The following is a 56180-nucleotide window of genomic DNA, read 5'->3' on the forward strand; positions in this document are numbered from 1 at the left end:
CCGCCCGCCGGCGCCTATGCCGCGGGGCCGACCGGTTATCACGGCGTCGGCGGACCGTACACGCCTCCGACCCCTGTCTCCCCCAAGGCCTCCTCGGCCATCGGAGTCTGGGCGCTCATCCTCGCCCTCATCGCCCTGATCGTCCCGAGCGTCGTCGGCGGTGTCGCCGGCTTCGAGATGGGGATGCGCCTGGGCGCGATCGACCCCGAGTTCATCGAGACCTCGCCGGTCGACGACCTCGCCATGCTCGCCCCGTCCGCATGCAGGTGCTGTGGGCAGAGATCGCCTTCTGGGTCGGCACCGTGCTGGGCGTCTGGGCGCTCGTGCAGGGCATCATCGCGATCGCCCGCAGACGTGGGCGCGGGCAGGGCATCGGCGCCGTGATCGTCGCGGTGGTGGCGCCGATGGCCTTCTTCTTCGTACTGGTCTTCGCGCTCGGCATCGGCGGCGCCGCCGGCGCGGTCACCCAGGGCTACGGTTTCTGAGGTACGCGCCCCGCTGAGCCTGCGCCCCGCTCAGCGCGGGGCGTGGTGCTTCTGCTGCGCCGCCAGAAGACCCTCGTCGATGATCGTCTCGACGGCATCGGCGGCATCCGACACGAGGATCGGAAGGTTCTCCCGCTCGGCCGAGGCGAACGGCGAGAGCACCCAGTCGGCCGGATCCTGGCGGCCCGGAGGACGACCGACGCCGACGCGCACACGCAGGAACTCCGGCGTCGACAAGGCTGCGGCGATGTCGCGCACGCCGTTGTGGCCGCCGTGGCCGCCCCCTTCTTGAGCTTGACGCTGTCGAAGGGGATGTCCAGCTCGTCGTGCACGACGATGAGCCGCTCGGGTGGCACCGAATAGAACCGCGCGAGAGCGGCCACGGGTCGCCCCGAGACGTTCATGAAGGAGTTCGGCTTCGCCAGCACGATCTTCGCACCGCCCGGGCGCAGCAAGGTCTCGACGACCCGCGCACCGGCCTTGTGCTCACGATACGACTCGCCGCGGCGTGAGGCGAGCTCGTCCGTGACGAACTGACCGACGTTGTGACGGGTCGCCGCATACCGCGGACCGGGGTTTCCCAGGCCCACGACGAGCCAGGTGTCAGCCATCGGGTTCCCTCTCTCAGATCATGATCGCGGCAGCGGGATGCGACCGCAAGACACGACAGAGGGGACGCGAACCCGTCGCGTCCCTCTGTGAAAAACGGCTCGGACTACTCCGCTGCCTCTTCCTCGGCGGGAGCCTCTTCCGCGGCCTCCGCCGGAGCCTCGGCGGCCTCGTCCTCCAGTACCGGGGCGGCCGGCACCGACACGGCGACGATGAGCGTCTCGGGGTCGACGACCAGGGTCGCACCCTTGGGGAGCTCGACGTCGCCGGCGGTGATGTGGGCGCCCTCCTCGAGTCCTTCGACCGACACCTCGAAGTGCTCGGGGATGTGGGTCGCCTCGACCTCGACGAGGATCGAGGTGGCGTCCTGGGTGACGATGGTGCCGGCGAAGGACTCGCCGGTGACCGTGACCGGGACGCTGACCTGGATCTTCTCGCCCTTCTTCACGACGAGGAGGTCGATGTGCTCGATGACCTGGTGCACCGGGTCGCGCTGGACGTCCTTCACCAGCGCGAGCTCGGGGGTGCCCTCGATGTCGAGGTCGAGCAGCGCGTTGGCGTGACGGATGATGAGCGAGACCTGGTGGCCGGGCAGAGCCACGTGCTTGGGCTCGGTGCCGTGGCCGTAGATCACGGCAGGGATCTTGCCCGCGGCGCGCAGACGCCGGGCGAAGCCCTTGCCGAAGTTCTCGCGGAACTCCGCGACGACCTTTTCGTTTTCAGACATGAGTTCTCCTTCAGGACACGCGCGGCGACAGGTGATGCCCGCGTGGTGGTCTATGGGATTGTCGCCTCGAACGCAGACGCGTGAGGCGAGCAGCGGGGCCCGCATCGCCGCGTCGATCACGGAAGAACTGTGCGCACGCGCACGCTTCCCTCGCCGAGGAACTGCCTCTATCGTACCGGAAGACCAGATAGGCTGAAGACACCGTCATCCGCGCCACAGATCAGGAGCCCGACCGTGCTCGACGCCGCCGCCCTCTCCCACGTCGTCCTCTGGGTCATCAGCGGGATGGTGCTGTGCACCACGGTGGTCGTCACCGGCGCCCTCGTCTCGATGGGTCGCGGCGGTTACCGCAAGGACTGATCACCGGCGCCCGGTGACAACATCCGTCACCTTCGGCACGCCGACTCCGCACCCCGCTACGCTGGAACCACCGGGACGTCAGGCTTCGCCCGCCCGGCATGCTCCCGCTTGCTTATCGGAAGGTGCACCATGTCCTCTGCCGCCACAGGCGCCGCCAACATCGGAGTCGTCGGACTCGCTGTGATGGGTTCGAATCTCGCCCGGAACCTCGCCAGCAGGGAGGGGAACACGGTCGCGGTGCTGAACCGGTCGCGCGCCAAGACGGACGAGCTGGTGGCCGCGCACCCCGAGGCCGGGTTCGTGCCCGCGTTCTCCTACGAGGAGTTCGCCGCGAGTCTGCAGAAGCCGCGCACGGCGATCATCATGGTCAAGGCCGGCGGCCCCACCGACGCGGTCATCGATGAGCTGGTGCGGGTCTTCGAGCCCGGCGACATCATCGTCGACGGCGGCAACGCCTACTTCCCCGACACCATCCGCCGCGAGAAGAGCGTCCGCGAGACCGGGATCAACTTCGTCGGCGCAGGGATCTCCGGCGGCGAGGAGGGCGCCCTGACCGGCCCGTCGATCATGCCCGGCGGCTCGGACGAGTCCTGGGTCACCCTGGGCCCGATCCTCCGCTCGATCGCAGCTCGCGCCGAGGGCGAACCCTGCGTGACCCACATCGGCCACGACGGCGCCGGCCACTTCGTGAAGATGGTGCACAACGGCATCGAGTACGCCGACATGCAGCTGATCGCCGAGGCCTACGACCTGATCCGCCGCGGCACCGGGAAGACCCCCGCCGAGATCGCCGAGATCTTCGCCGAGTGGAACCGCGGCGAGCTGGAGTCGTACCTGATCGAGATCACCGCCGAGGTGCTGCGCCAGACCGACGCCGCCACCGGGAAGCCCCTGGTGGACGTCATCCTGGACCAGGCCGGCGCCAAGGGCACCGGCGCCTGGACCGTGCAGACCGCGCTCTCCCTCGGCGTCCCCGTCTCGGGCATCGCCGAGGCCACCTTCGCCCGCTCGCTGTCCTCCCACCCCGAACAGCGCGCTGCGGCATCCGACCTCCCCGGCCCCGCCACCTTCGAGGTCGACGATGTGGACGGATTCATCGAGGACGTGCGCCTGTCGCTGTACGCATCGAAGATCGTCGCCTACTCGCAGGGCTTCGACGAGATCCGCGCCGGCGCCGCCGAATACGGCTGGGACATCGATCTGGGTGCGGTGGCGAAGATCTGGCGGGCCGGGTGCATCATCCGCGCCCAGTTCCTCAACCGCATCGCCGACGCCTACGCCGAGGACCCGCAGCTGCCGGTGCTGATGACCGCTCCCTACTTCGCCGAGGTCTTCACCCGCGCTCAGGAGGCCTGGCGCCGCATCGTGATCGCCGCCGCGACCGCCGGCATCCCCGCCCCGCCTTCTCCTCCAGCCTGTCCTACTACGACGGCATCCGCGCCGACCGCCTCCCCGCCGCCCTCATCCAAGGACAGCGCGACTTCTTCGGCGCCCACACCTACAAGCGCACCGACCGCGAAGGCACCTTCCACACCCTCTGGTCCGGCGACCGCACCGAGATCGAAGCAGAAGACACCCACTGAGCGCGACAGAGGGCGATCCGCTGTCGCTGCGCGTGCATCGCGTGGCGGCGCGGATCGTGCTGGCCGTGCTCAGCGCGGCCTACCTGTGGGCGGTGGGCTGGATGACCCTGCGCGCCGCCCCCTACGGCAGCGACCTCGGCCGGGGTCTCGAACGACTGCTGGCCTGGCTGGCGCAGCAGCCCTCGACCGCGTGGGTCACCTTCGACCGCCTCGAGTTCGCGGCGAACGTGGCGATGTTCGTCCCCTTCGGGATCTTCGGCGTGCTCTGGTTCGGCGTGCACAGGTGGTGGCTGGCGCCGATCCTGGGCGCGCTCACGAGCGCGGGCATCGAGTTCCTGCAGTGGCAGTTCCTCGACACCCGCGTCGCCGATCCGCGAGACATCGTCGCGAACACGGCGGGCGCCGTGATCGGCATGCTGCTCATGCTGCTGCTGGCGTTCCTGCTCGCGCCCCACCGGCGACGCCGGTAGCGCGCGGGCAGCGCCTCAGCCGCTCACCAGTCGTGGACGGTGCCGTCCAAGAGGCGGTTGTAGGGCAGATAGGCCGTCTGGTACGGGTACTTCCCCGCCTCGTCGACGTCGAGGTCGACGCCGATCCCGGGCTTGTCGCCCGGGTGGAGGAGGCCGTCCTCGAAGGTGAACGACTGCTGGAAGACCCGGTTCGTCAGCTCGCCGTGCTGCATGTACTCCTGGATGCCGAAGTTGTGGATGGCCAGGTCCAGGTGCAGGGCGGCGGCCATGCCGACCGGCGAGATGTCGGTCGGACCGTGGATGCCGGACTTGATCTGGTACTGCGCGGCGAAGTCGAGGATCTTCTTCATCTGGGTGATGCCACCGGTGTGGGTCACCGCGGAGCGCACGTAGTCGATGAGCTGCTCGCGGATGAGGGTCTGGTAGTCCCACACGGTGTTGAAGATTTCGCCGATCGCCAGCGGCGTCGTGGTGTGCTGGCGCACCAGGCGCAGCGCCTCCTGGTTCTCGGCCGGGGTGCAGTCCTCCAGCCAGAACAGGTCGTAGGGCTCGAGCTCCTTGCCGAGCTTCGCCGCCTGGATCGGCGTCATGCGGTGGTGGCCGTCGTGCAGCAGCGGCAGCTCGGGCCCGACCGCGCCTCGCACCTCCTCGAAGACGCCGGGAAGGTGGCGCAGGTACGCGCGGGTGTCCCAGTCCTCCTCCATCGGGGAGGCGCCGCGCCCGGCCGGTTCGTAGTCGTATCGCTTGCCGCTGGTCTGCGGCTGCGCGGCCACGCCGTAGACGGCCTTGACGCCCGGAACGGCGGTCTGGACGCGGATGGCCCGGTAGCCCTGCTCGCGGTGGTGGGCGATCGAGTCCAGCAGCTCCGGCACATCCCGTCCGCTCGCGTGCCCGTAGGCGAGGATGCCGTTGCGGCTCGCGCCGCCGAGCAGCTGGTAGAGCGGCATGCCGGCGGCCTTGGCCTTGATGTCCCACAGCGCGACGTCGACGGCGGCGATCGCGGCCATCGTGACCGGACCCCGGCGCCAGTAGGCGCTGCGGTACAGGAACTGCCAGGTGTCCTCGATCCGGTGCGCGTCCTTGCCGATCAGCAGCGGCGCGACATGGTCCTTCAGGTAGGACACGACCGCCAGCTCGCGGCCGTTGAGTGTCGCATCCCCGAGCCCGGTCAGACCGTCGTCGGTCGTGAGCTTGAGCGTGACGAAGTTGCGGTCCGGGCTCGTGACGATGACCTCGGCCTTTTCGATGATCACTTCTGGTCTCCTTCTGAGGGTGCGGGGATGAGAGCGGCGCGGAACTCCGCCGCACGTCGGGACAGGGCGGCGAGATCACCGCCGGGACGCGCCGCGTCCCCGACGAGCGGCCCGCCGACGCCCACGGCGAAGGCGCCGGCGTCGAGGTAGGCGCGGATCGTGTCGACCGTGACCCCGCCGACGGGGATGATGCGGGCGTCCGGGAAGGGGTCGCGCACGGACCTGAGGAAGCCGGGGCCGAGGGCGGATGCCGGGAAGAGCTTGACCGCCGCCGCACCCGCGTCCATCGCGGTCTTGATCTCGGTGGGCGTGTACACCCCGGGGAGCACGCCGATGTCCTGCCGATGGGCGTGGGCGACGGATGCCGTCAGCGCCGGGGTCACGAGGAACTGCGCGCCCGCGTCGACCGCGCGGTCGACGTCGGCCTCGGTGTTCACGGTGCCCGCGCCCACGAGGGCACCGGCCGGCGCCTCCTGCACGACCTGGGCGATCGCCTCCTCCGCCCCGTCCAGGGTGAGGGTGATCTCCAGCGTCATCACCCCCGCGTCGAACAGGGTGCGCGCCGCCTGCACGGTCGCGTCGACATCCGTCCCCGCAGGATCGCCACGAGGCGCTCCTCGGCGAGCCTCTCGCGCAGCTGTGCGCCTGTGATCGTCACCATTCCGCCATCGACCCGTCCGCGTGGCGCCACACCGGGTTCTGCCACGTCTCCCAGCGGGATGCCGCATCCCGCACCGCCTTCTCGTCGATCTCGATGCCGAGCCCCGGCCCGGTCAGCAGCTCGAAGCATCCGTCGACGAACCTCAGGGGCGCGGTATCGAGCACGTAGTCGAGCACCTCCGCGCCCTTGTTGTAGTGGATCCCGATCGATTGCTCCTGGATCAGGTGGTTCGGCGTCGCGAATCCCAGCTGCAGGCAGCTCGCCAGCGCGAGGGGGCCGAGCGGGCAGTGCGGCGCGATGAGCGCGTCGAAGGTCTCGGCCAGCGCGGCGATCCTCCGTGTCTCGCTGATGCCGCCCGCATGCGAGAGGTCCGGCTGGGCGATCGCGATGCCCGCCTGGAACACCGGCAGGAACTCCTGGCGGGAGTAGAGGCGCTCCCCCGCCGCGATCGGGATGGTCGTCGCGTCGACCATCCGCTCGATCATGTGCGAATTCTCGGGCACGACGGGCTCTTCGATGAAGAACGGATGCAGCGGCTCCAGCAGCGGCGCGAGCCGGCGGGCCGTGGCGAGCGTGAAGCGTCCGTGGCAGTCGACGGCCACGTCGCGGTCGGGCCGAGCACCTCCCGCGCGCTGGCGACGCGGGCGACGACGCCGTCGAGCTCGGCGGCCGAGCCGTTCCGGCTCATGCGTCCCGAGGCGTTCATCTTCACGGCGGTCAGGCCGACCTCCAGCTGTGCGGAGATGTGGTCGGCGACCTCCGCGGGATCGTCTCCGCCGACCCAGCCGTAGGCGCGGATCCGGTCGCGCACCGCCCCGCCGAGCAGTTCGTGCACGGGGACGCCGAGACGCTTGCCGAGCAGGTCCCACAGGGCCTGGTCGACGCCGGAGACGGCGCTGGCCAGAACCGCACCGCCGCGGTAGAACTGACCCTTGGTGAGCACCTGCCAGTGATCCTCGATACGGCCGGGATCCTTGCCGAGAAGGTACTCGCCGAACTGATCGACGGCCGCCTTGACGACATCGGCGTAGCCCTCCAGCGAGGCCTCGCCCCAGCCGACCAGGCCCTGAGCGGTCTCGATGCGCACGAACAGCCAGCGTGGCGCGACCGGCAGCGCCTCGACGCGGGTGATGGTGTCGGTGCCGCTCATCACAGCTCTCCTGTCATGTTCTCGCTCACCTTCTCGCGGACGTAGTCCGCGACGATCGTCGCGACGATCTCGTCCGGTGCGGGTTCGATGCCGACACGGATGCCGCACTCGTCGTCCTGCAGCGACTCGAGCGTGTCGAACTGCGAACGCAGCAGAGCCGGCGGCATGTACTCGTGTGCGCGGGCGCTGACCCGCGCCGCGACGAGTTCGATGGATCCGTGCGGCTCGACGATGTAGAGCTCGGGCTCGTACTCGCGCAGGATGTCGCGGTAGCTGCGCTTGAGCGCCGAGCAGGCCACGACCACCCCGCCCTCCCCTCGTCGCGCCGCGATCGTCTCGCCGACCCGGCGCAGCCAGGGCTCGCGCTCCGCGTCGCCGAGCGGGCGGCCCGCCGCCATCCGCTCGATGTTCTCGGGCGTGTGGAGCCGGTCGCCGTCGACGAAGGCGACGCCGAGGCGCTCGGCGAGGAGGCCGCCGATGGTGGTCTTGCCCGTTCCCTGCGCACCCATCACCACGATCTGGACGGCTGTGCCCCCGACACCCGGCTCATCCCTTGGTGGCGCCGGCGGTGAGGCCGGAGACGATGTACCGCTGGGTGAACAGCGCGATGAGCATGATCGGGGTCGTCACGACGACCGATGCCGCCATGAGCGCGCCCCAGTCGATGGAGGCATAGCCGATGAAGTCGAAGATCGCCACGGGGAGGGTCTTGGTCGATTGCCCCGCCAGCACCAGCGCGAACATGAAGTTGTTCCACGAGAAGATGAACGACAGGATCGTCGCCGTGGCGATGCCGGGCACCGACAGCGGCAGCGTGATCCGGAAGAACGCGCCGATCGCGGTGAGGCCGTCCACCTGCGCGGACTCCTCCAGCTCCTCGGGAGCTGGTCGAAGAACGACATCATGATGTACAGGATCAGCGGCAGCGACACGAACATGTGCGAGAGGATCAGCGGCATGTAGCCGCCGGTCATGCGCAGCTGCGCGAAGATGAAGTACCACGGCACGAGCAGGCTCACGCCCGGGATGATGCGTGCCAGGAGCACGACCATCGCCGACTTGTTCATGAGGAAGCGGCTCATCGCGTAGGCGGCGGGGACGGCGAGCACGAGCGAGAGCGCCGTGGCCATGAACGCGACGAAGAACGAGTTCCAGATGTAGACCAGATAGTTGCCGCGGCGCGGGTCGAAGACCGTGCCGTAGTTGTCCAGCGTGGGCTCGAAGATGAACGCCTGGCTGGAGTCGTAGATCTGGACGTTGTGCTTGAAGCTGGCCAGCACCATCCAGACGATCGGTCCGAGGAAGGCCAGCACGATCAGGGCGAGGCCGACGAAGCGGCCGATCGTGCCCCACTTGATCCTCCGGCGTCGGCGCACCGGTGCCGGGCGCGACGACCCGGGGGCGACCAGAGCGCGCGTCTCATCGATGGTCGTCATGAGTCTTTCGCCTTTCTCTGCATCTGCAGGACCCAGATCACCGCGAGGATGAGCAGGAAGAAGAGGATGAGGACGGCGGAGGCGAGCCCGTACTGGTTGTAGTCGAAGCTCAGGCCGTAGGCGTAGACGTTCAGGGTCTCCACGTCGTGGAAGGCCCCACCGCCCTTGCCCTTGGTGGCGTAGAGGATGTCGAAGGTCTTGAGGGCGTCGATGCCGCGCAGCAGGACGGCGGCGATGATGACCGGTCGCATGAGCGGCACCGTCACGTACCAGAAGCGCTGCCAGCCGTTGGCCCCGTCGACGCGGGCGGCCTCCTGCGGCTCCTCCGAGAGGCTGGTGAGCCCGGCGAGCAGGATGAGGGCGACCATCGGCGTCCACTGCCAGATGTCGACGAAGGTCAATGTGGCCAGCGAGGTCGCAGGGTCGGCGAGCCAGGGCTGAGGCGGGATGCCGACCCAGCTGAGCATCTCGTTGACGAAGCCGATGTTGGGCTCGAACAGCAGCCGCCACATCATGCCGACGGCGACCGGGGTGGCCACCAGCGGCAGGAGGACGATCGTGCGCACGACGCCCTGACCGCGGAAGGGCTTCCACAGCAGCAGCGCGATGATCATGCCGAAGATGAGCTCGAAGGTGAGCGCGCCGGCGGTGAAGGCGAAGGTGCGTCCGACGGCGGGCCAGAATCGCTCGGTGTCGGTGAGCGCCGTGATGTAGTTCTCGATGCCGATGAAGCCGAACTCACGCCGGACCGAGCGGCGGGAGTCGGTGAAGCTGAGGAACAGGGTCCACGCCAGCGGGATCGCCAGGAGGAGGACCGTGAAGGCCATCGAGGGGCCGGCGAAGAGCCACTTGCGGTGCCTGTTGGCCCAGCGGCTGACGCGCTCGCCCGTCCCGACCTCTTCAGGGGTCTGCAGTGCGGTCATGGGTTCTTCCTACGAGGTGCGCTCGTCGCCGGCCGGGCCGAGGCCCGGCCGGCGACGAGACAGGAGGTGTCTTATTCGGCGTCCTCGATGAGGAACGCCTCGAAGGAGGCCTGCGCGGAGTCGACGGCGGCGTCGACATCACCGCCCGAGACGGCGGCGACGATCGGGTCACCGACGATCTCGCGAGCCTGCGCGACCTGGATGACGAGCGGACGGTCCTGACCGACACCGTTCTCGCCGTTGATCTTGATCGCCTCGATGAGCTCGGCCGGGTAGTCGGCCGTGGCCTCGGCGTTGTCCCACACCGATGCGCGGGCGCCCATGACGCCGAGCTTGGACATCTCGAGCGTGGTCTCCTGAGAGGTCGCCCACTTGATGAACTGCCACGCGGCCGACTGGTTCGTCGAACCCTCGTTGATCGCCAGAGCCCACGCTGCGACGTTGTACGGCTTGGAGCCGGCGGCACCTGCCGGGAACGGCGCGAAGCCGACGTTCTCGGCGACGGTCGACTGCGAGGGGTCGATCATGTTCTTGTAGAGGCTGTCGGCATCCGCGATGAACGCCGCCTGACCCTGCTGGAACACGGCGAACGACTCCGCCCAGCTCATCTCCGGGTTGATCGTGGCGTTGGTGTGGTTGCGGATGAGGTCGCCGTAGAACTTGTATGCGCCACGAGCCTCCGGCGTGTCGATCGCCGAGGTGCCGTCCTCGTTGATCCACTGTCCGCCCGAGCTGAACAGGAAGGCGCTGAACTGCGTGACCGCGGCGGACTTGCCGGTGCGGCCGACATAGCCGGCGACGTCCGGGTTCTGCGCGTGGATCGCCGCGGCTGCGGCATCCAGCTCGTCGAGCGTGGTCGGGACCTCGAGACCGGCTGCCTCCAGCAGGTCCTTGCGGTAGTAGAGCACCGTGCGCTCGGTGATGATGGGGACGCCGACGACCTCGTCCTCATAGGTGGTCAGCGCCTTCGGGCCGTCCTGGAAGTCGGACCAGTCCCATTCCGCGTCGTCCTCGACCGTGTCGGTGAGATCGGTGAGATAGCCGTTGCTGGCGAAGAGCTTGGTCTCCTGCAGCGGACGGTACATGAGCACATCGATCTCATCGGTGCCGGCGTTGAGCTTCACGTTGTACTGGTCGGAGAGCTGGTCCTCGGCGAGCTGGGCGATCTCGACGTTGACGCCGGTCTCCGCCTCGAACTGCGGGATGAGGTCCTTGATCTGCTCGGTCCAGACGTGGTTGACGAGCGTGACGCGGAGGGTCGTGCCCTCGATGCTCGCATCGTCGTCGATCTCAGGCGAGGAGCTGCAGCTGACGAGCGCTCCCGCGATGACCGCAGTGGTTGCCGCCGCGATGATGCGGACGGACTTCTTTCCGTACTTCACTGTGTCTCCATCCTGAGCCGCGCCCCTTTGTCACGGTCTCACGCAGATGCCCTTACATCTGCTGAGTGGCTACGATACACACCAAAAGTAATACTTATCAACTGGCGTGACAAAAAAGATATGATCGACACATGAGCGCCACTCCCGCGGGCGAAGAAGCCGCACCGCCGATCTTCGAACCCGAGCCGGCTCCGCCGACCGGCGATCTGCGCGAGTTCGTCCTCGAGACGCTCGGGCGCGAGATCTGCGGCAGCATGATCGAGCCGGAGACAACCTTCACGACCGAGTCACTGGAGAGCCGCTTCCAGGTGTCCCGCCCGGTCGTGCGCGAGGCTCTGCGGGCGCTCGAGGCACTGGGCCTGGTGACACCCAAACGACGCGTGGGCGTGCGCGTGCTGCCGCCCAGCGCCTGGAACGTCTACGACCTGCAGGTCATCCGCTGGCGACTGGCCGGCCCCAGCCGCGTCGCCCAGCTGCGCTCGCTCACCGAGCTGCGCGGGGCCATCGAGCCCGCCGCCGCCCGGCTCGCGGCGATCCGCGCCCCCCTGGGCCAGGCCAGCGACCTCGTCGGGCTCGCCGGCCGCATCTGGGCGGCAGGCCGCGAAGGCGACTCCCAGGAGTTCCTGCGCCTGGACATGCAGTTCCACCGGCTGGTCCTGGAGATGAGCGGCAACGAGATGTTCACGAAGCTGCACCATCTCGTCGAAGAGGTGCTGCGCAGCCGTACGCACTACGGGCTCATGCCGAAGTTCCCCGCACCCGAAGCCCTCCAGCGGCACGTCGACATCGCGACGGCGATCCAGACCGGCAACGCCGACAAGGCGGCCGCCGCCATGATCGCGATCACCGAGCGGGCCCTCTCGGAGATGAGCTCGATCTGGGATCAGAAGCTCGAACCACCCGCCGACGCGGACTGAGCCACGGGTCGATCCTCAGCAGACGCATAGCATCCTCCATAGAAACCTCATAGGAGATTCCGCAGAATGGGGGCATGACCGACGCGCAGCCCGAACTCCGACGTCCCGACGGCTCCCCCTCCGCATCCTCGCGGTCGACGACGAGCCGATGCTGACCGATCTGCTGGCGATGGCGCTGCGGGTCGAGGGCTGGGACGTGCAGACGGCCGGGTCGGGACTGGAAGCCCTGCAGGTGGCGCGCGATTTCGACCCCGACGCGCTCGTGCTCGACATCATGATGCCGGACCTCGACGGGCTCTCCGTACTCAAGCGGCTGCGCGAGGCCGGCAACCTCGTCCCCGTGCTCTTCCTGACCGCGAAGGACGCCGTCGGCGACCGCATCGCCGGTCTCACCATCGGCGGCGACGACTACGTGACCAAGCCCTTCAGCCTGGAGGAGGTCGTCGCGCGCCTACGCGCCATCATCCGCCGCTCGGGCTACGCCTCCGCCGGCGACGCCCAGTCGATCCTCCGCGTCGGCGATCTCACGCTCAACGAGGACAGCCACGAGGTGGTCCGCGGCGACGCCGAGATCGAGCTGACCGCCACCGAGTTCGAGCTGCTGCGCTACATGATGCGCAACGAGCGACGGGTGCTGTCGAAGTCGCAGATCCTCGACCGCGTGTGGAGCTACGACTTCGGCGGCAAGTCCTCCATCGTCGAGCTGTACATCTCCTACCTCCGCAAGAAGATCGACGCCGGCCGCGTCCCGCTCCTGCACACCGTGCGCGGCGTGGGGTACATGATCAAGGCGCCCCAGTGACGCCCGCGGGCACGACGCACCGGCCGCTGCGTCTGCAGACGCGGATCATGGCGGCCGTGATCGGCATCGTCTCCCTCATCCTCGTGGTCGTGGCGGCCGCGACCAGCACCACGCTCGGATACACGCTGGAGTCGCGTCTGGACGACCAGCTGCGCGCCTCGACGACCAACGTCGCGCAGTGGGCCGGCGCCGCGTTCTCGGCCGAGGCCCTGCGCCCCAGCGAAGAGGGCGTGACCGCCAAGCGCGTGCTCGCCGGACGCTCCGTCCTGCCGGGCCTCCTGCTCGTGGTCGCACCGTTCGGCGGCGAGCCCACCGGGGCCATCGTGGAACCCACGAGCGAGTCCAGCGGCAGCATCCGGGACCTCGACGAGGACGACCTCCGCACGCTCGCGGTCGGCCTGGTGAATCAGAGCGACGCGACCGTGACGCTGGACGACTACGGCTCCTATCGCGTGACCATCAGGGAGGGGGCGTCCGGCACGATCGTCGTCGGCCTCCCCGCGCCGAGAACCTGCGCACGCTGGCGGCGCTGTTCACCACGATCGCTCTCGCCACACTCGGCGGGCTCGTGCTTCTCGCGCTGACGACCGCGGTCACGATCCGCATGAGCCTGCGCCCGCTGCGCGCCGTCGCGGCGACGGCGATCCGGGTGGCCAATCAGCCCCTGGCGGAGGGACCGTCGAGATCAGCGAACGTGTGCCCGCCGAGCAGGCGGACCCGCGCACCGAGACCGGAGTCGTGGGCGCCTCCCTGAACGTCCTGCTCGACCACGTCGAGTCGTCGCTCGCGTCGCGCCAGCGCAAGGAGGAGCAGATGAGGCGCTTCGTGGCGGATGCCAGCCACGAGCTGCGCACGCCCCTCGCGTCGATCCGCGGCTACTCGGAGCTGTCGCTGCGGGCGATGGAGGGCGCGGCCTCCGATCCCGAGACCACGCGCACGGCCCTGGAGCGCATCCAGGCGCAGTCCCTGCGGATGACCCGGCTCGTCGAGGACCTGCTGCTGCTCGCCCGCCTCGACGAGGGCAGGAGCTGGTCTACGGCACGGTCGACCTCGGCAGACTCGCCCTGGAGTCCCTCACGGATGCGCAGCCCACCGGACGGGATCACCACTGGATCATCGAGGTGCCCGAGGAGCCGGTGACCGTGGTCGGCGATGCCGGACGCCTGCACCAGGTCGCCGCGAACCTGATCGCGAACGCACGAAATCACACGCCGGAGGGCACGACGGTCACGGTGAGCGTGAGCACGGAGCCGGATGCCGGCGTCCTCCGCGTACACGACGACGGCCCCGGGATCGACCCCGCCCTCAGGGGCGAGCTGTTCTCGCGCTTCGCCCGCGGCGATGCCTCGCGCGCCCGCCAGACCGGCGGCACGGGCCTGGGGCTCGCGATCGTCAAGGCCATCGTCGACGGCCACCGCGGCACGATCGAGGTCGAGAGCGAGCCCGGCAGTACGACCTTCACCGTGCGGATCCCGCTGGTTCCCCGCGCCCGGAAACCCCTGCTCAGTAGCCGGCGAACGCGTCGGTCGTGAGCGACCGCGCGCGCTGGAGGGCGGGCGCCAGGTCGGCGATGAGTCGCGGTGGGCCCGAGACGTAGGCGTGACGCCCGGCGAGGTCGGGGACGACCTGCTGGAGTCCCTCGGCGTCCAGGCGGACTCCCTGCGCCCAGCACCAGTTGTCGGGCAGCCCTTCGGGCGCGTCGCGTGTGAAGACGACGACCTCGGCGCCCGTGGCCTCGAGCTCCTCGCGGAAGGCCAGCTCGGCGGCCTCGGAGGCGACGTACACGAGCACGGCGTTGCGCGCCTGCCCACGCTGGGCCGCATCGCGCAACTGGGAGACGAAAGGCGTCACTCCGATCCCCGCGGCGACGAGCAGCACCGGGACATCCCCCTGGGCAGCACGAAGTCGCCCCAGACGCCCGTGACCGCGAGCGCGTCGCCGGGCTCGGCGGCCGCGAGGGCCCGTTTGAAGCTCGACGGATGCTTCTGCCCGCCGTCGCGGTAGGCGATCTTCAGCGTCGGGAGATCCTGCGGTGTGGAGACGATGCTGAACTCGCGGCGCGTCCCCGCGCATCCGGACGCCGGTGCGGCACGTCGAGCTCGAGATACTGACCGGGCGTGAACTTCATCGTGCCCTTGGTCTCGAAGGTGAGTTCGAGCACCGTCGGGGTCACGTGCTCCCGGCCCCGGAAGGTCAGTCGCACCGCGGTGCGCAGCGCGAACGCGAAGGCGAGCAGGTTGCCGATCAGCAGGGCGCGCTCCGCGCCGAGGCTGAAGAGTCCGCCGACCTGGATCGGCCACCCCGCCAGCACGCCCACGAGCGCCGCGACGGCGAACTGCTGCGTGCGCCTGGGCGGCAGGGTCAGCGGCTCGGAGAGCATGAAGGCGCCCAGGAAGAGGAACGGCGTCTGCACGAGCGCGAGGTAGCCCGCGTCGAAGGTCGCGAAGGGGATGCCGGCCTGCTGCGCCTGCACGCCCTGGCGGATGACGGAGGTGCCCACCGCGATCAGCAGGAACAGCAGCACGACCCGCAGCTTCTCCGTGCGCCAGAGCACGGCCAGCCCCAGCACGCCCACCGCGATCGCCATCGCCGGGGTGCCCACCCACCAGGACGAGTCGGCGAGCGGGGTGAGGGTGACCACTCCCGCCCCGAACGCGGCCGGGTTGAAGATGTGCCGGCCGCGCCAGGCGATGACGTACTTCGAGACGCTCGCGACAACACCGGCCAGGGCGATGCCGCCAAGAGAGCCGAGATCCAGGCTCGGGCGCAGCACGAACAGCAGGATCGCTGCGGTCACGAGCGAGGACTCGATGCGATTCGGCAACCGCAGGAGGCGGTGGGCTGCGGCATCCGATGCCGTGGTCACCAGCGCGAGAACGACGAAGGTCGCGGCGATCTCGGCGGGGCCAGGGGCCACCAGGCCGAAGAACGAGAGGACGAGCGCGACGAGGATCAGTCCCGCCAGCGCGGTCAGGACGAGCCGGTACATCGAGACGGCGCCCAGGAGCGCCAGGACGCGCTGCCGGGCGGCGGTGAGGGTGAGGGCCATGCTTCGAGCCTAGCTTCGGGCCGGGACGAACAGCTCGCCGTCGAAGCCCGGCGCCCATTCGACGGTGCCGGCGGTCGTCATCCGTGCCCACTGCACGCCCCAGGCGGCGGCCAGCTCCGGGCCCCCGTCGAAGAAGAGCGCCGTCGCAACGGCGTCCGCCCGCATCGCCGAGGGCGCGATCGCCCAGGTCGCCGCGATCGCGCGGACCGGGAGGCCGGTGCGCGCGTCGAGCACGTGATGGAGGCCGTCGCCCCAGGCACGGCGGTTCGTCGCCGAGGCGCACAGCGCCGCATCCTCGACCTCGATCACGCCGACCACCCTGCTCGGGTCGTAGGGATGCTCGAGACCGACCCGCACCGGTCCCCCGCGCACCGCCAGGTCGCCGCTCGCGTCGACCACGAGGTCGCCGGGGACATCGGCGAGCTCGGCCAGTACGAGATCGACGAGTCGCCCCTTCCCCAGCGCGCCGACGTCGATCGTCGCCGGCCGGACGAGCCCGAGGGTCTGCGCGTCCCAGCGCAGGACGGAGCGCCAGTCGGCGGGTGCCCGCACCGGGTCGCCCGGATCCAGCGTGAGCGCGGCGTCATAACCGAGCCGTGCCAGGCTCTCCCCCACGAGCGGATTGACGGCGCCGTCGGTCGCCTCCGACAGCGCCGCGTAGGCGTCGAGCATGTCCGCGGCATCCGATGGTGCGGGGACCGTCCCGCCGGCACGGGCGAGACGGGCGACGAGAGAGTCGTCGCGGAATCGCGACCACTGCGAGTCGAAGGCCTCGATACGCACGGAGACCGCATCACGGGTCTCGGGCGACAGGGGCTCTGCGGTCTCGATCTCCCAGTGCGTGCCGATCGCCTCGAACCGCCAGTCGGGCATGTCTACCCGGCGGCCTGCTCTTTGATCGCGGCGAGCGCCTGGGTGAATCCGCCGCTCGTGAGCGAAGAGCCGGCGACGCGTCGCACCGAGACCTCATCGATCGGCTTGCCGACGACCTCCTCCGCGATCCCGCCGATGAACGCCCCTGGAACTGACGGCTCTCGGCCGCCTGCGGATCGCCCACGATCTCGACGTCGGCGATCACGCCGTCGTCGAGGGTGACGGTGACCGAGATCTGCTCGAGGGTCTCGGGCGTCTGGTAGCTGCCCTCCGCCGTATAGGTGCCATCGGCGTAGTCGCGGGGCTCCTGCGGCTCGGCCTCGGCGGCGCCGGAGCACCCGGCCAGCACGGCCATGCCTGCGATGCCGACGAGTGCGGCGCCGGAGCGGACGGGGGTGTTCAGTGTCATCTGTGTGCTCCCTCTCGGACGGATGCCCTGGATCTCAGCGTAGGGGTGCGGCTTGTGACTGGACTGTGTCTTCGCGATGAGCTCCTGCGCGGTGGGCCTGGGCAGGGTCACGGGGCTGGCGGTTCCGCCTCCGCCTCGAAGGGCAGCGTACCGTCGCCCGGCAGGGGCAGGACGCCGTCGAAGGGCGTGAGCGTGTGCCAGACGCCGTCCTCGGGCCCATGGAGGAACACGATCACCTCGCCCTCGACGTCGAGCGGATCGCCGTCCGGGTAGACCGATCCGCCCGTGCAGGTCATCGGCGTCGACGCCACCCGGATCGTGCCGGCATCCGGAATCTCGCCCTTGAGAACCTCGCCGACGGCGACCTCGTGCACCGTCGCGGCGACGCCGAACATCTCCACCGTCGTACCGGTGGCGGCGGGTTCCCCGATGACCACGGCCGTGGCCTCATCGAAGGCCGCCTGCGGCGGATCGAAGGAGACCCACGTGACGCACATCTCCGAGCGCACGCCCGGGAACCCCGCGCAGGAGCACAGCGCCCCCGTGGCCACGACCAGCATCGCGATTCCGAGTGCGCCTCTCGCCCTCGTCATGATCTCGGGCCCGGCGGGCGAAGCGCCTAGGCGTCGCCGCCGAACATGCTCGTGACCGAGCCGTCCTCGAAGACCTCGTGAATCGCACGGGCCAGCAGCGGCGCGATCGGCAGGATCGTCAGGCCCGGGAAGCGGCGCGACTCGGAGAGCGGGATCGTGTCTGTCACGACGACCTCGTCGATCGCGGAGTCCTGCAGACGCTCGGATGCCGGATCGCTGAAGATCGGATGGGTCGCGGCGACGATCACCTTGCGGGCGCCGTTGGCCTTGAGCGCCTGGGCGGCCTTCACGATCGTTCCGCCCGTATCGATCATGTCGTCGACGAGGAGGCAGGTGCGGCCGTCGACGGTGCCCACAATCTCGTGCACCGTGACCTGGTTGGCCACCTTCGGGTCGCGACGCTTGTGGATGATCGCCAGCGGCGCGCCGAGGCTGTCGGACCAGGTGTCGGCGACGCGCACCCGACCCATGTCGGGCGAGACCACCGTGAGGGTCTCGCGGTCCTCGGCGGTGAGCGTCTTCTGGAAGTAGTCCAGCAGCACGGGCTTGGCGAAGAGGTGGTCGACGGGGCCGTCGAAGAAGCCCTGGATCTGCGCGGCGTGCAGGTCGACGCTCATGATGCGGTCGGCGCCGGCGGTGCGCAGGAGGTCGGCGACCAGGCGGGCGCTGATCGGCTCGCGGCCGCGGCCCTTCTTGTCCTGACGCGAGTAGGGGAAGTAGGGCGCGACGACGGTGATCCGCTTGGCGGAGGCGCGCTTGGCCGCGTCGATCATGATGAGCGTCTCCATGAGCCACTCGTTGACCGGCGTGCCGAAGGTCTGCACGAGGAAGAGGTCGCAGCCGCGGATCGACACCTCGAAGCGGGCATAGATCTCGCCGGAGGCGAAGGTGCGGTGCTCGGTGGGCGCGAGCTCGGTGCCGATCGCCTCGGCGACGGCGGCTACCAGCTGCGGGTGCGAACGCCCGCCCGCGACGACGAGCCGCTTCTTGGTCTTGGCGACCAGGCCCGGCGCGATGCCGTTGTCCTTGTCGAGCTCAACGGTCTTCTTCTTGCGAGCCATCGTCCGCCTTCTCTGCCGCTCGTGCGCGAGCCGCCGCTTCTGCGGCCCCCGTACCTGCCCTGTTGTTCTCGACCCAGCCCTCGACATTGCGCTGAGGTGCCACCGTCAGAGCAAGTGCGCCGGCAGGGACGTCCTTGCGGACGACCGCTCCCGCCCCGGTCTTGGCTCCGTCACCGATTCTAACGGGCGCGACGAAGACGTTGTGCGAGCCGGTGTGCACCTCGTCGCCGATCTCGGTGCGGTGCTTGGCGAGGTCGTCGTAGTTCGCCGTGATCGCGCCGGCACCGATGTTGACGCGCTCGCCGATCGTCGTGTCGCCGATGTACGACAGGTGCGGGACCTTGCTGCCCGCACCGATCTGCGCGTTCTTCGTCTCGACGTAGGTGCCGATCTTGCCGTCGTCGGCGAGGACCGTGCCGGCGCGCAGGTAGGCGAAGGGACCGACGGTGGCACGGGCGCCGATCACGGCGAGCGTGGCATCCGTCCGCCGCACCACGGCGTCCTCGCCGACCTCGCAGTCCACGAGCGAGGTGTCGGGACCGATCGTCGCCCCGGCGGCGACGGTCGTCGCCCTCAGGATGTGCGTGTTCGGCAGGATCGTGACATCCGGGCTGAGAGTCGCCGTGTCGTCGATCCAGGTCGTCGCGGGATCGACGATCGTGACGCCCTCGCGCTGCCAGCGGCGCACGATCCGATCGTTGAGCACGCGACCCGCCTCGGCGAGCTGCACCCGGTCGTTGACGCCGAAGGCGGCGGCGGGGTCGGGGGCGAGCTCGGCGGCGACCCGCTCCTGCGCACGGCGCAGCAGGCCGATGACGTCGGTGAGGTACAGCTCCCCCTGCGCATTGTCCTGCGTCAGCTGCGGCACGACGGCCCGCAGCGAGGTGGCCCGGAACACGTAGACGCCGGCGTTGATCTCGGAGACGGCGGCCTCGGCATCCGAGGCGTCCTTCTGCTCCACGATGCGCTCGACCGCGCCCTCGCCGTCGCGGATGACCCGCCCGTAGCCGGTGGGGTCGTCAAGCCGGGCGCTGAGCACCGTGGCGGCGGCGGATGCCGCACGGTGGCCCTCGACGAGAGCCTGGAGGGTCTCGGCGTCGAGCAGGGGCACGTCGCCGGAGAGGATGAGGACGTCGCCGGAGAAGTCGGCCGGCAGCGCGTCGACGGCGAGCTGGACCGCGCGGCCCGTACCGGGGACCTCGTCCTGATCGACGATGATCGCGTCGGGGTACTCCTCCTGCAGGGCCGCCACGACGCGGTCGCGCTCATGGCGGACGACGACCTCGATGTGCGCGGCGCCGAGGCGCCGGGCCGTCGCGAGCACGTGGCCCACGAGCGGGCGCCCGCCGATCGGATGCAGCACCTTCGGCAGGCGCGACTTCATCCGCGTGCCCTGCCCTGCCGCCAGGACGATGATCGCGAGGGGGTTGTTGTCAGTCACGCTCCGCCGCCAGGACTCGAACCTAGACCTCACAGCTCCAAAGGCTGTCGTGCTGCCATTACACCACGGCGGACCGCAGCATCCGCGAGGATCCTGCCCGTCAAGTCTGCCATGCCCCGCGCCCGATCACGCCTCCCCCTGCGGACGCCCTCCGTCGCGGGCGAAGCGCGAGGCATGCCCGCTCCAGCCGCTCTCGACGGGAAGCGAACGCAGGCCGCGGTTGGTGACGGAGACCAGCGCCGCCACGACGCACAGCGCGCCGCAGAAGAGGAGGGTCGGAGTCCGGCCCGCCCACGACAGCCCGAAGCCGGCGACGACCGGCGCCAGGGGCATCGCGCCCATGGCCAGCACCTGCATCGCGCTGTTCGCGCGCCCGAGCATCTGCGTGGGGACGGCGACCATGAAGTAGCCCAGGAGCGCGGAGTTCAGGGCGGGCACGAAGAGGACCGCGGCGGCGAGCACGACGAGCATCCCGATGAGCGAGTCCACGAGCGACAGGACGAGGATGCCGGTGGCCGCCGCGCCGAGACCGCCGATGATGAGCACGCTCGCGGGACCCGCGGGAGCAGGAGCGGAGCGATGATGGCGCCGACGAGCATCGCGGCACCCGTGACGGCGGAGAACCACCCGATCGTGACCGGCGCGTGGCCGTCCTGCTGCAGCGCGTAGATCACCGTCGTGATCGCCGCGCTGAAGCCGAGGTTGATGATGGTCGCGGCCCACAGGACGCCCCGCAGATCGGTCCGCGAGAGCATCCAGGCGAAACCGCTGCGCAGTTGCGGAAGGAGCCTTTCGCGGGGCGTTCCCGCCTCGCCGGCGGGGGCGGATGCGGCGCGGGACTCCTCTCGCGCGCCGCGCCCGAGCATCCACGCGGTCACCGCGGCGACGGCATGGCAGAGCATCGCGACAAGCCCGATCAGCCATCCGCCGACGCCGAGGAGAATACCGCCGAGCGGTCCGCCCGCGAGCTGGATGACCGCGCCTCTGCCTTGATTGGCCGCCTGCGCCCGCCCCATGGCGGCGTCAGGCACGATGCCCTTCACCGCGGTCTCCCCGGCGATGTCGAACAGCCCCTCTCGGGCGTTGAGGAGGACGTTGACCGCGAGCAGCAGGGCGAACGTCCAGGCGCCGGCGGCGTCGAGGACGGTGAAGGCTCCGGCCAGGACGACGCCGATGAGCGAGCCGATCAGCATGAGGACGACGCGGCGGTGCCGATCGGCGAGCACACCACCGACGAGCGTGAGCACGACCCCCACCGCGATCCCGACCGCGGCGATGACCCCGGCCTGGGCGGGATCATCGGTGACCATGAGCGCGATGAGCGGCACCGCGAAGCTCGTCAGCGCTCCGGCGAGCTCCTTCGCGGTGTCGCTGACGAACCAGGTCTTGTAGCCGGCGACACGCCAGAGGCGCACGGCCGGGGTCTCCGTCGGGGTGTCGGTCGTGGGTTCCATGTGACGAGCGTAACTGTGCAGCTTTATTTGCGCAACTCTTTTTGCGCAAATATATGTGCGAGTTTCGACTATGCTGAGGAGCATGACGGTCGATCAGGACGCACCCGAGGAGTCGGAGCCGACGCCCCGGATGTCCTCCACCGGGCACGCCGAAGCCGCCACGATGTCGACGGCGATGCTCAAAGCCATGGCGCATCCGCTTCGCCAGCGCATCCTTCAGCTGCTGCGGCAGCGCCGGCATCTTCGGGCCGCAGACGCCGCTGCCGAGCTGGCCGAACCCGCGAACAAGGTCAGCTTCCACCTTCGGGTTCTCGCCGACGCGGGCCTCATCGAAGAGGCGCCCGAGAAGGCCCGCGACGGACGCGATCGAGTCTGGAAGGTATCGGAGGGCTCGTGGAGCCTGGGCAACGCCGAGCATCCTGTCCCCGACGAGGCGCTGGGCGACGCCGTCATCCAGGCGCTCGTCGCCGAGCACTACGACCTGGTGCGCCGCGTCGCCGCATGGGCGCCGGAGTACACGACAGGGCGCGAGACGCACGTGCACGGAACGTTCACGCGCTCGTCCACCCACCTCACCGAAGCGGAGTTCGTGGAGCTGATGGCGGTGATCCAGAAGGCCATCAGCGATGCCGAAGACGCCCACGACGAGAATGCACCGGGCACCCGCGCCTTCGACATCGACATCATCGCCGCCGATGACACGCTCTGAACCCGCCGATCACCACGACTCCGGTCGACGCTCATCGTCGGGTGCCCGAAAAGCCGGACACCGGATAATGGGACCATGAGCACGAGCGACGAAGTGGACGGCATCGTCCGCGCGTGGAACGCCCAGCGGCCGGATCTGGACTTCTCCCCCTCGAGGTGCTCTCCCGCGTCAACCGCCTCGCCCGCCACCTCGACCGCGCCCGGCGCGACGTGTTCCGGCGCAGCGATCTGGAGACCTGGGAGTGGGACGTGCTCGCCGCCCTCCGCCGTGCCGGCGATCCCTACCAGCTCTCCCCCAAGCAGCTGCTGCACGAGACCTTCGTCTCCAGCGGCACGATGACCAACCGGATCGACCGTCTCGTCGAGCGCGGCTTCGTCACGCGCGAGGCCGACCCCGACGACCGCCGCGGAGTGCTGGTCACCCTCACGGAGGACGGTCGGATGCGGACGGATGCCGCCATCACCCGTCTCGTCGACATCGAGGCGGAGCTGCTGCGCCCCTCCCCCGTGGCGAGCGCGAACGGCTCGCCACCCTCCTGCGCAAGCTCAGCCTCAGCTTCGACGCGTAGAAAGCTCGATGCGTCGAAGGCTCGATGCCCCGAGGGCGCGCTCATAGGCCCGGTCCCTGAGCCGGTCGAGGGGCCGATCCCTGAGCCGCTCGAAGGGCTCGCTCGAAACGCGGGCGCTCGTACAGGCAGGTTCGTGCAGTACCGGCACGCTCGCTCAGAAGGGCGCCGGCTCGGGACTCGGCGTGAAGACCGGCACCCGGCGTTCGGGCTCGACGACGTATCTTCGGCCCGCCGGGGAGATCCATTCGATGGCGCCGCCGCTGTCGGGGATCTGCGTGACCCGCCACCCGCCGTGATGCTTCACGGTATGATGGCCCGTGCAGAACGGCGCGTGGTTCTCCAGGCTCGTGCACCCGCCGTCGATCCACGCCACATTGTGGTCGATCTCGCAGCGAGAGGCGGGGACGCCGCATCCGGGTGCCATGCACCGATCGGAACGCCACTTCACGAGCCTACGCAGCGCCGCCGGCGGCCGATACTGCGTGCGCCCCACGGAGAGGACCATGCCGGTCTCGGGGTGGGTGAGAACCCGCATCCACTCACGGGCGCCGCCGCAGAGCTCGCGCGCCTTGTCGATGGGGATCGGTCCGAACCCTTCGACCATCGGCGGGTCTCCGGCGGCATCGTCGTCGAGGAGGGAGAGCACCGGGACGGTGACGACGACCGTCGCGCGGATGCCGCGCACCTGCTCGGGGTGCACGGTCGTGCTGCCGTCGACGAGAAGGTCGCAGGCCACGTCGGCCCGAAGCTGGTCGAGGGTGCGCGTCTCGTCCTCGGCCTCGCCGATGGCACGGGCCATCGCGGTGACCCGCCCGTGCATCGCGCGCAGCTCGACCTCCGGACCATGGATCTCCAGCGTCGCCATGCCGTCGCGCTGCGGCACGAGATCCACACGGCGCCCTTCCAGTGCAGCCGCGTGACGCTCGGCCGCACTGTCGGCGCAGGCCGCCTCGATGAGCTTCTTCAGCGCTCGCCGAAAGCTTCCGACGGGGAGATCCTCTGCGAGATCCACGGCACGACCGACGAGCGGCCTGCGGACCTCTTCCGGTGCCTCGGAGAGCAGTTTCACCATGATCTTGGCGTGCTGCTCGGTGATTCGACCGTGCGTGAGGGAGATGAGCGCGGCGGGATACTCCTCCACCAGCGTCACGGCGACGTACAGCAGCTCCTCTGCCGCGTACTCGGTGATGCGCAGTGCAGAGGCGACCTCCAGACGGAGGCTGCGCTCCATCACGTCGCGCGTGGACCTTCCGCCCGGCCCGACATGCGACAGCATCTCGGCGTGCAGCCGCTGGATCGAACGGAAGCGTTCGGCGGCGAGCATCGCCATCTCATTCGAGAGCAGGACCGCATCGTCGAGCGCTTCGGACAACCCCGGGCCGGCCCACGGGAATGGCGCCGGCACACCGGGCAGATCGCCGGCGCGGTGCTCGTCGCGTGGAGTGGAGTACATGATTCAAGATTAGTATATATCTTCGATCTTATGCAAGCATTTTCGAAGCATTCTTCGCACATTTCCCGGAGAAATCGAACGCCTCTTAGAGCCGGCGAAGGGACCCCGGATACCGCGCTCGATAGGCTCTCGTCATGGCGAGAAGCAGCGGTGCCTGATGGCGATGCACTCACCGCTCCCGCCGCGCGACGGAGTGGGCGCCACGCGCCTGCGCGTGCCGAGGACGGGTCCGTGGGAGACGATCGCCGACTACGTCGTCTCGCGCTTCGGGCACGTCGACCCCGACACCCTGCGCGCCCGCTTCGAGCGCGGCGAGGTCGTGGGTCGCGACGGGGCGGCTCTCAGCATCCGATCGCCCCTCGGCGCCGCCGACTTCATCTGGTACTACCGCGAGCCTCCGGTCGAACGCGAGATCCCCTTCGACATCGAGATCCTGCACCAGGACGACGACCTCGTCGTGATCGACAAGCCGCACTTCCTGCCGACGACCCCGTCGGGGAGGTTCCTGCAGAACTCCGCCCTCGTGCGACTGCGCAACCGGCTGGACAACCCCGATCTCACGCCGATCCACCGGCTGGACCGGCACACTGCCGGTCTCGTCATGTTCTCCGCGCGCCCGCAGACCCGCGGCGCCTACCAGACTCTGTTCGAGCGGCGCGAGGTGGAGAAGGAGTATGAGGCGATCTCCCACCCGCCGACCGAGGCGCCGGAGTTCCCCCTCACCGTCCGCTCGCACATCCGCAAGGAGCGCGGCGTGCTGCGCGTGCAGGAGATCCCGGATGCCGCCCCCAACGCCGAGACGGTCATCGAACTGATCTCGGCGGACGCACGGATGCTGCGCACACGCCTGCGACCGCACACCGGTCAGATGCACCAGCTGCGGGTGCACCTCGCCTCGATCGGCGCCGGCATCCGGAACGACCCCTTCTACCCGGAACTGCTGCCCGAGGCGCCCGACGACTTCACGAAACCGCTGCAACTGCTCGCGCGCGAACTGCGCTTCGTCGACCCGCTCAGCGGCGACCAGCGCGTGTTCACCACGCGGCTGGACCTCAGCGGCGCATGACCTTGCGCGCCAGCCGCATCCCGAGCGTCTGAACGAGGTGCACGAACACCACGATGAGGACGATCGCAGCCCACATGACGACCGGGTTGAACTGCCGGTGGCCGTACACGAGCGCGAAGGCGCCGAGACCGCCGGCGCCGAGGGCACCGGCCATCGCGGTCATGTCGATGATCGCCACGACGACGAAGGTGTAGCCGAGGATGAGCGGGCCGAGCGCCTCCGGCACGACGATGGTCAGCAGGATCCGCCATGGCCCCGCGCCCATGGACCGGGCCGCTTCGATCACGCCGGCCGAGACGCCGACGAGGTGCTGCTCGACGATGCGACCGATCGCGAAGGCCGTGCCCAGCGACAGCGCGACGATCGCCGCGTTCGGGCCGATGCCGGTGCCCACGATCACCCGTGAGAGCGGGGCGACGACCGCGATGAGGATCACGAAGGGGATCGGCCGGAAGAAGTTGACGATCACGTTGAGCGCCGCGTACACGACGCGGTGGGGCAGGAGGCCGCCTGCGCGGCTGACGTACAGTCCGAGGCCGATGATGCCGCCGAGCAGACCGCCGAAGACCAGCGTGAGCGCGGCCATGTAGAGCGTCTCCGCCGCGGCGATCCAGAACTCCGGCATGAGTTCGATGAGGCGATCCATCAGCGCACCCCCTCTCCGGAGATGTCGGTCACTTCGACATGGGTGCCGATCTGCACCAGGGCCGCGTCGATCGCGGCATCCGTTCCCCGGATGGCCAGGGTCAGATGCCCGAACGCGCGGCCGCGGATGTCGTTGATGCCGCCGTAGATCAGCTCGAACTCCAGACCCGCCGCGGCGAGGTCGAGGAACACCGCGGCCTGGGAGGAGTCGCCGTCGCGGAACGAGAAGGTGACGATCCGACCGGCATGGCGCTCTCGCAGCACCGCCAGCTCCGCCGGCGAGGGGATGCCCTTGACGACCGTGCCGACGAAGCGCTGCGAGGCCGGATGCTGCGGTGCGGAGAAGACCTCGAAGACCTCGCCCTGCTCGATCACGCGCCCGCCGTCCATGACCGCGACCTTGGTCGCGAGGGTCTGGATGACATCCATCTCATGGGTGATGACGACCATCGTCACGCCCTGCTCCTCGTTGACGCGCCGCAGGAGCGAGAGCACCTCGTGCGTGGTCTCGGGATCCAGGGCGCTCGTGGCCTCGTCGGCGAGGAGGATGGAGGGGCGCGTGGCGAGCGCGCGGGCGATGCCGACACGCTGCTTCTGGCCTCCCGAGAGCTGCTCGGGGTAGGCGCGCGCCTTGTCGCTGAGGCCGACGAAGGCGAGAAGTTCCGCCACCCGGGCGTCGATGTCGGCCTTGGACCATCCGGCGAGCTTGAGGGGTAGGCGATGTTCGCCCGCACGGACTTGGCGGCGAAGAGGTTGAACTGCTGGAAGATCATGCCGATGCCGCTGCGCACACGACGCAGCTCGCTCTCGGAGAGGGCGGTGATCTCCTTCCCGTCGACGGTGATCGACCCGGAGGTGGCGGGCTCGAGCGCGTTGATCAGACGCACGAGGGTGGACTTGCCCGCACCCGAGTATCCGATGATGCCGAAGACGTCCCCTTGTCGATGCGGAGGGTGACGTCGTCGACGGCGACCACATCGGTGCCGGGCGACCCTGTGGCCGGGTAGGCCTTGGAGACGTTCTCGAGGGTGACGATGGGCATATGTGCTCCGGTAGGGGAAAACGGGAGAATCGGGCGACGCACATACGGCGTCGCCCGATTCTGTCAGATGTGTCGGATGCTACTGAGCGGCGATGTCGGCCTGCACCTTGGCGAGCGAGGCGACGAGCTCATCCACCGGCGTCTGCAGCAGCTGCGCGGTGTTGCCCGAGGAGGCCTGGAGTCCCTCCTGCACGGCGGGCGTGTTCTGGAAGATCTCGACGAGCTTCAGGTAGGTGGGGTTGTCGGCATCCGCCGCGCGCGCCGCGAAGATGTTCACGTACGGCAGGGCGTTGGGATCGCTCGGGTCGTCCTGGGCGATGGCGTCTTCGAAGGAGAGCCCGGCGTTCTCGACGAAGTCGTTGTTCAGGATCGACGCCGCGACATCGGGGAGCGAGGTGGCGAGGATCGCCGCCTCCAGCGCCGTGACGTTCACGCGCGAAGCCGCCTGGTCGACGTCGGCGAGGTCGGAGAAGATCGTGCCGCCGCTCTTGAGCTCGATGAGGCCGGCCGACTGCAGCACGAGCAGAGCGCGCGCCTGGTTGGAGGCGTCATCCGGCACGGCGACGGTCTCGCCGTCGGGGATCTCTTCGACCGAGTCGTACTTGATCGAGTAGAGGCCGAGCGGGTAGATCGCCGTGGAGCCGATCGGGGTGAGGTCCTCACCGGAGGCCTCGTTGTACTGAGCGAGGTAGACGATGTGCTGGAACTGGTTGAGATCCAGGTCACCCGCTGTCAGAGCGGGGTTGGGCTGCTCGTAGGAGGAGAAGTCGACGAGGTCGACCGTGATGCCCTCGGCCGCCGCCGCATCGACGAAGGCCGTCCACTGCTCGTCGGACTTGCCGACGACGCCGATCGAGACGGTCTCGGTCGGTCCTCCCGGCTCGGTCGACGACTCGGGCGCTTGGCTCTCGGAGCCGGGCGAGCACGCGGCGAGCGCGATCGCGAGCGGGACGGCGGTCAGGGCCGCGAGGATGGTGCGTGTGCGACGGGACATGTGATGTGTTTCCTCTCGTGGGGGACCTGGATACGTTAGGCACCCCATCCCCTGCGTCCGAATCGACTCGTCACACTGTTACGGACCGCACGATCGGCCATGCCGATCAGCGATGATCCGGACTCCGCTCCGCGCGCGGTCCGACGGCGCGCAGAGCACCGAGGATCGCGACGAGGTCGACGACCTCCTGGAGCCAGGCCCCACCAATGCAGGCAGGAACCCGAACGCCGCGACGAGCATGAGAGCCACGCTGATGATGATGCCGAGCCAGATGCTCTGCAGCGCGATCCGCACCGTGTCCTTCCCCACGCGCACCGCCAGCGGAAGGGAGGCGAGGGTGTCGTACCGGTTCACGATGTCGGCGGACTCGCTCGCGGCGGTCGCGCCCCGGGCTCCCATCGCGAAGCCGATGTCGGCGGCGGCGAGCACGGGGGCGTCGTTGAGACCGTCGCCGACCATGATGAGCGGTCGGGGCTGCACGGCGCTCACGATACGCACCTTGTCGGAGGGACGGCACTCGGCGTGCACCTCGTCGATGCCGAGGCGCGCGGCGATCGGTTCGGCGGTGGCCGCCACGTCGCCGGTGACCATGAGCGTGCGTTCGATCCCGAGCAGCCGCAGATCGTGGAGCGCCTGACCGGCTTCGCCCCGTGCCTGGTCGCGCATCACGATCGCGCCCGCGAAGCGGCCGTCGACGGCGACATAGATCGCCAGTTCTCCGGGTTCCAACGGGGCCGGCGCGAGCGTCGGAGCGAACTCGCGGAGCCAGGAGGGCTTGCCCACCCGCACCGTCACGACCGCAGCCGTCGCGTCGGACGCGAACTGCGCGGCGACGCCGTTGGTGGCGATCTCTTCGGCTTCGCGCGCTTCCAGCAGCGCATACCCCTGCTGCTTGGCCGCCGCGACGACGGACTTCGCCAGGACATGGGAAGAGTACACCTCCGCCGACGCGGCGAACTGGAGCACGCTCTTCTCGTCGAAACCGGGCGCGGCGACGATGCGATCGAGCACGGGCCGCCCGGTCGTGATGGTACCGGTCTTGTCGAACGCGGCGGAGCGCACCCGTGAGAGCTGTTCGAGCGTGCCGCCGCCCTTCACGATGAGCCCGTGGCGCGCTGCCCGGCTCATGCCGCCGAGGAACGCCACCGGCGCCGCGATCAGCAGGGGGCACGGTGTCGCGACGACCAGCACCTCGGCGAACCTGACCGCGTCTCCGCTGACCGCCCACGCCACGCCCGCGATGAGGAGCGAGAGCACGGTGAACGGCACGGCGTAGCGGTCGGCGAGGCGCACGACCTTCGCCTTGCTGCCCGCCGCCTGCTCGACCAGGCGCACGATCTGCTGGTACTCGCTGTCCGAGGCGAGCGCGACGGCCCGCATAGTCACCGCCGACGCACCGTTCACCGCGCCGCTGGAGACGCGCTCGCCCGCGACGCGTTCGACCGGCAGGCTCTCGCCCGTGAGCGAGGACTCGTCGAGCACGGCGTGCTCCGACACGAGCACCGCGTCCACGGGCACGAGCGCGCCGGGTCGCACGAGCAGCAGATCGCCGACCTCGACGGCGTCGACCGGCACATCCTCGGTGACCGTCTCGGCGATCGAGCCGCCCGCGGGACGGTGTCGCGCAGCAGCCGGGTCGCCTGCTGCGGGGCTTTGCGCAGCAGCGCGGTGAGCTCTCGCTTGGAGCGGTGCTCGGCGTAGTCTTCGAGCGCGGCCCGCCGGTGAGCATCAGCACGACCACGAGCGCGGCCCACGGCTCACCGACGAGGACCGCCGCCGTGATCGCGGTGACCGCCAGGATGTCGAGCCCGGCGTGGCCTCGGATGAGCTGGCGGATCATGCCGACGGCCTCCCAGGCGGCGATCACCAGCGCATAGACGCCGACGAGCCACGGGGCGATGCCGCGCGCGGGGGTCGCGAGCAGGACGAGTCCGACCATCGCGACCAGCAGGGTCGCGAACACCAGCGGATACGTCCTGACTGCGGCCTGTAGTCGTCTCACCCTCACATCCTCCCAGAGCCCGGGCGTCGGCACAGGGAGAGCTCGCGTCGGAGGACCGATCCTCGCGAGAGGAGGACGCCTGCGCGTCGCGCTCAGGCCTCCAGTGCGGAGGAGAGCTCGAGCCAGTGGTCCTCGAGGGCGACGATCTCCGCCTCGACGGCGGCGATCTCCTTCATGATCGCCGCCAGTCCCGCATAGTCGGATTGGTCGTGCTCGACGAGGGCGTGCTTGCGCGCGTCGACGTCGGCGGCGAGTCTGGCGATCTTGCGCTCGACGGCGGCCAGATCCTTCTCGGCGACCCGGCGAGCGGCGCCGTCGAGGGCGGGAGGAGCGGATGCCGCATCCGATGTCGGCGCCGCGGGGGCCTTCGACGCGCTCGAGGCCCGGCCGGCATCCGACTTCTGCTGCGCGGCGCGCAGGCGCAGGTACTCGTCGACCCCGCCCGGGAGATGTCGCAGGCTTCCGCCGAGGATCGCGTATTGCTGGTCGGTCACGCGCTCCAGGAAGTACCGGTCGTGCGAGACGACCAGGAGCGTGCCCGACCAGGAGTCGAGGAGATCCTCGATCGCGGCGAGCATGTCGGTGTCCATGTCGTTGGTGGGCTCGTCGAGGATGAGGACGTTCGGCTGGTCCAGGAGCACGAGCAGCAGCTGCAGCCGGCGCTGCTGACCGCCGGAGAGGTCTTTGACGGGGGTCGAGAGCTGCGCCGAGCTGAAGCCGAGGCGCTCGAGAAGCTGGCCGGGGGTGAGCTCGGTCGCCTTGGAGCCCGTCCCCAACGTGTACGAGGTGCGCAGGCGCCCGACGACCACGCGGACGGGGTCGTCCCAGACCTCGGTGAGCTCGTCCAGGCGCTGGGTGAGCGAGCGCACCCTCACCGTCTTGCCGTGCTTCACACGGCCCGAGGTCGGTGCGACGCTGCCGTCGATGAGCCCGAGGAGCGTCGACTTGCCGGCGCCGTTGACGCCCAGGATGCCGGTGCGCTCCCCCGGCGCGACGCGCCACTCGACGTCGCGCAGCACTTCGGTCGCTGAGCCGGTCGAAGCGTCGCCGTAGGAGACGCCCGCATCGACGAGGTCGACGACATCCTTCCCGAGCCGGGAGACGGCGAGCGACTGCAGCGCGACCCGGTCGCGGATCTCCGGCACATCGGCGATGAGCTCGTTGGCCGCATCGATCCGAAACTTGGGCTTCGAGGTGCGCGCCGGCGCCCCGCGGCGGAGCCACGCGAGCTCCTTGCGGGCGAGGTTCTGGCGCTTGGCCTCGGTCGCCGCCGCCATCCGGTCGCGCTCGACGCGCTGGAGGATGTACGCGGCGTACCCGCCCTCGAAGGGCTCGACGATCCGGTCGTGGACCTCCCAGGTGGCGTTGGCGACCTCATCGAGGAACCAGCGGTCGTGGGTGACGATGAGGAGCGCCCCGGCGTTCGGCGCCCAACGCTTCTTCAGGTGCGCGGCGAGCCAGGTGATCGCCTCGACGTCGAGATGGTTGGTCGGCTCGTCGAGGGCGATGACGTCCCAGTCGCCGGTGAGGAGTCTCGCGAGCGCCACCCGGCGACGCTGGCCGCCCGAGAGGTCGGCGACGGAGGCGTGCCAGTCCAGATCGCCGAGGAGCCCCTGGATGACGTCGCGGATGCGGGCATCCCCGCCCACTCGTGCTCGGGAGTGTCCCCACGACGGCCTGCGCGATCGTCAGCGCATCGTCGAGCGTGTCGGCCTGGTCGAGCACGCCGATCGTCGTGCCACTGCGGACCGTGACGCGTCCGGCATCCGGCTCCCTGCGGCCAGCGAGCATCGCCAGCAGACTCGACTTGCCGTCGCCGTTGCGACCGACGATGCCGATGCGGTCGCCTTCGGAGACGCCGAGGGTCACCGAGTCGAAGACGACCTTGGTGGGGTATTCGAGATGGAGGCCTTCGGCCCCGAGAAGATGTGCCATGTCCTTCTCAGCGTAGTCAGCCCGGCCGCTTTCGGCGTGCGTGCGGCCCCCGCTCGCCCCGTCTCAGACGGGGTCGTCCTCCAGTCGGAGGGAGGTCCAGCGCTCGATCGTGCGCCCCTGGCTGTCCTGGAAATCGGCCAGGGTGCTCTCCGGGTCGACCAGGAGGATCCGGTGCCCTCGTCCATGAGCTTCGTCGCGGTCTGCGCCGAGGTGCGGCGTGCCACCGGCAGCACCTCGTCGACGCGACTCATGTCGAAGACGACGAGATCGGTCGACGGCGGGTTCTCGATGATCTCGCGCACGAGCGACTCGATGCTGCTGAGCACGAGGTCGCCCTGGAGGACGTAGACGGTGGCCGGCTCGCCGTCGACGGTGGCCGCCCGGGTCTCCCGCAGCGAGGAGCGCGCGGGCCTGCCGCTCTCCATGAGATGCAGCCCGAGGTCTTCGGAGAGGTGCTGCATCATGGCGACGCCGCGCGCGCTGTTGCCGTGCGGGTCCAGGCGCGGGGAGAAGACCGCCACGCCGACCTGGCCGGGGAGAACGCCGATGATGCCGCCGGCGACGCCGCTCTTGGCAGGGATGCCCACGGTGGTCAGCCAGTCCCCCGCGGCGTCGTACATGCCGCACGTGGCCATGACGCCCAGCACCTGCCTGGTGGTCTCACGGCTGAAGACGCGTTCGCCCGTGTTCGGCTGGACGCCGGCGTTCGCGAGGGTCGCGGCCATGAGTGCGAGGTCGCGGACGCTGACGGATGCCGCGCACTGCCGGGTGTATCCGGTCACCGCCGCCCGCGGATCGCGCCCGAGCGCGCCCGAGGCGTGCAGCAGATAGGCGAGGCCGAGATTGCGGTCGCCGGTGGCGAGCTCGGAGGCGGCGACGGGCTCGTCGACCTCCACCGGCCGTTCCACGAGCCGCGAGAACAGATCGAGCATGCGATCGAGCGCGGGCGCCTCATCCTCCTTGAGGAGCGCATGGGTGGCGATCGCGCCGGCGTTGATCATCGGGTTGCGCGGCTTGCCGGTCTCGGGATCGAGGGAGAGCTCGTTGAAGGCCTCCCCGCTGGGCTCCACGCCGATGTGCTCGCGCACGGCCTCCAGCCCGTGATCCTCGATCGCCAGCGCGTAGGCGAAGGGCTTGGACATCGATTGGATGCTGAACCGGTGGTCGCAGCCGCCGCTGCCGTAGACCGTTCCGTTCACGGTGCACAGCGCCACGGCCACGCCGTCCGGGTCGGCTGCGGCCAGCTCCGGGATGTAATCGGCCAGAGCGCCGGAGTCGACGTGGGCGGTCTGCTCGACGATGGTGTCGAGATAGTCGAGGATCGGTGATCGCATGCGTTCTCCCTCAGGCGCTTCAGACAAGGCTCGCATGCGAACGAGAGCGACACCAGCTCGAGAGGACGCGGAACGGTGGCGTCGGCCGGGGCGCGCTGTACGCTGAGGCCGCGAGCTGCTTCCCCCCCTCGCTCCTTCCGCGTCCCGCCCTGCTGCAGGGCGCGATCGGCGGGGTCGCGTTCGCCGTCGGGTACCTCATCGGCGTCGCCGTCTGGGCGCTGCTGCGCCGACTCCTGCGCAGACGACTCCCCTCCCGTCGTCCGTGGCACGGCTGGTGGATCCTCTATGTCGTGCTCTGGATCGCGGCGATCGGCGTCTTGTCGGTACTGGCCCTCACCTGGCAGAACGAGGTGCGCCGGCTCGTCGAGATGCCTCCGCTGGAAGGCGTGGACATCTCGGCCTTCCTCCTGGCGTTCCTCCCGGTCGTCGCGATCCTCCTGTGCGCCGGAAAAGCGACATTCTGGCTCTTCCGCCGACTCCGCCGCATGGCGGGGACGGTCATCGGCGTCATCGGCTCGGCGACGGTCGTGACGGGCATCGTCGCCGGACTGGTGCTGGTCGTGATCGTGTCCGTCGACGAGATCTACCTGCAGCGCAACGCGCTGCCGGACGCCGCCGTCCGGGAGCCGGCGTCGGAAGCGCGCTCAGCCGGACCCGACTCTCCGGTCGCCTGGGAGACGCTCGGCCGACACGGCGCCGCTTTCGTCGGAGGCGGCCCGACGGCATCCCAGATCGCCGACCTCACCGGCGGGCCGGCGATCGAGCCGATCCGGGTGTATGCCGGACTGGAGTCCGCACCGACGATCCAGGAGCGCGCGCGACTGGTCGTGGCGGAGCTCGAACGTACCGGAGCCTTCGAACGCGATGTCCTGGTCGTCGCCACGACGACCGGTTCGGGATGGCTGGAGCCGCAGGCGATCGACGCCGTCGAGTACCTGCACGACGGCAACACCGCGATCGCCGCCATGCAGTATGCGTACACGCCGAGCTGGGTCTCGTTCCTCTTCGACCCCGACGCCCCCGTCGCGGCTGCGCGCGTGCTGTTCGAGGCCGTCGAGGAGACGTGGCAACGTCTTCCCGCGGACAGTCGACCACTCCTGGTGCTCTACGGGCTCAGTCTGGGCGCGCATGGCGGCCAGGCCGTCTTCGCCGACCTTGACGATCTGCGTGCGCGCGCCGATGGTGCCCTCTTCGTCGGCAGCCCCCACAGCTCCGAGCTCTGGCAAGAACTGCAGACCCGGCGCGATGCGGGCAGCCCTGTCTGGCAGCCCGTGCTCGACGAAGGCCGGGAGGTGCGCTGGATCTCCCGCGCAGGGGACGAGCGGCTGCTTCCGGGCCATGGGATGCTCCGCGCGTGCTCTATCTGCAGCATGCGACCGATCCGGTGACCTGGCTCTCACCGGAACTGCTCTTCCAGGCGCCGGAGTGGCTCGAGCCCGACGAACGCGGCCCGGACGTGAGTCCGGCGATGCGATGGATCCCGATCGTGACGGCGATGCAGGTCGCCGTCGACATGCTCGGCGGCGAGGCGGTGCCTGCGCGGCACGGCCATAACTTCGGCGACGTGGCGGTCATCGGCTGGCAGCAGATCACCGGTGAGGCCGGACTCGACGCCGTGGCCGTCGCGCGCATCCAGGCCGAGATCGAGTCCTACGCGCCGATCCTTCCGCACCAGGAGTAGCGGAGGCTCAGCGGATCGCGTCATCGGGGTGTTCTCCGTCACCACGCTCGGCATCGTCATCATCAGCCGCGCCACGGGCTGCACGCTCGTCGCCTCGGGACGCGGCGGCGGGCTCCCCCGCACCGCGACCCGCTATCCCGACACGATGCGCGCGCCCGGCACCGGGCCGTGCACCTGCACCGCGGAGACACCGGATGCCGCCAGCTCCGTCCGCACATGCCCGGCGCTCTCGGGTGTCGCACACAGGAACGCGATCGTCGGGCCCGAACCGGAAACGAGTCCGCGGAGCGCTCCGGCCTGCACGCCCAGGGTGAGCGTCTGCTCCAGAGCAGGACGTTCACGGAGGGCGGCCACCTGGAGGTCGTTGTGGATCGTCGCCGCGAGGTCGCCCGGATCCCCGAACGCAGAGCGTGCAGCACTCCCATCGGCACGTCCAGCGACAGCGGCGGATCGTCGGCGAGCGCGCCGTGCTCGGCACGGTACTCGTCGAGGCGCTGGTAGATCAGCGGCGTCGACAGCCCTTCGTCGTCGAACACGAGCACCCACTCGAAGCGCCCCTTCGCGAGCGCCGGGTTGAGCCGGTCCCCGCGCCCCGTGCCGACCGCCGTCCCGCCGTGCAGCGCGAAGGGCACATCCGCGCCCAGGCGCGCCGCCAGCTCATGCAGCTGCGCCGTCGTGAAGCCGGTCTCCCACAGGGCGTCGCAGGCGACGAGGCGGCGGCGGCATCCGCCGATCCCCCGCCCATGCCGCCGGCGACCGGAACGGATTTGTGGATCTCCAGGTGCACACCGCCGCGATAGTCCGCGGCCGCCGCGAGGAGCTTAGCCGCCCGGACGGCGAGGTTGCGGTCGTCGGTGGGGACGGCATCCGCCTCCTCCCCGATCGTCGTCACCGAGAACTCGTCGGAGAGCTCCGCGTAGACGTCCTCGTAGAGCGACACCGCCTGGAAGACCGTCGCCAAGGCGTGGTAGCCGTCGTCGTGGCTTCCGCCGACGCCCAGGTAGACGTTGACCTTGCCGGGCGCGCGCACATGCACCGCGGTGCTCTGCGGGGCGATGCTCATGCGCCGGCCTCTCCCTGGCTCACAAGTCTGAGGACTCGGCCCAGAGGTTCACCCGCACCGTGCCGGCGACCGCATCGATGCGGGCGAGCTCATCGTCGGTGAGCGGCGGAGCCGTGACGGCGGCGACGTTCTCGTCGAGCTGCGAGACGCGCGAGGCGCCGATGAGCGCCGAGGCGACCACCGGGTCGCGCAGGGTCCACTGGATCGCGAGCTGCGCGAGGGTCTGACCGCGCTCCTGCGCGATCCCGTTGAGGGTGCGGAGCGTGTGCAGTCCCTCCTCGGTGAGCGGCCTGTCCGGCAGCGAGCTGCGTTTCTGGGCGCGCTCGGCCGGGGCACCGGCGAGGTACTTGTCGGTCAGCAGTCCCTGCGCGAGGGGCGTGAAGGCGATCGCGCCCATGCCGGCCGTGCGCAGCTCGTCGGTGAGGCCGTCCTCGACCCAGCGGTTGAGCATCGAATAGGCGGGCTGATGGATGACCAGCGGCGTGCCGAGCTCCTTCGCGACCGCGACGGCCGCGGCCGTGCGCTCGGCACTGTAGGAGGAGATGCCGACGTAGAGGGCCTTGCCCTGCCGCACGAGCGTGTCGAGCGCGCCGACGGTCTCCTCGATCGGGGTGACCGGGTCGACCCGGTGCGAGTAGAAGATGTCGACGTAGTCCAGACCCATGCGGGTCAGGGACTGCTCGGCGCTCGCGAGGATGTACTTGCGGCTGGCCAGGTCGCCGTAAGGGCCTGGCCACATGTCCCAGCCGGCCTTGGACGAGATGATGAGCTCGTCGCGGTAGGGGCGGAAGTCCTCCGCGAAGATGCGGCCGAAGTTCTTCTCGGCCGAGCCGTAGGGCGGGCCGTAGTTGTTCGCCAGGTCGAAGTGCGTGATGCCCCGGTCGAAGGCATGGCGCAGCAGTGCACGCTGGTTGTCCAGCGGGATGTTGTCGCCGAAGTTCCACCACAGCCCCAGCGAGAGCGGCGGCAGGTACAGGCCGGACGAGCCCACCTGCCGATACGCGAACTGCTGGTAGCGGTCGTCGGCGGCCGTGTACGGCCGGTGGATGTCCGTGACGTCGGGGCGGAAGCGGGGCGAGTCGTTCACGGCTCCAGGCTAGCGCGCTCTCCTCGGCTCGGTGCGGAGGGGCATGGCCGAGAAGCCGCCTAGAATTCCGGGTATGCGACGTCTCCCGCTCACCGCCGCTGTCCTCACCGCCGCGCTCGTGCTCACCGGATGCGGATCGTCCACGACGATCGACGACATCGACCCCTCGCCGACGCCCTCGGTCGAATCACCGCAGCCGACGACCTCCGAGGAGTCGTCGCCGGAGACCATCACGGTTCCGGAATGCGAAGGGATCGTGTTCGAGGAGGACGCGGCCATCGCCGGAGACGACCTCTCGGCGTGCGTCATCGGCTTCTCCGTCGCCGCCGCGAGCGGGAGGATGAACGTGATCGGCGATGGGCTCCAGGGAGCCGTCGAGTTCCTGTACGGCACCGAGCCGCAGGCCCACGTCGTCTCGCAGGCGCCGCCGTTCGAGCTCATCGTGACCGACGACGGCACCTGGCTCAGCAGCGCGGGCGGGTGGACCTCCGGAGAGGAGGCAGAGCGCATCGGGATGCTGTGGCGCGGCGTCGCCCAGCCCGCCGTCGCCTTCGCGATGCTGGCCGAATCCGACTACACGGTCACCGCCCACGAGACGATCGAGCACGTGGAGGGTGCGAAGGTGGCCTCCTGGCGGGTCACCGCCGACGGACCGATCAGCGTCGAGGGCGTCGTGGTCGAGTCCTTGGAGCTGTGGATCACCGGCGACCACGTGCCGGTCCGCCAGGAGTCGGTCGCCTCCTTCGCCGGGATCCGCACCTCCCTGGTGAACGAGTACTACGACTGGGGCGCCGACATCTCGATCGAGTCGCCCGCGGCGGGCTGACGCCGCCTCCTCGTCCTCGCGCGCCACCGCCGGATGCCGAGGCGTGCACGGCGGATGCCGCGACGGCCCGCATCGCGTGTGACCGCCACGAGCGCCAGGCCGAGGAGCAGGAGCGGGAAGGCGGAGGGCGAGAGCGCGAAGAGCACGACCCAGGCCTCCAGTGCGCCGAAGCCGACGAGGCCCGCGGCGGCGAAGTACATCCAGGTCGTCGCGCGCACGGTCGGCACGAAGACCAGCAGGTGCAGGCGGTAGCGGATGCGGGCGCGCGCCAGGCGCGCGAGGCGCAGCATCCGGGGTCGGTGAACAGGGTCGGGAAGACGATGTGAAGGCATGGCGGACTCCGGGTCGGACGGGGCGGGGACGCGAGGCGCTCGTCCCGTCGCCGAGGAGTCCGGCGGAGCCGGTTCAGTGCGAGAGGGTCGGGCGCGGCATCCGGAACCCGGGAGCGCGTGGGCCGCGGGCGCCGACGGGGGCGTCCTCGGCGCGGAGGACGGCCCGCCGCTCCCGGTGCCCGCGGGGTCGGCGGCCGGCAATCACCGGCGCCGGCGTCACCCCGACGCGGCGAGAGGCCACGCAGGCGGTGAGGAGAACGGCGGCGCCGAGCGCCGCGACCGCCAGGACGAGCGCGAACGCCAGGGGCATCGCGTGCAGTTCCATCCATACGCCGGTGGCGACGAGGACCGCGGTCTCGTCGAGCAGGCGCAGGAGAGTCATGGCGGCAGTCTATGCGCCGTCGCTGAACGTCCCCGCCGCGACCGCGACCCGCACGAAGTCGTCGATCGAGAGTTCCTCACCCCGGGCGGTGGGAGCGACGCCGGCGGATTCGAGCAGAGCGGATGCCGCGGCGGCCGTCCCACCGAGCACTCCGGCCAACGCCTGCCGCAGCATCTTGCGGCGCTGCTGGAAGGCGGCGTCGATGATCCGGAAGGTGCGCAGCCGCAACTCCTCGTCGCCGCGCGACTCGGCGTCGCGCTCGAAGGCGACGAGCACGCTGTCGACGTTCGGGACGGGCCAGAACACCTGGCGGGAGATCGTCCCGGCCAGCCGCCACGGGCCGTACCAGGCCGCCTTTGCGCTCGGCGCACCGTAGGTCTTCCTGCCGGGAGGGGCGGCCAGGCGCTCCCCCACCTCGGCCTGCACCATCACGACGCCGCGCTGGAGATGCGGGAAGGTCTCCATGAAGTGCAGGAGCACCGGGACGCTCACGTTGTACGGGAGGTTCGCGATCAGCACGGTCGGGTCGCCGGGAAGCTCACTCACACGGAGGGCGTCGGCATCGACGACCGTGAGCGCGGCATCCGGAACCCCATGATCACGCACCGTCTCGGGCAGTCGGGCCGCCAGGCGATGGTCGATCTCGACCGCCGTCACCGTGGCACCCGTCTCGAGGATCGCGAGCGTGAGCGACCCCAGGCCCGGACCGACCTCGACGACGTGCTCCCCGACTGGACCCGACCGGTCTGGACGATCTTGCGCACGGTGTTCGCATCGACGACGAAGTTCTGGCCGAGCTTCTTGGTCGGAGTGACATCGAGCTCGGATGCCAGCCGGCGGATCTCGGTCGCGCCGAGCAGAGTGACGGTCATCCTGCTATTCTCCCCACGCTTGTATGCTGATCCGATGCCCTCTCTCGGTGAACTCATCGCGCCGCGCCGGATGGGGTCGAACTTCCGCTGGCTGCTCGCCTCCTCTTGGACGAGCAACATCGGCGACGGGATCGCCCTCGCGGCCGCGCCCCTGCTGATCGCATCGATGACCTCGTCGCCGATCCTGGTCGCCTCCGGGGCGATCCTGCAGTTCCTGCCGTGGCTGCTGATCGGCCTGCACGCCGGCGCCATCGCCGACCGTTTCGACCGACGCAGGCTCATCATGGCCGCCAACGCCGCGCGGGCACTGGTCGTCACGGCACTCATCGTCTTCCTCGTCACCGGGCTCGCGAACATCTGGATCGTGCTGGCGGTGGCGTTCCTCTACGGCGTCGCGGAGGTCTTCGTCGACACCGCCGGCAGCGCCATGCTGCCCATGATCGTGAAGCCCGTGGACCTGGGCACCGGGAACGCCAGGCTGCAGGCCGGCTACCTCGTCGCGAACCAGTTCGCCGGTCCGCCGCTGGGTGCCTTCCTCTTCGCTGCCGGAAGCGCGTGGCCGTTCCTCGCGCAGGGGCTGTGCGTCGTGCTCGCGATCGTGCTGATCTCTCGGCTCGCCCTCACCCCGCTGCCTCCCGCGACGCCGAGGCGCGCACGCCCGTGCACACCGACATCGCCGAAGGGCTGCGCTGGCTGTGGAAGAACCCGCCCGTGCGCACGCTCGTGATGATCATCCTCGTCTTCAACATCACCTGGGCCGCGCCCTGGGGCGTGCTCGTCCTCTACGCCACCGAGCACCTGGGGATGGGTCCGGTCGGCTTCGGAGCACTCACGACCGCCTCCGCCCTCGGCGGCATGCTCGCAGTGCTGAGCTTCGGCCGGCTCGAGCGCCGCATCTCGTACTCGACGCTCATGCGGACCGTCCTGTCGCTCGAGGTGCTCATGCACCTGGCCTTCGCGCTGACGACCACGGGCTGGGTGGCGCTCGTCATCATGTTCGTGTTCGGCTTCTATGCGTTCATCTGGGGAACCATCTCGACGACCGTGCGACAGCGGCTCGTGCCCCAGGAACTGCAGGGCCGGGTGGCGTCGGTGAACATGGTCGGCGTCTTCGGCGGCATGGTCATCGGCCAGGCGCTCGGCGGCGTCATCGCGCAGGTGTGGGGGCTCACCGGGCCGTGGTGGTTCGCGTTCGTCGGCTCGGCGCTCACGCTCCTGTTCGTCTGGCGGCCGATCTCGCACATCGTGAGCGCGAAGCCGGCGATCGACGAATCGGATGCCGGAGAAGAATAGCCCTTGCCGCCATCTGCAGGAGCACTGGCCCCGTCCGCAGGAGCAAGGATGCGAAATCGCCGCGCACACACCTGTTCTTGCCCGTCTCGCGCTCTTGCTCCTGCAGAACGACAGACCTCTCCTGCACACGGCTGGCGCTGTGACGAAGCGGAGGCCGGAGACTGACGGCGATCAGCGGGCCGCCGGATCCAGATCGAGACGCCGGAGCAGCTGCGCGTTGAGCGCGACGACGATCGTCGACAGCGACATGAGCACCGCCCCGACCGACATGGGCAGCACGAACCCGATCGGTGCGAGTACGCCCGCGGCCAGCGGCACCGAGACGAGGTTGTAGCCGGCCGCCCACCACAGGTTCTGGCGCATCTTCCGGTAGGCCGCCCGCGACAGGTCGATCACCGAGAGCACCGAGCGCGGGTCGGAACTGGCCAGCACGACCCCCGCCGAGGCGATCGCGACATCCGTGCCCGCACCGATCGCGATGCCGACGTCCGCCTGGGCGAGCGCCGGCGCATCGTTGACGCCGTCGCCCACCATCGCGACCTTCCGGCCCTCCTCCTGCAGGGCTGCCACCTGGGCGGCCTTGTCCTCGGGCCGCACCCCGGCGAACACCCGGTCGATGCCGAGCTCACGGCCGACCGTCTCGGCGACGGCCTCGGCGTCACCCGTGATCATGACGACTTCGATCCCGAGGTCGTGCAGCGCGGCGACGGCCTCCCGGGACTCGGGGCGGATCTCGTCGGCCAGGGCCAGTCCGCCGATGACGGCCCCGTCCTGGACGACGTGCAGGATGATCGCGCCGTCCTCCCGCCAGGTCGCCGCGCGGTCGATCTCGGCGGCGCCCAGTTCGCGGAGAAGGTGCGGCCCGCCCACTCTGACCTCGGTGCCGTCGACCGTGGCGGTGACGCCGACCGCGGGCGACGACGAGAAACCGGTCGCCGCGAGGAGGCTCAGGTTCTTCTCCTCGGCGGCGCGGACGATCGCCCGCGCCAGCGGATGCTCGCTGTCGGCCTCGGCCGATGCCGCGAGGGCGAGCACACGATCGGCGTCGAGTCCTGCGACCGGCTCGACGGCGACCACGGCGGGCTCGCCCTTCGTCAGCGTGCCGGTCTTGTCGAAGAGCACGGAGTCGACCGTGCGCATGCTCTCCAGCGCGAGCCGGTCCTTCACCAGGACGCCGCCGCGGGCGGCGCGTTCGGTCGCGATCGAGACGACGAGCGGGATCGCGAGCCCCAGAGCGTGGGGCAGGCGATCACGAGGACGGTGACGGCCCGGATGACCGCGGCATCCGGATTCCCGAGGAGGGTCCACACGACCGCGGTGATGCCGGCCGCGATGAGGGCGAACCAGAACAGCAGGGCGGCGGCGCGATCGGCGATGCGCTGCGCGCGCGACGAGGAGCTCTGCGCTTCGGCCACGAGCCTCCGGATGCCGGCGAGGGTCGTGTCGTCGCCGGTCGCCGTGATCTCGACGCGCAGGCCCGAGTCGGTGGCGACGGTGCCCGCGGTGACGGACTCTCCCACCGATCGGGCGACGGGCCGGGACTCGCCTGTGATCATCGACTCGTCCATGTCGGCCCGGCCGTCCGTGATCGTGCCGTCGGCGGGACGCTGCCGCCGGGGCGCACCACGACGACGTCGCCGACGCGCAGCTCGCTCGGGTCGACCCTGGTCACGGCGTCGCCGTCGACGCGCTCGGCCACGTCGGGGAGGAGAGCGGCCAGGGAGTCCAGCGCGGAGGTCGTCTGCGCGAGCGAGCGCATCTCGATCCAGTGCCCCAGGAGCATGATGACGATGAGGAGCGCGAGCTCCCACCAGAACTCGAGGTCGTGGTCGAGCAGGCCGAGGGTCGCGCCCCACGAGGCGAGGAAGGCCACCGTGATCGCGAGGCTGATGAGGGTCATCATCCCCGGCGAGCGCCGGCGCAGCTCGTCGACGGCGCCGGTCAGGAAGGGACGGCCTCCCCAGACGTAGACGACCGTGCCGAGCGCCGGCGCGATCCAGGCCGCTCCGCCGGGACCTCGTAGCCGAGGAGCATCCCGAACATCGGCGAGAACCCGACCACCGGGATCGCCAGGAGCAGCATGATCCAGAAGAGCCGGCGGAACCGCGCGACGTGATCGGCGCCGTGGCCGCTGTGATCGGCATGGCCGGCGTGGTCATGGCCGCCGCCGGCCTTCGCGCCATGATCGGCGTGGTCGCCGTGCGCCGCGTGCGCGGAACCCTTCTCGTGGCGGGGCGTGGCGGGTGCTCTTCGGCGTCGACGCCGTGATGGCCGTGCGCCTGATCGTGAGGGTGGGCGTGCGGATCATTCATGGCGATGTTCTGCTCCTCGATGTCGCGGGCCGTCTGCGGCGCCTCAGGACTTCCCTTGATCACCAACGACGATACCCCCTGGGGTATTCCCGTCCACCCCTCGTCGTTCCCCTGGAGAAGGCCGCGGCCCACCGCTACCATCGCAACATGGCTACCTCTCCCGACATCCGCACATACAACGACGCCCTGCAAAGCGAAGACCGGGAGATGGCCGATGCGCTCTTGGCCGTGATCTCGCGCGAGCTCCGCGACGCGGAGAGCAAGGTCTGGCACGCCCACCCGGTGTGGTTCCTCGACGGGAACCCGATCGTCGGCTACGACAGACTCAAAGACAGCTTTCGCCTGTTCTTCTGGAGCGGGCAGTCCTTCGACGAGCCCGGTCTCGACCCGAGCGGAACGTTCAAGGCGGCCGAGAAACGGTACACGCACGTCTCGCAGATCGACGAGTCGGAGGTGACCCGCTGGCTGGCCGAGGCGCGCGAATACCAGTGGAATTATCGTGACATCCGCCGCAATCGCGGTCTCGTGGCACTGACCGAGAACCTCGCCGACGCCTGAGAGACATCGACGCAGAGGTGGCGTCCTCGGCTGAACCTCAGCCCCGAGCCGGGTCCGTCCTTCTGCTCTGCGAGACCGCCCGCCACTGCAACGCACCGCTGAGCACGAGAAGCAGGATCGGGACGATCGACATGACGTGCACCCCGACCATCACGAACAGAAGGACGGCGAGCCCGACCGCAACGGCACAGCACGCCACCGGCGCGAGCGTCGCGCGACGACGGAAGACACCGAACCATCCGACCACCGCGGCGATGATCGCCGCGAGGAGGACGAGCGGCGAGAACACCGCATGCCCGAGCGTCAGCGGATCGGCCCAGCTGTGCCAGGTGATCAGCGTCGCGCCCGGTGAGGGCATCCAGACCATCGGGAAGGTCGGCGCGAACATCCAGGCGACCGCGATGGTCGAGAGCACCACCGACGCCCACTGCGTCCTCGACACCCCCGTCGACCCGGCCATGCGGTCAGCCTACGCCGCGGACGAGAGAATGGTCGGATGACGCACCTGCGCCTCTGGCGGGACTCCGACGCCGCCGCACTCCTCGATGCCGCCCGCACCACCGCCGATCTCGACACCCAACTGGGCGGCGCCATGATCGACACGCTCGACGCCGCGCGCTCCTTCATCGCGGAGCAGCTCACCAGCACCGATGCGATGCGCGACTGGGCGATCGTGCACGACGACGCCGTGGTCGGCAACGTCGGGCTCTCCGCGATCGAGCACCGCCACAAGACGGCGTGGGCGTTCTACTGGCTCGCCGGGGCGGCCCGCGGCCGCGGGCTTGCGACCAGGGCGCTTGTCGCGGCATCCGATTGGGCCTTCGCCCAGGGAGTCTTCCGCATCGAGCTCGGACACCGCGTGAACAACCCGGCATCCTGCGCCGTCGCGCGCCGGGCCGGCTTCCTCGCCGAGGGCATCGAACGCCAGAAGCTCGCCTACGGCGACGAGCGCTTCGACGTCGAGCTGCACGCACGGCTCGCCACCGACCCGGTGCCCGACATCGACGGTCTCGCCCTCACGGACGAGGCCTGATCCCCGAGTTCGTCGGGAGCGTGGGGTGCCGTCGGGAGCGTCGGGTACCGACGTCGGCAACGGACGCTTTCGGCGGGAACCCACGCTCTGAGTGAGGCGGATGCCGGTGACAACCCGACACGGGACGCGAGCTCAGTCGGCGAAGCCGCCGTAGACTTCGACGGTGTTCGCCGCCAGCTGCGCGCACAGCTCGTCGACGTCGATGCCGAGCTCGGCCGCAAGGAAGCGCACCGTGATCGGCACGAGGTAGGGGCGTTCGGCCGACCCCGCAGCGGCACCGGCGTGAGGAAGGGCGCATCCGTCTCCACGAGGATCCGGTCCAGCGGTGTCACCGCCAGCGCATCCCGCAGATTCTGCGCGTTCTTGAAGGTCACATTGCCCGCGAACGACAGGTAGTAGCCGGCATCCGCACACACCCGCGCCATCGCCTCGTCGCCGGAGAAGCAGTGGAAGACGGTCTTCTCCGGCGCCCCCACCCGGACGAGCGTCGACAGCACCGCCTCGTGCGCATCGCGGTCGTGGATCTGCATCGCCAGACCGTGCTTCTTCGCCAGCGCGATATGCGCCTCGAACGAGGCGAACTGCGCCGGCCGCCCTCGGGGCCGGTGCGGAAGAAGTCCAGACCCGTCTCCCCGATCGCCCGCGTGCGAGGGTGCGCGGCCAGCTCGTCGATCACGGCGAGCGCCTCCTCCAGCTGGCCGTCGGCGGCGTAGCCCGGCGCGTCGTTGGGGTGGATCGCGACGGCGGCCAGCACACGAGGATCGGATGCCGCGGCATCCACCGCCCAGCGGGAGGAGTCGATGTCACCGGAGGCCTGCACCACGCCCACCACGCCCACCGCCGCGGCGCGGTCGAGCTGCTCGGTCAGCGAGAGCGGCTCATCGCCGTCGACGATCTCCAGATGCGCGTGATTGTCGTAGACGGGCACCGCGAGAGGTTCGGGCGCGGCAGGGTACCGGATGTTGTCGCGACCGATCGTGGAGCGCTCGCGCACATAGTGTTGACGGTCAGTCACTGCGTTTCGACTCCTCGCTACGCTCGTCGCTCAACGACCGGAAAGGATCTCGTCCCGGTCGTTGAGCGAGCCGAAGGCGAGACGCAGCAAGCTAGACGGTCTGCTCGACCCGTGGGAAGAGCGGCTCTAGGGCACCCACCTGCGTCCCGACGGGGAGCACGCCCCAGTTTCCCGCCTCGCGCAGCGGCTGCTCCTGCAGCCCGCCGAGCGATGCCGTGACGCCCAGCGCCGACCACAGCTTGCCGGTCGACTGCGGCATGACCGGCGACAGCAGCACCGCGAGCGCGCGCAGGCCCTCGGCACAGGTGTACAGCACGGTGCCCAGACGCTCGCGCTGCGACTCCTCGCGCGCCAGCGCCCAGGGCTCGTTCTCGGTGATGTACCCGTTCAGGGCGTCCACGATCGTCCAGATCGCGTCGATCGCGTCGCTCAGTCGGAACTGCTCCACCGCGGCATCCGCCGCCTTCGCGGCATCCGACACGACCTTCTGGATCGCGAGGTCCGCCTCGGTGTACGACCCCGGCGAAGGCACCGCACCGTCGAAGTACTTCTCCACCATCGCGATCGTGCGCGAGGCGAGGTTGCCGAAGCCGTTGGCGAGCTCGGCCTGGTAGCGGGCCGAGAGGTCCTCCCAGGAGAAGGAGCCGTCCTGACCGAAGGCGATCGCCGAGAGGAAGTAGTAGCGGTAGGCGTCCGAGCCGAAGACGTCGGTGATCTCGGTGGGCGCGATGCCGGTGAGCTTGGACTTCGACATCTTCTCGCCGCCGACGAGCAGCCAGCCGTGCGCGAAGACGCCCTTGGGCACGTCGAGGCCTGCCGCCATCAGCATCGCCGGCCAGATCACCGCGTGGAAGCGGAGGATGTCCTTGCCGACGACGTGGTATCCGGGCCAGCGCCGGGCGAACTGCTCCTCGTCGGCGCCGTAGCCGACCGCCGTCGCATAGTTGAGCAGCGCGTCGACCCACACGTAGATGACGTGCGACTCGTCCCAGGGGACGGTGATGCCCCAGTCGAAGGTCGAGCGCGAGATCGACAGGTCTTTCAGGCCCTGCGAGACGAAGGAGACGACCTCGTTGCGCGCGGAGGTCGGGCGCACGAAGTCGGGCTCGTTCTTGTACAGCTCCAGCAGCCGGTCCTGGAACTCGCTCAGCTTGAAGAAGTAGTTCTTCTCCTGCAGCAGCTCCAGCGGCTTCGAGTGGATCGCGCAGACCTTCAGTCCTTCGAACGGCCCCGTGCCGTCGACGATCTCCGAGTCGGGCTTGAACTCCTCACAGCCCACGCAGTACAGCGCCTCGTACTCGCCCGCGTAGATGTAGCCCGCGTCGTACAGGCGCTGGAAGAAGACCTGGACGTTCTTCTCGTGGCGCTCCTGCGTCGTACGGATGAAGTCGTCGTTGGCGACGTCGAGCGTCTCCAGCAGCGGGAACCAGCTCTCGTTGACGAGCTTGTCGACCCACTCCTGCGGCGTGACGCCGTTCGCCGCGGCGGCGCGCAGCATCTTCTGGCCGTGCTCATCGGTGCCGGTGAGCATCCAGGAGTCATCGCCCGCCTGACGGTGCCACCGTGCGAGCGTGTCGACGGCCACCGTCGTGTACCCGTGGCCGATGTGCGGCACGTCGGACGGGTAGTAGATGGGCGTGGTGATGTAGAAGGATTCGCCTGCGGGCATGCAGACAAGTCTAGGGCGCCCGGCGGGTGCGTTACGGCGGGCAGCGGATGCCGGAGACTACCCCAGCAGCAGTGCCGCCGCGATCGATCCGGCGAGGAGCCCGACCAGCACGACGATCGACGTGACGCGCGCGACCGCGGCCTGCTGACGAAGCCCGAGGATGAGGACGACGGTCGCCACCAGGAAGGCGACGAGGCCCCACAGTGCCAGACCGTGCTCGCTGAGCAGCCCCCAGAGGTAACCGGCCACGACGACCGCGGCGGCCGTCCATGCGAGAGGGCCTTGCCGGTCTCCTGTGCTGTGGTCTGAGTCGTCATCGCAGACTCCGCCTTTCGTTCGAGCTGCCGAGTGATTCCAGCCTACTGGGTCAGCCCCGCGAGGCGAGGACGGCCTGGTAGAGCTCACGAGATGACAGACCCGTGTGGGAGGACACCTCGGATGCGGCGTCCTTCAGGCGGCTTCCGGATGCCACGAGCTCCTGCACCTGCCGCACGCCTTCCTCGAGAGAGACTGCCCGCGGCGCCGCCCCTCGACGACGACGCAGATCTCGCCGCGCACGCCCTCCGCAGCCCAGGCGGCGAGCTCGGCGGCCGTGCCTCGGCGCACCTCCTCGTACAGCTTCGTGAGCTCGCGGCACACGGCCACTCGCCGCGCCTCGCCGAACGCCGCGGCCATGTCGCCCAGGGAGGCGGCCAGCCGCGCGGGCGACTCGAAGAAGACCATGGTGCGCGGCTCTGCCGTGAGCCTCGACAGCGCCGAGCGCCGCTCCCCGGGCTTGCGCGGCAGGAAGCCCTCGAAGGTGAAGCGATCGGTGGGAAGACCCGAGACGGCCAGCGCCGTGATCACCGCGCTCGGGCCGGGGATCGCCGTCACCGTCACGCCCTGGGCGGCGGCCTCGGCCACGAGACCGAAGCCGGGGTCGCTCACGGTGGGCATTCCGGCATCCGACAGCACGACGAGGTCCTGCTCCGCGGCGAGGGCCACGAGCTCGGCGGCGCGCTCCTTCTCGTTGTGGTCGTGGAGCGCGACCAGGCGCGGACGGTTCTCGACGCCGAGCCCACGCAGCAGCCTCTGCGTCGTCCGGGTGTCCTCGGCGGCGACGACCGAAGCGTTCTCGAGCACCTCGACGAGGCGGCGGGAGGCGTCGGCGAGGTTCCCGATCGGGGTCGCGGCGAGGATGAGCACCCGCCCAGCCTATTGCTCCCCGCCGCGCGTGCTCGGTGAAGGCGTCCGAGCCCCTCCGCGGTCTCACAAAGTGCGACCTGACGCCACCCACACCCGCATCTTTTGAGACCGCGGGAACGGGCGGTCTCAGAAGATGCGATCTGGCCCGTCTGGCACCCGCGTTTTCTGAGACCGGCAGGCGAAGCGGAATAGGGTGGGACGGTGAGCCTGCTCGACGCCCTGTCGGATCGTCCCACCCGCTGGGGGCGTCTGCGCGACCGCGTGCTGCTCGATCCCGCGCGGCGCCGCCTGGTCGCGTGGCTCGCACCGCTGCTGGTGACGCTCGTCGCCGGCATCCTGCGGCTGTGGAACCTCGGCCACCCGCACGATCTCGCCTTCGACGAGACCTACTACGTCAAAGACGCCTGGTCGCTGTGGACGCTCGGCTACGAGGGCACCTGGGGCGACGACGCGAACGAGCGTCTCCTGGAGGGCGACACCGGCGCCCTCGATCCGCAGGGCAGCTTCATCGTGCATCCGCCGCTGGGCAAGTGGATCATCGCGCTGGGCATGGGCCTGCTCGGCCCCGGATCCAGCACCGGCTGGCGCCTGACCACCGCACTGCTCGGCACCGCCACCGTGCTGCTGCTCTACCTCGTGGCCCAGGAGGTCAGCCGCTCGATCACGGTCGCGACCGTCGCCGCCGGCCTCCTCGCGATCGACGGTCTCGCGATCGTGATGAGCCGGATCGCCCTGCTCGACAGCACGCTCGGCTTCTTCATGCTGCTGGCCTGTACTTCGTGCTCCGAGATCGCCGCGGTTCCATTCCGCTTCTGGAACATCGGGATCCCGACGATCCCGAGCCGCACTGGGGCGGGTGCTGTGGCGCCGCCCCTGGATCCTCGCCGCCGGCGTCGCGCTGGGAGCGGCGACCGCCGTGAAATGGTCGGGGCTCTACGCCCTCGCGGGCCTCGGCATCTACCTCGTCGTGACCGACGCGCTGGCCCGGCGCCGGGCCGGGGTCGTGTTCTGGCCGACGGATGCCGCCTTCCGCCAGGGGCCGGTGACCTTCCTCCTGCTCGTGCCGGTCGCCGCGCTCACCTACCTCGCCAGCTGGACGGGCTGGCTCGTGACCTCCGGCGGATACGACCGTCTCAGCGACGACAACCCGCTCGTCGCCCTCTGGAACTACCACCGCGGCATGTACGGCTTCCATGTCGGGCTCACGAGCGGGCACTCCTACGAGAGCCCGGCGTGGCAGTGGCCGCTCCTGCTGCGACCGACCGCGATCTGGGTCGGCGAGGACGACGGCTCCTGCTGGCCCGGCGACCACTGCATCGCGGTGATCTCGGCGATCCCCAACCCGCTCATCTGGTACGCCGGGGTCGCGGCGGCGGTCTACCTGCTGTACCGCTTCGTCCGCGGGCTCGTGCTGCGGCATCCGATGCCCTGGGGTACTCGATCCCCTCGTCGGCCTCGCGCTGACCTATGTGCCGTGGCTGCTCTACCCGGATCGGACGATCTTCCAGTTCTACACGGTCGCGATGATGCCGTATCTGACCCTCGGTCTGTCGCTCGTGCTGCGGCGGATCGCCGGGCAGCGCTCGGATCCGCTGCATCGCCGCCAGGCGGGCGAACGCACCGTGCTCGTCTTCCTCGCCTTCGCCGTACTCCTCTCGGCCTTCTTCTACCCGGTGTGGACGGGGATGATGGTGCCCTACCGGTTCTGGCTCATCCACAACTGGCTGCCGACCTGGATCTGAGGCACCCGGTTGGTAGCATGCCCGGATGCCCTCCCCGCACGGATTCGACTACCAGCGCCGCGGTGACGAGGTCGTGATCACGCACCACGGCCGCCGCGCCACCGTGCTGCGGGGCGCCCGGGCGGCGGAGTTCCTCGAGCGCGTCGAACGCGAAGACCCCCAACTGCTGATGGCCCGTCTCACCGGCGACTACCGGCGCGGCAATGAGCGGGCCGCGCGACAGCACCCGCGCAATCAGGGCGGCTGAGAGCGACGTCAGCGGGCGGCGGAGATCGCCGCCGGATCGGATGCCGGAAGCCGACAGGTGAACGCCCGGCAGTCGTAGGCGAGCCCCTCGCCCGCATCCTTCCCCTCGAACAGCGAGAACCCTTCCGCGGCGAAGGCCCGCACCTGGTCGCGAGTGACGACGGCCACGACATCGGCGTCCGCCCGCCGGGCGGCCTCGGCGAGCGCGCCCTCGCGATCGGCTGTCACGACCACGAGCTGCCGCGGAGGCTCCGCGAGCCCGGTCGCCGCGCGCAGCAGCGCGCCGTGCGCGAAGGGCTGTGCGAGCGCGCGCGGCGCGTGCCGACGGACCACGGCCTCGGCCTCCCGCCGGTACCGCTCCCCGCGCCCAGTCGCCAGGCGGCCAGGGCCGCGAGCGCGAGCGCCGCCGGCCCCGAGGGCAGGTCGCCGTCGCTGTGATCCGGAGAGGGCGCGATGCCCTCGGCCTCGAGCACCGGATCGAGTGCCACCACGCCGTCGAGCGCATCATCGAGCAGCTTCCGCCCCGACACCGCCCAGGACGCCTCCCCCGTCGCGAGAGCGAGGGCGAACAGCCCTTCCGCGAGGAGCGTGAGATCGGCGAGGGTGGCGACGGCATCCGATGCCTCCCCTCCAGGGATGCCCGCACGAGCGCTCCCGAGGCGTCGCGATTCGCCGACAGCACGTCGCGAGCCGCGGCGGCGGCAGCCTCGACCCACGCCGGTTCATCGTGGACGGCTCCCGCCCGCGCGAGCGCCGCGATCGCGAGCCCGTTCCAGCCGGTGATGACCTTGCCGTCCACGGCCGGCGGCTCGAGCCCTGCGCGCCCCGTGGCGTCGCGGAGATAGTAGCCGCCCTCGTCGCGCGCCCCGTCGATCCACGACTCGGAGTCCTGCGCGGCGCCGAAGCCGCCGCCCGGCCGCCGCAGCACGTCGACGAGGAAGCGGGCGATGCCCTGCGCCGTGTCGCGGTCGCCGGCATCCGTCGCCACATCCAGCAGCTGCGCGTTGTCGATGAGCATGCGCTCATAGTGCGGCACCGACCAGTCGCGCTGGGTGGCGTAGCGGAAGAATCCGCCGTCGACCGCGTCGCGCAGCTCCGAGCCGGCCATCGCGGCGAGCGCCCGCACGGCCGAGGCCCCCGCATCCGGCGCCTGCCTGCGCACGAGCGGAGACTGCAGGAAGCGCAGGGTCGTGGCCACCGGGAACTTCGGCGCACCGCCGAAACCGCCGAAGAGGCGATCCTCGCGCGCGGCGATCTCTCCGGCCGCCGCGGCGAGCGCCTCCGCGGTCGGCGTGTCTCCAGGCTCGTGGACGGCCGCCCGCGCGAGCGCCTCGGCGACCGCTCCCGCCGATTCCTCCACCGCCTCGCGTCGCTCGGTCCACGCCTCGCGCACGGCGGCGAGCACATCGCGGAACGCCGGCATCGGCGCGCGTGCCTCGGGCGGCCAGTACGTGCCGGCGAAGAAGGTGCGGCCGGACGGCGTCGTGAAGACGTGGAGCGGCCAGCCCAGGCTCTGCGTGAAGGCGGAGGCCGCGGCCATGAAGGCCGCGTCGACCTCCGGATGCTCCTCGCGGTCGACCTTGACGGCCACGAAGCCCTCATTGACCAGGGCCGCCGTGGCGGGGTCGGCGAAGGATTCCCGCGCCATCACATGGCACCAGTGGCAGGTGGAGTAGCCGATCGAGACGAGCAGCGGCACATCACGGCGCTTCGCCTCCGCGAAGGCCTCCGGACCCCACGGCCACCAGTCGACGGGGTTATCGGCGTGCGCGCGCAGATAGGGGCTGAGAGCCCGGGCGAGGCGGTTGCTCATGCCCCACGCTACGCCGCCGCCGCTTCTCAGCGGGTCACAAGATCCGGCTGCCCCGGAGCGGCGGATGCCGGCACGATCGCGGCTGCATCCGCCTTGCGCGAGTTCGCGTAGCCGACGAGCGGCAGTGCGCGCTCCGCGGCGAGGTCGATCCGCGACTGCAGCACCTCCGAGCCGACGGTGTAGCCGTCGAAGTCTGTGTCGCTGGCGTACACGCCCAGCGGGAGGGTGAGCGCCTGGAAGAAGGCGAACAGAGGGCGCAGCTGGTGCTCGATGATGAGCGCGTGCCGCTCTCCGCCGCCGGTCGCCGCCAGCAGGACCGGCCTGCCGACGAGCGCGTACTGTCCGACGAAGTCGAAGAGGTGCTTGAACAGCCCGGTGAAGGACGCCCGGTAGACGGGGCTGCCGACGATGAGCAGATCGGCGCCCTCGATCTCCTGCAGCAGCGCCTCCACCCGCGGCGGCAGCTGATCGCGGCGCAGGGCGCCGGCCAGCTCCGGACCGATGTCGGTGAGCTCGATCAGGGTGACCGATGCCGGGGCGCGCCCGGCCACGGCATCCGCGATCGCCCGCACGAGCGCCGTGGTCTTGCTCGGTTCGTGAAGCGAGCCGGACACGGCGACGATGCGGAGAGGAGCAGTCATGCTCTCGACGCTACCGACGCAGAACGCCCTGCATCGCGGGAGGCGACACAGGGCGTCATGCGGCGTCATCGTGTGACGCGACTGCTCAGTTCAGGTCGTTCGGGTGCGTGCCCACCCGGCCCGAGCCGTCGAGCGGATCCAGCGCATCGATCGCCGCGATCTCGTCCTCGTCGAGCGTGAACCCGAAGACGTCGATGTTCTCGCGCAGCCGGTGCTCCTGCACCGACTTCGGGAAGATGATGTTGCCCTTCTGCAGATGCCAGCGCAGCACGATCTGCGCGGGCGTGCGCTCGTGGGCGGCGGCCGCGTCCTCGACCGCGGGCGTGCCGAACAGGTCGTACTTGCCCTGACCGAGCGGGCCCCACGCCTCGATGCGCACGTTGTGCGACGTCGACCAATCGACCACGTCGCGCTGCTGATACGCGGGGTGAAGCTCGATCTGGTTCACCGCCGGCACGACGCCGGTCGCGGCGACGATGCGCTCCAGGTGCGGGACGAGGTGGTTGGAGACGCCGATCGAGCGGGTCAGGCCCGCCTCACGGATCTCGATCAGCTTCTCCCAGGCGTGGACGTAGTTGTCGTTCGCCGGCGCCGGCCAGTGCACGAGGTACAGGTCGACGAGGTCGAGGCCCAGCTTGTCGAGGCTCTCGCGGATCGCCGCATGCGGTTCGTCGCCGGCCTGACGGTCGTTCCAGAGCTTGGTCGTGATGAACAGGTCGCCGCGGGCGATGCCGCTCTTCGCGATCGCGACTCCGACGCCCTCTTCGTTGCCGTAGATCGAGGCGGTGTCGATGTGGCGGTAGCCGATCTCCAGCGCCTGGCTCACGGCACGCTCGGTGTCTGCCGGCGGCACCTTGAAGACGCCGTAGCCGAGCTCAGGGATGGTGTGGCCGTCATTGAGGGTGAGGGAGGGGATCAATGTCATGCCGTCCAGCCTACGGATTCTCCCGCACACCCGGGGTCGCTCAGCGGAATCTGCGCCCTTCGTCGCGGCGGAACAGCCAGAGCGCGAGCGCGAGCAGCAGCACCGTCCATACGGCCAGGCCCGCCCACACCCACCAGTCGAGGGTGCCGCCCTGCACCGCCCAGATGACGAACTCTCGGCCCTGGCGAGCCGGGGTGAAGGTCGAGATGCGGTCGAGCCAATCGGCGAACATCACCGGCGGCAGGAACAGACCGCCCAGGAACGCCATCCCGAACATGACGATCTGGATCACCGCGATCGCCGCCTTGAACGGCAGGGAGTAGCCGATCGCGGCGCCCATGAGCATGAACGGCAGCATCGCGACGGCCAGAGCGACGAGGCCGAAGAGGATGCGCAGGATCGGCGCCTCGGCGGCGGTGAAGAAGCCGCCCACGAGGATCACGGGAACGATCGAGACGATCCCCATGAGCCCCACGGCGATCACGAGCGCGAGGATGCGCACGATGCCCGGTGCGGGGAGGGTGCGCAGATACGGGTCCCACGGCTTCTCGCGGGCCTCGGAGACGGTGAGCCCGAAATTGAACAGTGCATTGACCATGACGGCGAACACCGCCATCGAGATGACCGCCTGCGTCGCCCACTCGGCGTTGCCTGCGACCTGTCGCTGCGGGACGACGAAGAACAGCAGCGCCAGCGCCGGGAACACGAAGCTTCCGATCAGGGCGATCGGCACGCGTGCGGTCTCGATCAGGTTGTACTTCGCGTGCAGGAAGGTCAGTCTCGCTGCGGACGGGGTCGCGACGGCGGTCATCAGGCGTCCTCTCTCGTGCGTGCCGATGCGTCGGCGGCGGTGCCGGTCAGGGTCAGGAAGGCCTCCTCGAGCGTGGCACCCCGCACGGTGAGATCGGAGAACTCGATCCCGGATGCCACGAGTGCCCGGACGAACTCATCGCCGTCGGTCACGGTGAGCGCGAGTCGGCGGTCGTGTGCCTCGCGGTGGGTGACACCGGGGAGGGATGCCGCGGAATCCGGAGTCGGCGTCGACAGCTGTACCTGGCTCACCCCACCTGCGCGAGGACGGCGTGCACGGCGTCGTCCGCGAGCACACGGCCCTCGCCCATGACGACGACGCGCTGCGCCAGCGCCTCGATCTCCTCGAGATAGTGGCTCGTCACCACGATCGTGGTGCCCGCCGCGTGCTGGCGGCGGATGGCCGCCCACAGTGCGCGGCGGGCATCGACGTCGAGGCCGGTCGTCGGCTCGTCGAGCAGCACGAGGCGCGGGCGGCCGACGAAGGCCAGTGCGACGGCCACGCGTCGCTTCTGCCCTCCCGAGAGCGATCCGCACTGGCGGCGCAGGAACTCGGTGAGGCCGAACTCCTCTGCGAGCCGCGCGGTCGGGACCCGGTCGCCGAAGTGCCCGCCGACGTAGTCGACGACCTCCGAGACGCGCAGGGCCTCCGGCAGTGCGGTCTCCTGCGGGGTCGAACCCAGTGCCCGGCGGTTGCGCGCGTCGAGCGGGTTGCCGCCCAGCAGCGTGACGGTGCCGCTCGACGGACGCCGGAGGCCCTGCAACAGCGACAGCAGCGTCGTCTTGCCTGCGCCGTTGGGGCCGAGCAGGCCGACGATGGATCCCGCGCCGATCTCGAGCGAGACGTCGTCGACGGCGAGTTGCTCGCCGTAGCGGCGGCTCACCCGGTCCAGTGCGGCCAGGGTCATGATGTCTCTCCCAATACCGATCGGAGGGTCTCGGTGTAGTCCTCGAAGGCGCGACGGCCCTTCTTCGTCAGCGCGAGGTAGGTGACGGGGGTGCGCCGATCGAACGTCTTCTCGACCGTGACGTAGCCGGCGTCCTCGAGCTTGCGCAGGTGCGTGGACAGGTTGCCCGCGGTCATGCCCAGCAGCTCCTGCAAGCGCGGGAAGGAGATCTGCTCGTCGGCGACGAGCGTCGCCAGTGCGGCGGTGATCCGCAGGCGCGCCTGCGCGTGGATGACGGGGTCGAGCTCAGCCATGGCGCATCTCCCCGCGTTCTCCACCGCGCGGCGGAGGCGCCAGAGATGGACGTAGGAGGCCGCTGCGAGGGCGAGGAGCCCGAGGCCGCCGGCCACGGCGAGCACGAG

Annotated in this window: 52 protein-coding genes, 1 tRNA gene and 15 pseudogenes (1 of these 68 only partly in view); 23 read left to right on the plus strand and 45 right to left on the minus strand. The window is 70.0% G+C overall.

The window, feature by feature from the left end:
* Window positions 1-384, plus strand: partial view of a hypothetical protein gene (locus tag KAE78_RS01595; protein ID WP_223171477.1) — the 3' portion only. It extends 144 nt beyond the left edge of the window; the window shows 384 of its 528 coding nt (coding positions 145-528); its start codon lies beyond the left edge, outside the window; the stop codon is at window positions 382-384.
* A gap of 131 nt (window positions 385-515) precedes the next feature.
* Here KAE78_RS01595 and pth read toward each other — a convergent pair.
* Both pth and KAE78_RS01605 read right to left on the minus strand, forming a co-directional pair.
* Window positions 516-1096 (minus strand): annotated as a pseudogene (gene pth, locus KAE78_RS01600) (aminoacyl-tRNA hydrolase).
* Window positions 1097-1200: 104 nt separating this feature from the next.
* A complete protein-coding gene (locus KAE78_RS01605; RefSeq protein ID WP_223171478.1) occupies window positions 1201-1821 on the minus strand; it encodes a 50S ribosomal protein L25/general stress protein Ctc in 621 nt (206 codons plus the stop codon).
* Window positions 1822-2055: 234 nt separating this feature from the next.
* Here KAE78_RS01605 and KAE78_RS17120 point away from each other — a divergent pair, with 234 nt between their 5' ends.
* The 3 genes and pseudogenes from KAE78_RS17120 (at window position 2056) to KAE78_RS01615 (ending at window position 4234) form a co-directional block, all read left to right on the plus strand.
* A complete protein-coding gene (locus KAE78_RS17120; RefSeq protein WP_262927706.1) occupies window positions 2056-2181 on the plus strand; it encodes a hypothetical protein in 126 nt (41 codons plus the stop codon).
* 129 nt (window positions 2182-2310) lie between these two features.
* Window positions 2311-3764, plus strand: a pseudogene (gene gndA, locus KAE78_RS01610) (NADP-dependent phosphogluconate dehydrogenase).
* Between the two features lie 41 nt (window positions 3765-3805).
* A complete protein-coding gene (locus KAE78_RS01615) occupies window positions 3806-4234 on the plus strand; it encodes a VanZ family protein (RefSeq protein WP_223171479.1) in 429 nt (142 codons plus the stop codon).
* 23 nt (window positions 4235-4257) lie between these two features.
* Here KAE78_RS01615 and manD read toward each other — a convergent pair whose 3' ends face one another.
* The 8 genes and pseudogenes from manD to KAE78_RS01650 form a co-directional block, all read right to left on the minus strand.
* Window positions 4258-5487: a D-mannonate dehydratase ManD gene (gene manD, locus KAE78_RS01620; protein WP_223171480.1), complete on the minus strand. Its 1230-nt coding sequence runs from the start codon at window positions 5485-5487 to the stop codon at window positions 4258-4260.
* Entirely contained in the window at window positions 5484-6059 is a 576-nt protein-coding gene (locus tag KAE78_RS01625; protein WP_262927707.1) for a bifunctional 4-hydroxy-2-oxoglutarate aldolase/2-dehydro-3-deoxy-phosphogluconate aldolase, read from the minus strand. Before KAE78_RS01625 ends, manD begins: the two co-directional genes overlap by 4 nt.
* Window positions 6060-6141: 82 nt before the next feature.
* Window positions 6142-7017, minus strand: coding sequence for an enolase C-terminal domain-like protein (locus tag KAE78_RS01630; protein WP_317451817.1), 876 nt, complete (start codon window positions 7015-7017; stop codon window positions 6142-6144).
* 8 nt (window positions 7018-7025) lie between these two features.
* Window positions 7026-7298, minus strand: a pseudogene (locus KAE78_RS18205) (D-galactonate dehydratase); the annotation flags it as partial.
* A complete protein-coding gene (locus tag KAE78_RS01635; protein WP_223171482.1) occupies window positions 7298-7807 on the minus strand; it encodes a gluconokinase in 510 nt (169 codons plus the stop codon). The gene KAE78_RS01635 and the pseudogene KAE78_RS18205, both read right to left, overlap by 1 nt.
* 37 nt (window positions 7808-7844) lie before the next feature.
* Window positions 7845-8651 (minus strand): carbohydrate ABC transporter permease, encoded by an 807-nt coding sequence (locus KAE78_RS18210; protein ID WP_317451818.1) that lies wholly within the window; start codon window positions 8649-8651, stop codon window positions 7845-7847.
* 79 nt (window positions 8652-8730) lie between these two features.
* Window positions 8731-9657, minus strand: coding sequence for a carbohydrate ABC transporter permease (locus KAE78_RS01645; RefSeq protein WP_223171484.1), 927 nt, complete (start codon window positions 9655-9657; stop codon window positions 8731-8733).
* Window positions 9658-9728: 71 nt separating this feature from the next.
* Window positions 9729-11039, minus strand: coding sequence for an ABC transporter substrate-binding protein (locus KAE78_RS01650; RefSeq protein ID WP_223171485.1), 1311 nt, complete (start codon window positions 11037-11039; stop codon window positions 9729-9731).
* Window positions 11040-11170: 131 nt separating this feature from the next.
* Here KAE78_RS01650 and KAE78_RS01655 point away from each other — a divergent pair, with 131 nt between their 5' ends.
* The 6 genes and pseudogenes from KAE78_RS01655 to KAE78_RS01680 all read left to right on the plus strand — a co-directional run bounded on the left by KAE78_RS01655 (window position 11171) and on the right by KAE78_RS01680 (window position 14290).
* A complete protein-coding gene (locus KAE78_RS01655; protein WP_223171486.1) occupies window positions 11171-11956 on the plus strand; it encodes a FadR/GntR family transcriptional regulator in 786 nt (261 codons plus the stop codon).
* Window positions 11957-12030: 74 nt separating this feature from the next.
* Window positions 12031-12758: pseudogene (locus KAE78_RS01660) on the plus strand (response regulator transcription factor).
* On the plus strand, window positions 12755-13342 hold the full coding sequence (locus KAE78_RS01665) for a hypothetical protein (protein ID WP_223171487.1): 588 nt from the start codon (window positions 12755-12757) through the stop codon (window positions 13340-13342). The pseudogene KAE78_RS01660 and the gene KAE78_RS01665 overlap by 4 nt, the downstream one beginning before the upstream one ends.
* On the plus strand, window positions 13327-13512 hold the full coding sequence (locus KAE78_RS01670; protein ID WP_223171488.1) for a hypothetical protein: 186 nt from the start codon (window positions 13327-13329) through the stop codon (window positions 13510-13512). The genes KAE78_RS01665 and KAE78_RS01670 overlap by 16 nt, the downstream gene beginning before the upstream one ends.
* Window positions 13497-13898, plus strand: coding sequence for a cell wall metabolism sensor histidine kinase WalK (locus tag KAE78_RS01675; protein ID WP_223171489.1), 402 nt, complete (start codon window positions 13497-13499; stop codon window positions 13896-13898). The genes KAE78_RS01670 and KAE78_RS01675 overlap by 16 nt, the downstream gene beginning before the upstream one ends.
* Window positions 13895-14290 carry a sensor histidine kinase gene (locus tag KAE78_RS01680; RefSeq protein WP_223171490.1) on the plus strand — a complete coding sequence of 132 codons (396 nt, stop codon included), beginning with the start codon at window positions 13895-13897 and terminating at the stop codon, window positions 14288-14290. The genes KAE78_RS01675 and KAE78_RS01680 overlap by 4 nt, the downstream gene beginning before the upstream one ends.
* Here the strand turns inward: KAE78_RS01680 and KAE78_RS18215 are convergent.
* The 10 genes from KAE78_RS18215 to KAE78_RS01725 form a co-directional block, all read right to left on the minus strand.
* On the minus strand, window positions 14262-14636 hold the full coding sequence (locus KAE78_RS18215) for an FAD-dependent oxidoreductase (RefSeq protein WP_317451819.1): 375 nt from the start codon (window positions 14634-14636) through the stop codon (window positions 14262-14264). The two genes, KAE78_RS01680 and KAE78_RS18215, sit on opposite strands and share 29 nt — an antisense overlap.
* Window positions 14637-14769: 133 nt before the next feature.
* Window positions 14770-15807 (minus strand): hypothetical protein, encoded by a 1038-nt coding sequence (locus KAE78_RS01685; protein WP_317451820.1) that lies wholly within the window; start codon window positions 15805-15807, stop codon window positions 14770-14772.
* Between the two features lie 9 nt (window positions 15808-15816).
* The gene (locus KAE78_RS01690) at window positions 15817-16680 is read right to left on the minus strand and encodes an FAD:protein FMN transferase (RefSeq protein ID WP_223171491.1); all 864 of its coding nucleotides are present in this window, start codon (window positions 16678-16680) and stop codon (window positions 15817-15819) included.
* Entirely contained in the window at window positions 16601-17200 is a 600-nt protein-coding gene (locus KAE78_RS01695) for a hypothetical protein (protein ID WP_317451821.1), read from the minus strand. The genes KAE78_RS01690 and KAE78_RS01695 overlap by 80 nt, the downstream gene beginning before the upstream one ends.
* Entirely contained in the window at window positions 17197-17682 is a 486-nt protein-coding gene (locus tag KAE78_RS01700) for a hypothetical protein (protein WP_223171492.1), read from the minus strand. Before KAE78_RS01700 ends, KAE78_RS01695 begins: the two co-directional genes overlap by 4 nt.
* Window positions 17683-17708: 26 nt before the next feature.
* Entirely contained in the window at window positions 17709-18743 is a 1035-nt protein-coding gene (locus KAE78_RS01705; protein ID WP_223171493.1) for a ribose-phosphate diphosphokinase, read from the minus strand.
* Window positions 18718-20184 (minus strand): bifunctional UDP-N-acetylglucosamine diphosphorylase/glucosamine-1-phosphate N-acetyltransferase GlmU, encoded by a 1467-nt coding sequence (gene glmU / locus KAE78_RS01710; RefSeq protein ID WP_223171494.1) that lies wholly within the window; start codon window positions 20182-20184, stop codon window positions 18718-18720. The genes KAE78_RS01705 and glmU overlap by 26 nt, the downstream gene beginning before the upstream one ends.
* A 1-nt stretch (window position 20185) precedes the next feature.
* Window positions 20186-20257 (minus strand) — tRNA-Gln (locus tag KAE78_RS01715).
* Window positions 20258-20310: 53 nt separating this feature from the next.
* Window positions 20311-20673 (minus strand): hypothetical protein, encoded by a 363-nt coding sequence (locus tag KAE78_RS01720; RefSeq protein WP_223171495.1) that lies wholly within the window; start codon window positions 20671-20673, stop codon window positions 20311-20313.
* Window positions 20610-21638: an MFS transporter gene (locus tag KAE78_RS01725; protein ID WP_223171496.1), complete on the minus strand. Its 1029-nt coding sequence runs from the start codon at window positions 21636-21638 to the stop codon at window positions 20610-20612. Before KAE78_RS01725 ends, KAE78_RS01720 begins: the two co-directional genes overlap by 64 nt.
* An 82-nt stretch (window positions 21639-21720) precedes the next feature.
* On the opposite strand from KAE78_RS01725, the gene KAE78_RS01730 reads away from it, so the two are divergent.
* The gene (locus KAE78_RS01730; RefSeq protein ID WP_223171497.1) at window positions 21721-22347 is read left to right on the plus strand and encodes a winged helix-turn-helix domain-containing protein; all 627 of its coding nucleotides are present in this window, start codon (window positions 21721-21723) and stop codon (window positions 22345-22347) included.
* 75 nt (window positions 22348-22422) lie between these two features.
* Window positions 22423-22915 (plus strand): annotated as a pseudogene (locus KAE78_RS01735) (MarR family winged helix-turn-helix transcriptional regulator).
* Window positions 22916-23069: 154 nt separating this feature from the next.
* Here KAE78_RS01735 and KAE78_RS01740 read toward each other — a convergent pair.
* Window positions 23070-24368 (minus strand): HNH endonuclease signature motif containing protein, encoded by a 1299-nt coding sequence (locus tag KAE78_RS01740; protein WP_223171498.1) that lies wholly within the window; start codon window positions 24366-24368, stop codon window positions 23070-23072.
* 157 nt (window positions 24369-24525) lie between these two features.
* On the opposite strand from KAE78_RS01740, the gene KAE78_RS01745 reads away from it, so the two are divergent.
* Window positions 24526-25434, plus strand: coding sequence for a pseudouridine synthase (locus tag KAE78_RS01745; RefSeq protein WP_223171499.1), 909 nt, complete (start codon window positions 24526-24528; stop codon window positions 25432-25434).
* On the opposite strand, the gene KAE78_RS01750 is transcribed toward KAE78_RS01745, so the two are convergent.
* The 4 genes and pseudogenes from KAE78_RS01750 to KAE78_RS01765 form a co-directional block, all read right to left on the minus strand.
* Entirely contained in the window at window positions 25421-26080 is a 660-nt protein-coding gene (locus KAE78_RS01750; protein WP_223171500.1) for a methionine ABC transporter permease, read from the minus strand. The two genes, KAE78_RS01745 and KAE78_RS01750, sit on opposite strands and share 14 nt — an antisense overlap.
* Window positions 26080-27121: pseudogene (locus KAE78_RS01755) on the minus strand (methionine ABC transporter ATP-binding protein). The gene KAE78_RS01750 and the pseudogene KAE78_RS01755 overlap by 1 nt, the downstream one beginning before the upstream one ends.
* Before the next feature lie 79 nt (window positions 27122-27200).
* Window positions 27201-28115 carry a MetQ/NlpA family ABC transporter substrate-binding protein gene (locus tag KAE78_RS01760; RefSeq protein ID WP_223171501.1) on the minus strand — a complete coding sequence of 305 codons (915 nt, stop codon included), beginning with the start codon at window positions 28113-28115 and terminating at the stop codon, window positions 27201-27203.
* A gap of 78 nt (window positions 28116-28193) precedes the next feature.
* Window positions 28194-29690, minus strand: a complete 1497-nt coding sequence (locus KAE78_RS01765; RefSeq protein ID WP_262927710.1) for a heavy metal translocating P-type ATPase — start codon at window positions 29688-29690, stop codon at window positions 28194-28196.
* A 146-nt stretch (window positions 29691-29836) separates the two neighbouring features.
* On the opposite strand from KAE78_RS01765, the gene KAE78_RS01770 reads away from it, so the two are divergent.
* The gene (locus KAE78_RS01770; protein WP_223171503.1) at window positions 29837-29992 is read left to right on the plus strand and encodes a hypothetical protein; all 156 of its coding nucleotides are present in this window, start codon (window positions 29837-29839) and stop codon (window positions 29990-29992) included.
* 217 nt (window positions 29993-30209) lie between these two features.
* Here KAE78_RS01770 and KAE78_RS01775 read toward each other — a convergent pair.
* Both KAE78_RS01775 and glsA read right to left on the minus strand, forming a co-directional pair.
* Window positions 30210-32052 (minus strand): annotated as a pseudogene (locus KAE78_RS01775) (ABC-F family ATP-binding cassette domain-containing protein).
* A complete protein-coding gene (glsA, locus tag KAE78_RS01780) occupies window positions 31983-33386 on the minus strand; it encodes a glutaminase A (RefSeq protein ID WP_223171507.1) in 1404 nt (467 codons plus the stop codon). The pseudogene KAE78_RS01775 and the gene glsA overlap by 70 nt, the downstream one beginning before the upstream one ends.
* Here glsA and KAE78_RS01785 point away from each other — a divergent pair.
* Both KAE78_RS01785 and KAE78_RS17125 read left to right on the plus strand, forming a co-directional pair.
* Window positions 33377-34774 carry an alpha/beta-hydrolase family protein gene (locus KAE78_RS01785; protein WP_262927711.1) on the plus strand — a complete coding sequence of 466 codons (1398 nt, stop codon included), beginning with the start codon at window positions 33377-33379 and terminating at the stop codon, window positions 34772-34774. The genes glsA and KAE78_RS01785 overlap by 10 nt on opposite strands.
* Window positions 34741-35067, plus strand: coding sequence for an alpha/beta-hydrolase family protein (locus KAE78_RS17125; RefSeq protein WP_262927712.1), 327 nt, complete (start codon window positions 34741-34743; stop codon window positions 35065-35067). Before KAE78_RS01785 ends, KAE78_RS17125 begins: the two co-directional genes overlap by 34 nt.
* A 132-nt stretch (window positions 35068-35199) precedes the next feature.
* Here the strand turns inward: KAE78_RS17125 and KAE78_RS01790 are convergent.
* Both KAE78_RS01790 and mgrA read right to left on the minus strand, forming a co-directional pair.
* Window positions 35200-36130: pseudogene (locus KAE78_RS01790) on the minus strand (4-(cytidine 5'-diphospho)-2-C-methyl-D-erythritol kinase).
* A gap of 19 nt (window positions 36131-36149) precedes the next feature.
* Complete coding sequence (mgrA, locus tag KAE78_RS01795) at window positions 36150-37217, minus strand: L-glyceraldehyde 3-phosphate reductase (protein WP_317451822.1); 1068 nt, start codon at window positions 37215-37217, stop codon at window positions 36150-36152.
* A gap of 43 nt (window positions 37218-37260) precedes the next feature.
* Here mgrA and KAE78_RS01800 point away from each other — a divergent pair, with 43 nt between their 5' ends.
* Window positions 37261-38043 (plus strand): hypothetical protein, encoded by a 783-nt coding sequence (locus KAE78_RS01800; RefSeq protein WP_223171508.1) that lies wholly within the window; start codon window positions 37261-37263, stop codon window positions 38041-38043.
* Here the strand turns inward: KAE78_RS01800 and KAE78_RS01805 are convergent.
* From KAE78_RS01805 to rsmA, 3 genes and pseudogenes are all read right to left on the minus strand, one after another.
* Entirely contained in the window at window positions 37995-38333 is a 339-nt protein-coding gene (locus KAE78_RS01805) for a hypothetical protein (RefSeq protein ID WP_223171509.1), read from the minus strand. The genes KAE78_RS01800 and KAE78_RS01805 overlap by 49 nt on opposite strands.
* A 115-nt stretch (window positions 38334-38448) precedes the next feature.
* Window positions 38449-38757, minus strand: coding sequence for a hypothetical protein (locus KAE78_RS01810; protein WP_223171511.1), 309 nt, complete (start codon window positions 38755-38757; stop codon window positions 38449-38451).
* Window positions 38758-38766: 9 nt separating this feature from the next.
* Window positions 38767-39629 (minus strand): annotated as a pseudogene (gene rsmA, locus KAE78_RS01815) (16S rRNA (adenine(1518)-N(6)/adenine(1519)-N(6))-dimethyltransferase RsmA).
* 34 nt (window positions 39630-39663) lie between these two features.
* Here rsmA and KAE78_RS01820 point away from each other — a divergent pair.
* Window positions 39664-40922: pseudogene (locus KAE78_RS01820) on the plus strand (MFS transporter).
* 171 nt (window positions 40923-41093) lie between these two features.
* Here KAE78_RS01820 and KAE78_RS01825 read toward each other — a convergent pair.
* Window positions 41094-43124: pseudogene (locus KAE78_RS01825) on the minus strand (heavy metal translocating P-type ATPase); the annotation flags it as partial.
* 41 nt (window positions 43125-43165) lie between these two features.
* On the opposite strand from KAE78_RS01825, the gene KAE78_RS01835 reads away from it, so the two are divergent.
* On the plus strand, window positions 43166-43792 hold the full coding sequence (locus KAE78_RS01835; protein WP_223171514.1) for a DUF1801 domain-containing protein: 627 nt from the start codon (window positions 43166-43168) through the stop codon (window positions 43790-43792).
* A gap of 37 nt (window positions 43793-43829) precedes the next feature.
* Here KAE78_RS01835 and KAE78_RS01840 read toward each other — a convergent pair whose 3' ends face one another.
* Complete coding sequence (locus tag KAE78_RS01840; protein WP_223171516.1) at window positions 43830-44252, minus strand: hypothetical protein; 423 nt, start codon at window positions 44250-44252, stop codon at window positions 43830-43832.
* Window positions 44253-44288: 36 nt separating this feature from the next.
* Between KAE78_RS01840 and KAE78_RS01845 the strand changes: the two genes are divergently transcribed.
* Entirely contained in the window at window positions 44289-44825 is a 537-nt protein-coding gene (locus tag KAE78_RS01845; RefSeq protein ID WP_223171518.1) for a GNAT family N-acetyltransferase, read from the plus strand.
* Window positions 44826-44957: 132 nt separating this feature from the next.
* Here KAE78_RS01845 and KAE78_RS01850 read toward each other — a convergent pair.
* The 4 genes and pseudogenes from KAE78_RS01850 to rsmI form a co-directional block, all read right to left on the minus strand.
* Window positions 44958-45840: pseudogene (locus KAE78_RS01850) on the minus strand (TatD family hydrolase).
* Between the two features lie 91 nt (window positions 45841-45931).
* Window positions 45932-47509 carry a methionine--tRNA ligase gene (metG, locus tag KAE78_RS01855; RefSeq protein WP_223171520.1) on the minus strand — a complete coding sequence of 526 codons (1578 nt, stop codon included), beginning with the start codon at window positions 47507-47509 and terminating at the stop codon, window positions 45932-45934.
* A gap of 57 nt (window positions 47510-47566) precedes the next feature.
* On the minus strand, window positions 47567-47758 hold the full coding sequence (locus KAE78_RS01860) for a hypothetical protein (RefSeq protein ID WP_223171521.1): 192 nt from the start codon (window positions 47756-47758) through the stop codon (window positions 47567-47569).
* A 118-nt stretch (window positions 47759-47876) separates the two neighbouring features.
* A pseudogene (rsmI, locus tag KAE78_RS01865) lies at window positions 47877-48694 on the minus strand (16S rRNA (cytidine(1402)-2'-O)-methyltransferase).
* A gap of 315 nt (window positions 48695-49009) precedes the next feature.
* On the opposite strand from rsmI, the pseudogene KAE78_RS01870 reads away from it, so the two are divergent.
* The 3 genes and pseudogenes from KAE78_RS01870 to KAE78_RS01880 form a co-directional block, all read left to right on the plus strand.
* A pseudogene (locus KAE78_RS01870) lies at window positions 49010-49429 on the plus strand (phospholipid carrier-dependent glycosyltransferase); the annotation flags it as partial.
* Window positions 49430-49874: 445 nt separating this feature from the next.
* A pseudogene (locus KAE78_RS17130) lies at window positions 49875-50033 on the plus strand (dolichyl-phosphate-mannose--protein mannosyltransferase); the annotation flags it as partial.
* Between the two features lie 130 nt (window positions 50034-50163).
* Window positions 50164-50436: a hypothetical protein gene (locus tag KAE78_RS01880; RefSeq protein ID WP_223171522.1), complete on the plus strand. Its 273-nt coding sequence runs from the start codon at window positions 50164-50166 to the stop codon at window positions 50434-50436.
* On the opposite strand, the gene KAE78_RS01890 is transcribed toward KAE78_RS01880, so the two are convergent.
* The 7 genes from KAE78_RS01890 to KAE78_RS01915 all read right to left on the minus strand — a co-directional run bounded on the left by KAE78_RS01890 (window position 50405) and on the right by KAE78_RS01915 (window position 56072).
* Window positions 50405-52495, minus strand: coding sequence for a thioredoxin domain-containing protein (locus KAE78_RS01890; RefSeq protein WP_317451823.1), 2091 nt, complete (start codon window positions 52493-52495; stop codon window positions 50405-50407). The two genes, KAE78_RS01880 and KAE78_RS01890, sit on opposite strands and share 32 nt — an antisense overlap.
* Window positions 52496-52521: 26 nt before the next feature.
* Window positions 52522-53136, minus strand: a complete 615-nt coding sequence (gene msuE / locus KAE78_RS01895) for an FMN reductase (protein ID WP_223171524.1) — start codon at window positions 53134-53136, stop codon at window positions 52522-52524.
* 85 nt (window positions 53137-53221) lie between these two features.
* Entirely contained in the window at window positions 53222-54061 is an 840-nt protein-coding gene (locus tag KAE78_RS01900; RefSeq protein ID WP_223171526.1) for an aldo/keto reductase, read from the minus strand.
* 40 nt (window positions 54062-54101) lie between these two features.
* Window positions 54102-54872: an ABC transporter permease gene (locus KAE78_RS01905; RefSeq protein WP_223171528.1), complete on the minus strand. Its 771-nt coding sequence runs from the start codon at window positions 54870-54872 to the stop codon at window positions 54102-54104.
* Window positions 54872-55123: a hypothetical protein gene (locus KAE78_RS18220; protein ID WP_317451824.1), complete on the minus strand. Its 252-nt coding sequence runs from the start codon at window positions 55121-55123 to the stop codon at window positions 54872-54874. The genes KAE78_RS01905 and KAE78_RS18220 overlap by 1 nt, the downstream gene beginning before the upstream one ends.
* On the minus strand, window positions 55120-55779 hold the full coding sequence (locus KAE78_RS01910; RefSeq protein WP_317451825.1) for an ABC transporter ATP-binding protein: 660 nt from the start codon (window positions 55777-55779) through the stop codon (window positions 55120-55122). Before KAE78_RS01910 ends, KAE78_RS18220 begins: the two co-directional genes overlap by 4 nt.
* The gene (locus tag KAE78_RS01915) at window positions 55776-56072 is read right to left on the minus strand and encodes a winged helix-turn-helix domain-containing protein (protein WP_223172371.1); all 297 of its coding nucleotides are present in this window, start codon (window positions 56070-56072) and stop codon (window positions 55776-55778) included. The genes KAE78_RS01910 and KAE78_RS01915 overlap by 4 nt, the downstream gene beginning before the upstream one ends.
* Window positions 56073-56180: the final 108 nt, after the last annotated feature.

The sequence above is a fragment of the Microbacterium sp. NIBRBAC000506063 genome (genome assembly GCF_017968845.1).
Classification (GTDB): domain Bacteria; phylum Actinomycetota; class Actinomycetes; order Actinomycetales; family Microbacteriaceae; genus Microbacterium.

Coding starts and splice junctions, on each gene's coding strand:
- KAE78_RS01605 (WP_223171478.1), bottom strand. CDS start 1,821: ATGTCTGAAAACGAAAAGGTCGTCGCGGAGTTCCGCGAGAACTTCGGC.
- KAE78_RS01635 (WP_223171482.1), bottom strand. CDS start 7,807: ATGGGTGCGCAGGGAACGGGCAAGACCACCATCGGCGGCCTCCTCGCC.
- KAE78_RS01645 (WP_223171484.1), bottom strand. CDS start 9,657: ATGACCGCACTGCAGACCCCTGAAGAGGTCGGGACGGGCGAGCGCGTC.
- KAE78_RS01655 (WP_223171486.1), top strand. CDS start 11,171: ATGAGCGCCACTCCCGCGGGCGAAGAAGCCGCACCGCCGATCTTCGAA.
- KAE78_RS01685 (WP_317451820.1), bottom strand. CDS start 15,807: ATGGCCCTCACCCTCACCGCCGCCCGGCAGCGCGTCCTGGCGCTCCTG.
- KAE78_RS01690 (WP_223171491.1), bottom strand. CDS start 16,680: ATGCCCGACTGGCGGTTCGAGGCGATCGGCACGCACTGGGAGATCGAG.
- KAE78_RS01700 (WP_223171492.1), bottom strand. CDS start 17,682: ATGACGAGGGCGAGAGGCGCACTCGGAATCGCGATGCTGGTCGTGGCC.
- KAE78_RS01705 (WP_223171493.1), bottom strand. CDS start 18,743: ATGGCTCGCAAGAAGAAGACCGTTGAGCTCGACAAGGACAACGGCATC.
- KAE78_RS01725 (WP_223171496.1), bottom strand. CDS start 21,638: ATGGAACCCACGACCGACACCCCGACGGAGACCCCGGCCGTGCGCCTC.
- KAE78_RS01730 (WP_223171497.1), top strand. CDS start 21,721: ATGACGGTCGATCAGGACGCACCCGAGGAGTCGGAGCCGACGCCCCGG.
- KAE78_RS01740 (WP_223171498.1), bottom strand. CDS start 24,368: ATGTACTCCACTCCACGCGACGAGCACCGCGCCGGCGATCTGCCCGGT.
- KAE78_RS01745 (WP_223171499.1), top strand. CDS start 24,526: ATGGCGATGCACTCACCGCTCCCGCCGCGCGACGGAGTGGGCGCCACG.
- KAE78_RS01750 (WP_223171500.1), bottom strand. CDS start 26,080: ATGGATCGCCTCATCGAACTCATGCCGGAGTTCTGGATCGCCGCGGCG.
- KAE78_RS01760 (WP_223171501.1), bottom strand. CDS start 28,115: ATGTCCCGTCGCACACGCACCATCCTCGCGGCCCTGACCGCCGTCCCG.
- glsA (WP_223171507.1), bottom strand. CDS start 33,386: ATGCGATCACCGATCCTCGACTATCTCGACACCATCGTCGAGCAGACC.
- KAE78_RS01800 (WP_223171508.1), top strand. CDS start 37,261: ATGGCCGAGAAGCCGCCTAGAATTCCGGGTATGCGACGTCTCCCGCTC.
- KAE78_RS01805 (WP_223171509.1), bottom strand. CDS start 38,333: ATGCTGCGCCTCGCGCGCCTGGCGCGCGCCCGCATCCGCTACCGCCTG.
- KAE78_RS01810 (WP_223171511.1), bottom strand. CDS start 38,757: ATGACTCTCCTGCGCCTGCTCGACGAGACCGCGGTCCTCGTCGCCACC.
- KAE78_RS01840 (WP_223171516.1), bottom strand. CDS start 44,252: ATGGCCGGGTCGACGGGGGTGTCGAGGACGCAGTGGGCGTCGGTGGTG.
- KAE78_RS01845 (WP_223171518.1), top strand. CDS start 44,289: ATGACGCACCTGCGCCTCTGGCGGGACTCCGACGCCGCCGCACTCCTC.
- metG (WP_223171520.1), bottom strand. CDS start 47,509: ATGCCCGCAGGCGAATCCTTCTACATCACCACGCCCATCTACTACCCG.
- KAE78_RS01890 (WP_317451823.1), bottom strand. CDS start 52,495: ATGAGCAACCGCCTCGCCCGGGCTCTCAGCCCCTATCTGCGCGCGCAC.
- msuE (WP_223171524.1), bottom strand. CDS start 53,136: ATGACTGCTCCTCTCCGCATCGTCGCCGTGTCCGGCTCGCTTCACGAA.
- KAE78_RS01900 (WP_223171526.1), bottom strand. CDS start 54,061: ATGACATTGATCCCCTCCCTCACCCTCAATGACGGCCACACCATCCCT.
- KAE78_RS01905 (WP_223171528.1), bottom strand. CDS start 54,872: ATGACCGCCGTCGCGACCCCGTCCGCAGCGAGACTGACCTTCCTGCAC.
- KAE78_RS01910 (WP_317451825.1), bottom strand. CDS start 55,779: ATGACCCTGGCCGCACTGGACCGGGTGAGCCGCCGCTACGGCGAGCAA.
- KAE78_RS01915 (WP_223172371.1), bottom strand. CDS start 56,072: ATGGCTGAGCTCGACCCCGTCATCCACGCGCAGGCGCGCCTGCGGATC.